Here is a 41,306-nt window from a genome sequence, read left to right on the forward strand (position 1 = left end):
CCGCCCCGCTCCCCGAGGCGGGACGCGGCCGCCGTGCGGGGCGGGTGACCGGTGCGAACGGGGGGCACTCAGTGGCACGATGCGCACACGCGGTGCGTTCAGCACGTGCCGCGCGAGCTACCGCGGACGGGGATGAGGGGACACAAGCCCATGAGCACAACCGGAGCGGGCCGGGCTCACACACCACGACAGCCCGGAGGCGAAGCCTCAGGACGGCTGCCGGAGGAGGACCGGCCGGACCTGCTCACGCTGAGCCTGCCCGAGCTGCGCGCCCTGCGGCGCGAGGCCCAGCAGGACGAGGCGGATCTGAGCTACGTCCGCAGACTGCTCCAGGGGCGGATCGACATCCTCCGCGCCGAACTGGCCCGGCGCAGCTCGGCGGGGTCGCCGCTGCTGGACCTGCTGCCGCAGATCCTCACCGACAGCCCGGCGGGCCACCGCTCCGCGCGCCATGTGACTCTCGCCGCACCGCGCGGTGAGAAGTACCGGGCGCTGGCCGAGACGATGCTGGCCGAGGTGGAGCTGAGCGACCTCGAGGCACGCACGGACACCGAGCTGCACGAGGCCATGGCACGACTGGTCGGGTACGAGAGCCAAGTCTCAGGGCGCCGCCAGGAGTTGCAGCGCACCGCCGACGGGTGCAGCACCGAGATCGCCCGCCGCTACCGGGAGGGGGAGGCGCAGGTCGACGATCTCCTGCCGTGAGCGGTCGGCGGCCGCCCGGCCGGCTGCGCGGTCGGGGGCGTGCGTTTCACGGGTCTTGTGGTGCGGTTACGGTGAGGGGTCACGAATGCAGCAACCCCGTACGCCGGTACGCCGAACATCACCGGAAGGTCCCGAGATGCCCGACATACTCCCCGTGCTCGCCGAGGTCGTCAGGTCCGGCTTCACCGAGGGGCGGCACCGGGGTTCGCTGGTGGTACTGGCGGCGGACGGCAGCGTCACCTGCGCGCTGGGCGACCCGGAGGCGCCGGTCTTCCCCCGCTCGGCGAACAAGCCCTTCCAGGCCGCCGCCGTGCTCCGCTCCGGTCTGGAGCTGGCCGGCGAGCGGCTGGCACTGGCCGCCGCGAGCCACTCCGGGGAGACCTTCCACCTCGACCTGGTGCGCACGATGCTCGCCGAGCACGGACTGGCCGAGTCCGCCCTGCGGTGCCCGGCCTCCCTCCCGCTGGACGGTGAGGAGAGCGAGGCGTTCCTGGCCGCCGGGCACACCCGTACCCCGCTGGCCATGGACTGCTCCGGCAAGCACACGGCCATGCTCGCCGCCTGCCGGGCAGCGGGATGGCCGCTGGAGAGCTACCTCGACCCCGGCCATCCGTTGCAGAAGCTGGTCCGCGCCACCCTGGAGGAGGCCACCGGCGACCCGGTGGCGCACGTCGGCGTCGACGGCTGCGGCGCCCCGCTGATGGCCGTCTCACTGACCGGGCTGGCCCGCGGCTTCCGCGCACTGGCCCTGGCGCCCGGGGACTCCCCCGAGGGGCGGGTCGCCGAGGCGATGCGCGCCCACCCCGAGTACGTCGGCGGTACCCGCAGGCACGACACCTGGCTGATGCGGGAGCTGCCCGGTTCCGTCAGCAAGATGGGCGCCGAGGCGGTGCAGGGGGTCGCGCTGCCGGACGGACAGGCCCTCGCCTTCAAGGTGGAGGACGGCGCGAGCAGGGCGCTCGGCCCCGTCGTGGCACGCGCCCTGTCCGTTCACATGGGAGCGAGCGCGCCCGTGCTCGATCGCCTCTCGACCGTGCCGGTGCTGGGCGGCGGCGCGCGGGTCGGCGAGGTCCGCGCCGCGTTCTGAGCCGCGTTCCGAGCCGCGTTCCGAGAGGACGACGGCTCGCGAGGAGCCGTGTGCGCGCCGGGGGGCCGGCGTCGCCGACGCTCCGGAAACCCAGGTGCGAACGGGGGCCGGCGCGCCTAGCGTGACCGCATGGCGAACGGTCTCCAGATCCGCACCCTGGCCACCCCCGACGACTTCCCCGAGTGGCTGCGCGCCGTCGCCACCGGCTTCTACCGCGGTCCCGCCGTGAGCCCCGAGGAGGTCGCGGTCCGCGGGCAGGGCCTCGATACCCCGGACGCGCTGGACCGCACGCAGGGCGCCTACGACGGGGCCAGGTGCGTGGGCACGTTCCGTACGACGCCGCAGGAGTTGACCGTGCCGGGCGGTTCCGTACTGCCCGCGTGTGCCGTCACCGCCGTCACCGTCTCCCCCACGCACCGCAGGCGCGGCCTGTTGACGGCGATGACGGCGAACGCGCTGGACGCCGCGAAGGAGCGGGGGGACGCCTGCGCCAGCCTGATCGCCGCCGAGTACCCGATCTACGGGCGCTACGGTTTCGGCCCCGCCGCGGAGGCCACCGAGTGGGAGGTCCACGTCGCCCGCACGGGCCTCGACCGGCGGTACGCGGGCCCGGCCGACGCGGGGGACGGCGGGCGGGTGGATTTGGAGGACGCCGCCGGGTTCCGCGCGTCGATGCCCGCGGTCCACGCGCGGTTTCGCACCGGAGCGCACCGCCAGGGCGCCATCGACAGGAACGAGAAGTGGTGGCGGGTGGCCACCGGGGAGCTGCGCTACCCGGACGACGGTTTCACCGCCCCGTTCCACGCGGTCTACCGCGACGCAGAGGGCCACCCGCAGGGCGGGGTGACCTACGCCTCCGACAACGTGTGGCAGGCCAAGCAGCCCGAACAGACCCTCACCGTCCAGGACCTGTTCGCCACCACGGCGGCTGCCGAGGCCGCGCTGTGGCGGTACGTCCTGGCGATGGACTGGGTCCAGCGGGTACGGACGGGGCTGCGCGCCCCCGACGACGTGCTGCGCCTGCTGCTGCCCGACCCGCGTGCCGCCCGCACCGTCAGCCACACCGACTGGCTGTGGATCCGCCCGCTGGACGTACCGCGCATGCTGACGGCCCGCACCTACGCGGGCGCCGGCGCCTCTCTCGTCCTGGACGTGCGCGACAAGGACGGTTACGCGGCCGGCAGGTTCCGGCTGGAGACGGGTGGGCCGCGGGGCGCGGCCCGGTGCACCGCCACCCGCGAGGAACCCGACCTCACCCTCGACGTCGCACAGCTCGCCGCCCTCTACCTGGGCGACGAGTCGGCCGTGCGGCTCGCCGCCCTGGGGCTGCTGGCCGGTCACCGTGAGGGAGCCGTCGAGCGGGCGGACGCGCTGTTCCGCACCGCGCGGCGCCCGTGGTGCCCGGACATGTTCTGACGAGGGGCGGAAAGGGGGCGTGGGGCCGCCCCTCTCGCGCGGGGCGGCAGGGCATCGTGCCGCCACCGCGCGGGTCGGCGTGCCGGTTTCCGTCATCAAGCCGCCTTCCCCGTGGCGTGGGTGAGTGGGAGGGGAAGGCGGCATGACGGCGACCGTCCCGCCGCGGCGGGACGGTCAGGGGTGCAGCAGCAGCGTGGCGAGCACGAGCGCGCCGGCGGTGCTGCATCCGGTGTGCCTGGCCTTGAGGCCGATACTCAGCAACAGGAACCCGGCGAGGCCGAGGACCCCGAAGCGCACCTGGACGAGCTGTTCGAAGAAGACGACGGCGGCTGCGACAGCGAGCGCGAGGAGCGGCATGGCGATCCCTCCTTCTCAGGCACGGGAAGAACGGCTGTGCTGGAGGTACGGGGTGCGCCCATGCATCGTCGGACGGGCGATGGCGTCGGTGAGCGGGCGGATCTCGCCGTCGGACGGATCGTGTCGTCGAACGGATCGTGTCGTCGAACGGGCGAGCGGCTCGGGGCCGGCGGGCCGAGACAGGTCGTAGCCAACTTGGCTGCTCAAGCGTCGAGTTGGTGACCAACTCACCTACTGCATTCCCAGTTGTCCGCCACCTGAAAACCACTGGCGGACAACTGCCGTACTTTTCCGCGAAGTTGTAGGGTCGGTGGCGTGACCAGGAAGCCCGCCTCCAGCAGCGGCCGCCGCCCGCGCGACGTGGTCGCCGACGCCCTGCGCGCGCGCATCCGCAACGGTGAGTACGCGCCCGGCTCCAGGCTCCCCACCCAACGCGAACTGGAGACCGAGTTCACCGTCGGCCGCAGCGCCGTCCGCGAGGCCCTCGCCGCCCTCACCCGCGAAGACCTCCTGGAGAACGTGGGCCGCGGCTCCTCCCCCACCGTGGCCGAACCCGGCCACGGCGGGAGAGGAGACGAAGCCCCCCGCAGCGCGGGGGTCGAGCTGGCGGACAGGCTCCACGAGGCTTTCCAGTCCGAACACGTGACCGTCGACGCGTTCTCCCTCACCACCGAAACCCTCAACAACGCCCTCGCCTGGCCCATACGCCAGGTCATGGAAGGGCGGCTGACGCCGCGCACCGTCACGGCCCGCGTCCTCGTCCCCAGTCTGGAAGCCCGCCTCGCGCTCCCCCGCCTCATCGACGACCCCGACGACCCCAAGCCCCGCGAGCGGCTGCACCAGATGCAGACCAGCTACGTGCACGCCGTCGACAACTCGCTGACCTCGCTGGCCCGGTTCGGCGTCGAGGTCTCCCTCACCGTCCGCGCCGTCCCCCTCACCCCCACCCACAAGCTCTACCTGCTCAACCGCCACGAGGCCCTCATCGGCTACTACCAGGTCGTCAGGAACGAGGAAGCCGCCTTCCAGGGCGAACAGCTGTCCCTGTACGACGTGCTCGGCCTCACCGCCAAACTCTTCCGCTCCACCAGCGGCGTGGAGGCACGGGACGACCAGGAGGCGGCCTTCGTGGCGGAGTCCCGCCAGTTCTTCGACTCTCTGTGGGACACGATCGCGACCCGGTTCGACTGAGCCGGACGGCACGGCCCCGCGCCCCCTCCGTGCGCGCGGCCCCGCCACCGCGGTCCCGGCCGACCGCGTTCGGGTGACCGGCGGGCGCTCGGCGGAGGAAGAGGGACGAGGGCCGGATACAGTGCCTCCACTTGTGTGGAGCCTCCCTCCCTCCGCAGACCCGCCTCTAGGGAGTGTCTTCCAAGTAGCGGCGTCCGCCCGGAGGGCGGGCCTGGCGGTGTCTGGTGCGTGCGCTCGCAAGGCGGAGGAGGGAGTCCCTGCGTGGGGGCACCTCCCGGGGCGAGCGAAGCCGAGCCCTGGGGGAAGCGGCGACCGACGACAACGCCGCGAGCGTGCGTGCCAGGCGCCGCCAGGCAGGCGGGACTTTGAAGACACGACCTAGGACAGCGCCCATGACATCCCACGCCCTGAGGCAGGCCGCAGCGCTCGGCTCGGTGGACGGCCCCCTGGGGGGTTACCACCGCGAGTGGTACGTGGTACGGCCGGGTAGCGCACTCCCCGGGCTGGGACGCGTCAAACTCGGCGAGCCACGCGGAGGCGTCCTGTGGCTGGACCGCCGCTTCTTCACCTCCGAGGACGAACTCCTCGTCGAACTCGCCACCCTCGGCGTCCCCCGCATCCCCCCGGTGCTCCGCCTCGACACCCCGCACGGCATGGTGCTCCACGGCTTCGTCGAAGGCACCACCCTCGCCGAACACGCCCCAGCCGGACACCGCGTGGCCCCCGAGCACCTGCGCCAGATCATGGCGCGCTTCGCCTCCCTGTGCCGCCTGCGCCCCCACCACGTGCGCGCCCGGCGCTCCCCGCTCCCCCCCACCGCCGGCCCGCCGCGACACGACCGCGACAGCGCGGGCTTCCTGCACAGCATGCTCGCCTTCACCCGCGCCCAGGCCCACCACGCCCAGCTCCCCCGCTACGGTGCGCTCTTCGCCCGGCTCGGCGTACCCCACGACGCGCTGGGGCCGCACTCGCGACCGGCACGGGCAGCCGGACACCTGGCCGAGCGGCCCTTCTGCCTCCTCCACGGCGACCTGCACCGCGCCAACCTCGTCGTCGACCCCGCCGGAGACCTGTGGACCATCGACTGGGAACTCGCCGCCCTCGGCGACCCCCTCTACGACCTGGCGACACACCTGTACCTGATGGACTACCCCGCCGCCCAGCACGCCGAGGTCGTGGCCGACTGGCGCCGCACCGTCGGCACACTGCTGCCCGGAGCCGACGCCCAACTGGACGAGGACCTGCCCCGCTACCTCGACTACAAGCGCGCCCAGTCCGTCTTCACCGACGCGGTACGGCAGGCCATCGCCGTCCGCGACGCGGCCGGCACCCCGCGACTCGCCGACCGCCTCGGCCACGCGGCCAAACTCCTCCACGACGTCCTGACCCGGGCGGCCGACGCCCTCGACCTCGACGACGTACCCGACGCCGGAGCCATCGAGACGGCCTACGCCGACGTGTGCGCATCCTGACCGAACCCACACCGCACGCACCGGTCCCCCTCTGCCCGAACGCCTGCAACAATCGCTGCCCCACCCGCGGGGCCCGGCGACGACAGGGACGGTCAGCGATGCAGGAACTCACCTCCGCGCAGTGCGTGATATTCGACTTCGACGGCCCGCTGTGCCGCCTCTTCGCCCGCCGCCCGGCCCCCGCCATCGCCGGGCGCCTGCGCACCACGTACGGGCACGCACTGGCGGATACGGCGGCCTCCGAGACCTCGGACCCACTGCGCCTGCTCACCCTCGCGTTCAGCACATCGTCGCCGGGCGAAGCGCTGGGAGAGGGGGAGGGAAGGGGAGCGGCTTCGGTCACATGCGCGACTCCAGCCAGGGGGGCGGCACCGGTCACGGAAACGGCACCGGTCACCGGGGCGACGGGCGCAGGGGCGACGGGCGCGGCACCGGTGCGCACCCGCCCCGTACCGGGCGAGACGGCCCGCGCGATCGAACGCTCGCTGACCGAGGAGGAGATCGCCGCCGCGGTGGACGCCTTCCCCACTCCGTACGCGGACACCCTCGTGCGCACCCTCTGCGCGACGGGACGCACCGTGGCCGTCGCCACCGACAACTCAGCCGCGGCGGTGGAGCGTTACCTCTCCGGACGCGGACTGCTCGGCCTGTTCGCGGACCGCGTCCGCGGGCGGACCCTCGACCAGGCCGGCCCCCGGCTGAAACCCGACCCCGACTGCGTGGAACGCGCCCTCCACGCCTCCGGCGCCGCCCCCGCCGACGCGGTGATGATCGGCGACTCCGCCCGCGACGTACGCGCAGCCCGCGCGGCCGGCGTCGCCTTCGTCGGCTACGCCCGCAACGAGCGCAAGGAGCGGGAGCTGAGGGACGGCGGAGCCGAGACCATCACCACGTCCCTGCGCGACGTCCTCCTCACCGTCGACCCCCTCGCCCACGTCTAGATCACCACCCCGCTGCCGCGTCAGGACGCCGCCGGCGCCCCCTGTGACGCCGCCACGTGCGGCCCGGACGGGAAACATCGCGGGGCCGAAACAGGCCGCGGGCCGCCACCGTCCGTACGCTGGCACCATGACAGACGCACCCACCCCCGAGAGCGACGAGCCCGCACACGACCCCGAGGTCCTGGAACTCGCCCAGAAGGTGTTCGACCTGTCCCGGCACGGCGACACCGACACCGTCGCCGCCTACGTCAACGCGGGCGTACCCGCGAACCTGACCAACGACAAGGGCGACTCCCTCCTCATGCTGGCCGCCTACCACGGCCACCCGGACACCGTCCGCGCCCTCCTCTCGCACGGCGCCGACCCCGACCGCGCCAACGACCGGGGCCAGACGCCCCTCGCCGGCGCGGTCTTCAAGGGCGAGGACGAGGTCGTACGCGTGCTCTTCGAGGCCGGTGCCGACCCGCAGGCCGGCGCACCGTCCGCCATCGAGACCGCCCGCATGTTCGAGAAGCAGGAACTCCTCGCCCTCTTCGGCGCACCCTGACAGGCGCCCTTTGGCACGCGTCCCTGACAAGCGCCCTGGGCGGACGACCCGCCCAGGGGGTCACGGGGTGCGCGGAGGAACGTGGCTCAGGGAGCCGACGAGAGACCCAGAGCCTCCTCCAGCGCACTGGGCTCCCGGTAGAGATGCCCTCGCATCCCCAGCGCCACGGCCGCCGCGACGTTCTCCTGCCGGTCGTCCACGAAGACGCAGCGCTCCGGGGCGACCCCCGTCCACTCCGCCGCCATCCGGTAGATGGCCGCGTCCGGCTTGGCCACCCCCACCCGGGCACTGTTGACGACGTGATGCGCCAACCCGTCGAGCCCCAGCGACGCGAGATCGTCGTCCAGTTCGGCCGTCCCGTTCGTGACCAGCACCAGCGGCATACGGGCGCGGGCCCGCCGCAGTATCCCGACCACCTCCGCGTCCGCCCGGAACGGCGCCTGCGCCAGCCCCGCCGCCAACGCGCGCGCCCGCTCCCCCGGCACCCCCAGGCCGGCCAGCCCCTCGGCGACCGACACCGCCCACTCCGGCTTGCTGATCCTCCCCAGCAGCAGCGGCCTGCCCCGCTCCGGCGCGAACGCGAGGCGCGCCGTCGTACCGGCCGCGAGACCCGCGTCGCGTTCGAGCCGGGCCAGCGGTTCGGTGTCGTAGTACCGGATCACGTCGTCCACGTCGCACAACACCGCGTCGAAACCGGCGGAGGGAAGGCGGAGGGGGCTCGTCACGGGCGCATCCTCACACGAGGACCCGACCACGGAGAAGGGGCACAGGCCGGGCCACGGGCGACCGAGCGACGGGAGCGAGGGACCGCGGCGAGGGCCCGGTGCACGGGTGACCGGCGACCGGCGACCGGCGACCGGCGACGAACGGCTGGGGATCACTTCGGTTTGCGGGCCTCGATGAGGAAGCGGGCGGAGTGGGCGACGAACGGGCCGTCGGTCTGGATGCGGTCGTGCAACTCGCGCAGCCGCGAACGGTACGCCTCGACGGTGAAGCCGGGCACCATCCAGACGACCTTGCGCAGGAAGTAGACGACCGCACCGACGTCGAAGAACTGCATACGCAGCCGCTCCGACCGCAGGTCGACCACCTCCAGACCGGCCTCCTCCGCTTCCGCCCGCTCGTCCTCGGGGCGCCGGTGCCCGCGTGCCTCGGGCTGGGGGCCGAGGAAGTACTCCACCAGCTCGAACACGGACGCGGGCCCCACGTGCTGGGCGAGGTAGGCACCGCCGGGCTCCAGCACCCGGGCGATCTCCGACCACCACGCCCGCACCGGGTGCCGACTGGTCACCAGGTCGAACGCGCCGTCCGCGAACGGCAGCGGAGGCTCGTCGGTGTCCGCCACGACGATGACACCGCGCGGGCGCAGCAGGGCCGTCGCCTTGGCGACGTTCGGCGGCCACGCCTCGGTCGCAGCCATCGCCGGCGGCAGCCTCTCCGTCCCGGCGAGGACCTCCCCACCGCCGGTCTGGAGATCGAGAGCGGCGGACGCGGTGGCGAGCCGGCCGCTCATCCGGCCCTGGTACCCCCACGAGGGGCGTTCCTCTGTCGCTCGGCCCTCCAACCACGAGAAGTCCCAGCCCTCCACGGAGACCGAGGCAGCCTCCTCCATGAGCTCCTCGAACGACCGGGTCCGCTCCACGTCCGCATGTGCCATGGCCGCATCCTCCCCGCTCCCCCGCCCTGCGACCAATCGAATTCCCCCTCGTCGAGCGGGGAACTCCGCACGCCGGCGCATTCGCCTCTTCAGGCCCGGGCAGGCCGGGTGGCTCCGTGACGGCGACGCCGGGTGGGGCGATCTCGCCGTCACGGCCGGGTGGTGCCGAGGCGTACCACCTCCCCGCTCTCCAGCGCGACGTAGAGATCTCCGTCAGGGCCGACCGTGAGACCGTGCGGCTCCGCGTCCGGGGACGTCAGGGGGTGTTCGGTGATCCGTCCGTCCGGTGTGCGAGCCGCGATCCTGCCCGTCGCCCACTCGGTGACCCAGCAGGTGCCGTCCGGCGTCCTCGCCACCGCGTGGGGGCGGCAGCCGCGGTCCGGCAGCGGATACTCGTCCACCCGGCCGTCCGTGGTGATGCGGCCCAGCTGCCCCGCGCCGATCTCCACGAACCACAGCTCTCCGGAGCCGTCTTCCTTGCCGGGGCCGCTGGTGATGCCCACGGGGGCGGCGCCCTCGGTGGGCACCGGGTGGACGGTCACCGTGCCGTCGAGGGCGATCCGGCCGATCGCGTCCGCCTGGTTCAGCGGAAACCACAGCGCGTCGTCCGGGCCGGCGACGAGCGCCGAGGGGAAGCCGTCGCACGGCAGCGGGAACTCGGTGACCTCGCCGTCTGTCGTGATGCGGCCGATGCGGTGGGCACTGGTCTCGGTGAACCAGAGGGCACCGTCCGCACCCGCCGCGATGCCGTACGGTCCGCACTCGGGCGTCGGCAGGGCGAACGACTCCGCCCGTCCTTCCACGGTGATCCGGCCGATGCGGTGGTCCCGGCAGCGGGTGAACCACAGGGCACCGTCGGGCCCCGGCGTGATGACCGCGGGCCCGCAGCCGGGGGCGTCCAACGGGTGGGTGGTCACCCGGCCGTCCAGGGTGAGGCGGGCGAGGGCACCGGCGTGGACCAGCGTGGCCCACAGCGCTCCGTCCGGCCCGGTGACGACGTCGTAGGGGCCCGCCTCGGCGCCGAAGGCGGCCACCGTCCTCACCTTCGCCGACGAGCCGGCGTGAGGTGGCGCCGAAGAGGAGTGAGTTGCCGCCGTGGGCGTATGGGGGTGTGTCACGGGTGGCTCCTGTCGTCGGCCGCTCCCAGCGGAAGCGGTGCTTCCCCTTCCAGCGCGAGGTGGGCGCCGCGCCAGCGCTGCCGCAGCCTGCGGTCGTGGCTCACGACGACCAACGCGCCGGCGTAGGCGTCCAGGGCCTCTTCCAGCTCCTCCACCAGGGCGGGGGAAAGGTGGTTGGTCGGCTCGTCGAGCAGCAGGACATCGACCGGTTCGGTCACCAGGCGGGCCAGCGCCAGGCGTTGCCGCTGGCCGGTGGAGAGCCGCGCCACCGGCACCTCGAGCCGCTCCGCGGCGAACAGCCCCAGCGACAGCAGCCGTTCCGCGTGTTCCTCAACCGGCCCTGGCCTGCCCTCCGCGTAGGCGTGGAGGAGCGACGCCCCGGCGGCGGCCGCGACCTCGGGGTCCTGGGGGAGGTGGCCGATGCGGCCGCGCCGCGAGATGCGGCCGGTGTCGGGCTCCGCGCGGCCTGCCAGCACGTCGAGGAGGGTGCTCTTACCCGCGCCGTTCGGCCCCGTGACCAGCAGGCGCTCACCCGCCGCGACCGTCAGGTCCGTGCGGGCCAGCCTGCCGCGCACGCTGAGGTTCTCGGCGTCCAGCACCGTGCCGCGCAGGCCGGATCCGCTCAGCGCCGCGGTGCATCGCAACGGCACGGGAGGGGGCGGAACGGGGTCGGCCAGCAGGCGGCGCAACCGTTCCTCGGCGTTGCGCACGCGGCCGGCGAGGGACTGCTGGACACGGCCCGCCGCGCGGTCGTACGCCATCTTGTTGCCGTCCTTCATGGCCCGGCCCGGGGCGACCCTGCGGGCCGTGGTCGCCGCCGTCTCCCTGAGGTGCTCTGCCTCCGCCTGCCAGCGCTCGTGGGCTTCCGCCCAGCGGCGGCGGGCGGCCGCCTTCTCCGCGAGATAGCCCGCGTAGCCGTTGCCGTAACGGACCACCTGGTGACGGTCGGCGTCCACCTCCCACAGCGTCGTCGCGACGCGTTCGAGGAAGGCGCGGTCGTGGGAGACGGCCAGCGTCGTGCCGCGGCGGGTGCGCAGATGGTCCTCGAGCCAGCGCAGCGCGGCGTCGTCGAGGTGGTTGGTCGGCTCGTCCAGCACGAGCACCTCGGGGCTCGCCGCCAGCAGCGCGGCCAGCCTCAGCCGCACCCGTTCTCCTCCGGAAAGACCTCCCACGGTGCGCTCGCGGGACAGCACCCCGAGACCCAGCCCGTGCAGCGCACGTTCGACGCGGGCCTCCGCCTCGTAGCCGCCGCGCAGCTCGAAGGCTGTCAGCAGCTCGCCGTACTCCCGCTGCGCCTTCTGCGAGTTCGGAGACGGCCGCCCGGCCGCGTCGGTCTCCGAGATCGCCGCCTCGAGGGTGCGCAGGCGCTGCTCCATGTCGCGCAACTCCCGCAGCGCGCCGTCGATGACCTGCTGGACCGTCAACGCGGGCGGGAGCCGCTCTTCCTGGGCGAGATGGCCGACGCCGCCCTCGGCGTGGACGATGATCTCTCCCTGATCGGGTTGCTCCTGCCCGGTGAAAAGGCGGAGAAGTGTCGTCTTGCCCGAGCCGTTCTCGCCGACGATCCCCGCGCGTTCACCCGCCGAGAGCGCGCAGCTCACTCCGTCCAGAACCGTCCGGCCCGCATACGACTTCGTCACGGCCGAGGCCGAGATCTGGGTAGGCATCCACGCTCTCCACAGCGATCGAGGGTGAAGCGGCCTGGGCAGGCCGCAGGACCGGGGACACGCTTCGGATGAGCATCGGCGGTTTCCTCATTCCACGTCGTCGTACGTGCGGGCAGCACCCGCCACGCTTTTACCGCGACACCTGTCGCGTTAAGATGGTGACACGGCAACCCCTCGACCGCAAGAGCAATCCGCGGCCGGACGAGAGCGGAAGAGAAGGGACAAGACCGGACGAAGGCGACGGGAGCGAGCGGGGAGGGCGAGGAGACCGGGCGGGAACGGATAGGGGAGCGTGGACGGATACGTGAGAAGAGCGAGGAGCCCGGAGGCGCTGTGGCGGTGACGAAGAAGGAAGCGGAAAGCGGCAGCGAGGCGGCGGAACCGCCGCCCTCCGCGGCCCGGCGCCCCGGCGGACGGACGGCGCGCGTGCGCGACCAGGTGCTCGCGGCCGTCGGTCCGCTCCTGGTGGAGCACGGGTTCGACGGGCTGTCCGTGGACGCCGTGGCCGCCCGCTCGGGCGTCCACCGTGCGACGGTCTACCGGCGTTGGCGCGACGTCGGCGGACTCCTCGCCGACGTCCTGGACGCGGCCGGCGCGGACAGGTGGACGGCGCCGGACACCGGCTGCCTCGAAGGGGATCTGCGGGCGCTGAACGAGGAGGTGCAGGACGCGCTGAGCGAGGAGTCCTCCCTGGCCAGGGCGTTGATCGCCGCCTCCTTCCGCTCCGCGGGAGCAGCGGACGCGCTCCGCCGGTTCTGGGAGGACCGCTACGAGCGGTGCGCGCACGTGGTGGAGCGCGCCGTCGCGCGAGGCGAACTCGCCCCGCCCGTGGAGGCCCGCAGCCTCCTGGTGGCCGCGACCGCCCCTCTCTACCACCACCTGGTCCTGCTGCACGGCGCCCCGGACCCGGCGCTTCCCGGCGAGGCGGCCCGCACCGCGGTGCTCGCGGCCCGGGCGGGAGCGTTCGGTACGCGGAGCCGCACGGGGTGACCCCGCAGTCGCCGGAGCGAGGGTGCAGCCCGGAAGACCGAGCGCGCGCCCCCGCCCCGACGAGCTGCTCACCGCGGAGGGAAGCCGGCTACCGCAGTGGCGCGACGGCCGACGTGAACGGCCGATATGAAGCGTGGTCCGGGGCGCGGTGTGTCGCCGTCACCCGTCGGCGGCCTCCACGACGTCCGCCACCACGCAGCTCACGTTGTCCGGGCCGCCCGCCTGGTTGGCGAGGCCGACCAGGGTGCGGACCGCGTCGTCCGGGTCGGTCGCCGCGCTCAGCGTCTGACGCACGCGTGCCGTGGGGACCACCGCGGACAGCCCGTCCGAACAGAGCAGGTACCGGTCGCCGAGACGGACGCCATGGAGCCGCAGCTGGGCGCTCGGCGAACTGTTCTCCCCACTCCCCGGCGCTCCGCTCTCCGTCCCGGCGCCGCTCTCAGCCCCCGCGTCAGCCTGCTCCCCCGCACCCCGGCCCATCTCGCTCACGGTGCGTGCCGCCGTCTCGCCGCTGCCGCCGGTCAGGGCGCGTGCCAGCAGGGCTCGCTGCGGGTGGGAGGCGGCCTCCTCGGGGCTGAGACGCCCCTCGTCGATCATCGTCTGCACGACCGTGTGGTCATGGGTGATCTGGAACAGCCCGCCGTCCCGCAGCAGATACGCACGGGAGTCACCGATGTGCACGAGAGCCAGTCGGGAACCGGTCCACAGGGCGGCGGTGAGCGTGGTGCCGCTCTCGTGGGGCGCGTCACCGGACGCGGCGGCACCGTGAACGGCACGACCCGCCTCGCGCACGGCCTCGTCGAGCAGGTTGAGAAGGTCCCCCGCCGAGGCGGCGCCGGCACCGCTTGCCGACCGTTCGACGTCGTCTGCCGGCCACTCGGTGTCGATTGCCGACCGCCCGGCGTCGGTTTCCAGCCGTTTGAAGACGTCGACGGCGGCGGCGCTCGCTGAGCCGCCCCCGGCGCCGAAACCGTCCGCGACGGCCAGCAGCCGCTCCCCCGCGTACGCCGTGTCCTGGTTGTTTCCGCGGACCCGTCCGGCATCGGTCAGTGCCGCGTACCGGATGCCCAACGGAGCGTGCGGCGTCGGCGACGGGGCGTCGGACGCGTGCCACCGGACGTTCCCGGTCGTCTCGTTCTGCTCGGTCATCTCGAGCCCTTCCTTGTCTGACAGGTGGTCGATGAGGAAGGTGGCCAGGTCGCGGCGGACGGTGGTCTCCGCCTCCACCGCAGCCCAGTAGGCCCGCACCTCGCGCGCGGCGCATCCGGCCGGTGCCCCCGGGCGCGCGGAGGAGCCCGGCACCCCGGCGTCCCGGCCCGAGTCCGCGAGCTCGCACACGCGTTGGATACGGGCGAGTGGCATGCCGAGGCGCCGCAGCCAGGCGACCAGCCTGGCCCGCTCCAGCTGCGCGGGCGCGTAGAGGCGGTAACCGCTGAACGGGTCCACCCTGGCGGGTGTCACCAGACCGAGCCGGTCGTACAGCCGCAGGGCCTTCGGCGACAGCCGTGACGCCTTGGCGAAGGCCCCGATGGTCAGCAGCTCCGTGCCCATCTCGCCCGTCGTCCCTTCCTCTTCGTACCGGGCACCGCGCCCGGCCCCGCCGATGCTCCGGTCTTCCCCTGGGGGAAGGTCAACGACCCTGCCGACGCCACACTTGCAAGCAAGGTGCTTGCAAAAGTTAGCGGACGGGTGCAGTCTGGGGACATGGCCTCGCTCAATGTCGGGAACCTCGGGGAGTTCCTACGGGAACAACGGCGCAACGCGAAGCTGTCGTTGCGGCAGCTCGCGGAGGCCGCCGATGTCTCGAACCCGTATCTGAGCCAGATCGAGCGCGGCCTGCGCAAGCCGAGCGCGGAGATCCTGCAGCAACTGGCCAAGGCCTTGCGGATCTCGGCGGAGACGCTGTACGTGCAGGCGGGAATTCTCGACGAGCGGGACCGCGAGGACCTGTTGCAGGTGCCGGCCGCCATCCTCGCGGACTCCTCGATCAGCGAACAGCAGAAGCAGGCGCTGCTCCAGATCTACGAGTCCTTCCGCAAGGAGAACGCACAGCAACGGGTGGCGGACCCGCCGAGCGCGGCGTCCGCCGAGTAAGTCCGCCCGAACCCCACAATCAGCACAGAGCGCAACGACCGACCGGCGCGTTCCAGGAACGGAGCACGTACGGGAGCACCGGAGCACGGGAGCACCCCGGGCGAGCACCGGCGCGCCGGAACACCGCACACGTGCGGATCAGTCACGACGGACGGCAATCTGCCTTCCCGTCACGCGAGTTCAGCCACGAAAGGCGTACCCTCATGCCCATCGCGAACGACCTGCGCAAGTCCCTCACCGACCCGACGCCGCTCTACTTCGCCGCGGGTGTCGTCGACAAGATCCGTGAAGAGGCGCCGCAGGCACTCGCCTCGGTCCGCGAGACGGACCCCAGGGAAGTGCAGGCGAAGCTCACCCAACAGGCCAAGGAGACGCAGGTCAGGGTCAGCGAGACGCTCAGCGGGATCGACACCGACATCAAAAAGCTCCGCGAGCAGGCCCAGCACTTCGCGCTCCAGGGCGTCGGCTTCGCCGCGGAGTACGCGGTCAAGGCCCGTGAGGCCTACGACGAGCTGGCCGTGCGCGGACGGGAGGCCGTCAAGAACTGGCGTGGCGAGGACGACGGGTCCGGCGCCGCCGAGGTGACCGTGGAGCGCGAGTCCGCCACGTCCGTGAAGATCGCCGAGCCGCCGGCCGAGGAGACCCCCGCGGCCAAGGGCTCCGCTGCGCGCTCCGCGACGGCCACGGACAAGGCGGCGGCCGCGACGGCCACGGACAAGGCGGGCAAGCCCGGAGGTGCCGCGGCGGCCGACGGCGGCGCCGGAGCCGCCGCCGGGGCGAAGTCCGCCGACGCCAGGACCGCCGGCGGCAAGAACGGCACCACCAAGACGGGTACCGCTCGCAAGACCACCCCCGCGGCCCGGAAGCCGACGCCGAAGAGCGAGTCCTGAGCCCCGTGGGCACGGGAGGGGAACGGGCCGGGCACCATGCGCGTGCCCGGCTCGTTCCCCCTGTGCTGGGGTACGGTGGCGGCACAGCCGCCCGCAAGAGTCAGACACGGCTCCGAGACCGACCGGGAGTGTGAGCACGATGTTGTTCGACGGCTTCCAGCTCACCGTCATGGCGCTGATCAGCGTCGTGCTGCTCGCTCTGGCGGTGTTCGCCTTCGTGGACAGCGCGCTGCGGCGGGAGGACGCCTACCGCGCCGCGAGCAAGCAGACCAAGCCGTTCTGGCTGATCGTCCTGGGCCTCACGGCCCTGGTGAACGTGTTGCAGATCCCCTTCTTCCTGTTGCAGATCATCGGCCTGATCGCCACGATCGTGTACATCGTCGACGTGCGCCCCGCCCTCAAGCAGGTCATGGGCAACAGCCGGCCCCGTGGCGGCGGCTGGGGCCGCCGCAGAGGAGGCAGCAGCAGCGACGGCCCGTACGGACCCTTCAACGGCCGGTGACGCCGGCGACGCGGCCGGCTCGGGTCAGCGGGAGCGGTCCAGGAGAAGGACGGCCACGTCGTCGGTCAGTTCGCCACCGTTGAGGCGGCGGACCTCGGTCATCGTCGCCTCCAGCAGCCCCTCGCCGCTGGCGCCCTCGGCCAGCCGGCGGGCCACGAGGTCGAGCATCCCTTGCTGGCCGAGCCGCTCCCTGCTGTCCGTACGGCCCTCGTCCACGCGCCCCTCGATCAGGCCGTCCGTGTACATCATCAGGCTCCAGGAACGCCCCAGGGTGACCTGCCGGCGCGGCCAGCGCGCGTGCGGGAGCAGCCCGAGCGCAGGGCCGCTCTCGTCGTACGGCAGCAGCCGGGGTGCCGCCCCCGCTCCGCCCGCGAACAGGGGGGAGGGGTGGCCTGCGAGGCAGATACCGGCGCTGCGGCCGTCGGAGGAGATGTCGACGGTGCACAGGGTCGCGAAGATCTCCTCGCTGGCCCGTTCGTTCTCCAGCACCTTCTGCAAGGTGCTCAGCAGGGCGTCCCCGCACAGCCCGGCGAAGGTGAGGGCGCGCCAGGCGATGCGCAGTTCGACACCGAGGGCGGCCTCGTCGGGGCCGTGGCCGCACACGTCGCCGATCATGGCGTGGACGGTGCCGTCAGGGGTGCGGACGGTGTCGTAGAAGTCGCCGCCCAGCAGGGCGCGGGAGCGGCCCGGACGGTAGCGCGCGGCGAACCGCAGTTCGCTGCCTTCCAGGATCGGTCTGGGCAGCAGCCCGCGCTCCAGCCTGGCGTTCTCCTGGGCCCGCAGCCGGCTCTCGGTCAGCTGGCGCTGGGCCAGATCGGCGCGCTTGCGGGCGACGGCGTAGCGGATGGCGCGGGTGAGCAGCCTGCCGTCGAGTTCGTCGCGGAAGAGGTAGTCCTGTGCGCCGACCCGTACGGCGTCCGCGGCCCGCTCGGCGTCGCTGCCGTCGGTGAGGGCGAGCACGGCGTGGCGCGGTGCCATGCGCAGGACGCGGCGCAGGATGTGCAGCTCGTCGGGCTCGGCAGGGGGCTCCGCCGGCGGCCGGCCTGCGGGGGCGTCGGCTGCCTGGTCCGTCACCCGTCCCGCGGTGCGGGCCCCCGCGGTGGCGGGCTCTTCGCCGCCCCCGCGCTCCTCACGCAGCCCGTCGTGCCGGTCCTCCGGCCGCTCCTCGCAGCGGTTCTCGCACGGCAGCGCGAGGTCGAGCAGGATGCAGTGGACGTCGTCGGTGAGCAGTCGTGCGGCCTCGGTGAGGTTGCGGGCCGTGCGGACGCGTACGGGCTTGCCGTAGGCGTCGAGCATGCGGGGCACGCTCACCGCCCCCGCCGGGTCGTCCTCGATGACCAGCAGGGTCAGACCGCCGCCGGTTCCCGGCGCGGCCTGCTGGGCCGGTGCGTCGGCGGGCTGCGCCGCCGTTCCGGCCGCGGGCGCGCTTGCGGGCATGCTGAAACCTCTCCCTCCCCCGAGGGCGTGGTGCGCGCCGTGCGGCGGCCACCATGGCTCGGCCCGGAACGGCGCGCGGTGGTCGGGCGCTCGTCATCCCGGGCTCTCCGGAGGGACCTTAGCTCCCTCGGCTGCGCGGATGGAATGGCCCGCCTCCGCCCACCGCTGTCATATGCCCCCGGCGAAGCGGAAGTTCACCGCAGGCCGGAGCCGTATTCCGTGGCCGTTACATGACCAAGCTCACGCGCGGAAAGCCGCGAAAACGGGCGAAGGGATATGCCCGCAGAGGTCTGCTCTGTCTCACTTGTCGGGACGTACCACACCCAGGATCGGCATGGAGCCCGCCCCCTCGACGGTGATCTGCCGGCCGGTGCGGGGCGCGTGCAGCAGCGCTCCGTCACCGACGTAGATCCCGACGTGGCTGGCGTCCTTCTTGTAGATGATCAGGTCGCCGGGGCGCATCTTGCCGACCGGCACGTGCGGCAGCTGCTTCCACTGCTCCTGCGAGGTACGGGGGATGCGCACGCCCGCGGCCTCCCAGGCGCGCATCGTCAGGCCCGAGCAGTCGAAGGTGTCGGGCCCCTCGGCCCCCCACACGTAGTCCTTTCCGAGCTGCTTGGTGGCCCACTCGACGGCGCGCCGTCCGGCCGGGGAGGCCTTGCCGTCGAGGCCGTCGAGCACCCCGGACTTCAGCCACTTCGCCTGTTTCGCCTCGGCCGCCTCGTCCTCCAGCTCGCGCAGCCGCTCGCGCTCCTCCGCCTTGAGACCGGCCTCGATCTTCTTCGCCTGCTTCAGCCTGCCGTTGATCTTCTTCTTCGCCGCGGCCTTCTTCTTGCGGGTCTTCTCCAGCTTCTGCCAGGCGTCGGAGGCGTCCTTGGCGTCACCGCGGAGCCGGGAGCGGGTGTCGGTGAGGGTGCCGATGAAGGAGCGGGTGGCCTGCTGGCCCTTGTGCGTGAGGGAGAGCCCGCGCAGGAAGTCCTCCGGGTCGTCGCTGAGCATCAGCTTCGCGGCCGGCGGCACGCCGCCGCTGCGGTACTGGGCACGTGCCATGGCGCCCGCGGTGTCGCGGAGGGTGTCGAGCTTGCCCTGGGTGGTGTCGATCCGCTTGGCGAGTTCGACGATCCGCTTCTGCTGCTTCTTGGTGGCGGACTCGGCCGCGTTGTACGCGTCCGTCGCGGACTCCGCCTTGTCGTGCAGCCGCTCGATCTCCTTGCGGATCTCCTCCAGGTTCGGCCCACCGCCCCGCTCCCCGGCACCGGCTGCCGAGCCCGAACCCGAACCCGTACCGGCGCCGCCCGTCCCCGGCCGTTCCGGATCGGCGTGGGCGGTGCCGAGCGCGGGCCCCGCCAGCAGTACCAGTGCGCAGGCCACGACGAGCGGGCCGTGCCGTCCGGACGACGGGAGGGTCGAGCTGATCAGCGGCCGTCTCACCCGGGCCACCCCCATTTCCGTATGGTCAACTGGGGCCAGTGGAGCGGATAGTGCCATGCCGGTCCGAAAGACAACAGAGGAACGTACTGACGAGTATCAAAGACGGGACGCCCGCCCGGCCGCGGCCTGGCAGTGCACCGGGCTGACCGCCGAGGTTCACTCGGCGTTCACTCAGCTCCGTCGGCCGCTTCACCTGATCTGTCTAATTTCGGCCTTACGAAGAGCGCGGCACCCCCCACGACAGGGACCGCGCCCCATAGCCAGAGAGCCCGACGGCCGGCCGGCCGTCGCTCCCGGGCCAGGAAGGAACTGAACGACAGTGAAGCAGCTTCAGCGCACGAGCCGGCTCCGCACCGCAGCTGTCGGCGCTCTCACGGTGTGTGGCGCCCTGGTCCTGAGCGCCTGCGGCTCGGACGACAACTCCGGCGGTTCCGGCAGCGAGACCAGCAAGGCCGCCGGCAACATCAGCTGCGGAGGCGAGGGCAAGCTGCTGGCCTCGGGCTCCAGCGCCCAGAAGAACGCCATGGACGTGTGGACGCAGACCTACCAGTCCGCGTGCGACACCACGCAGCTCAACTACAAGCCCACCGGCTCGGGCGCGGGTATCCAGGAGTTCCTCCAGGGCAAGACGGCCTTCGCCGGCTCCGACTCGGCACTCGAACCGGGCGAGGTCGCCAAGTCCAAGAAGGTCTGCAAGGGCGGCCAGGCCGTCGACCTGCCGATGGTCGGCGGCCCGATCGCCGTCACGTACAACCTCGAAGGCGTCGACGACCTGGTGCTGGACGCCGAGACGCTGGCCGAGATCTTCGACTCGAAGATCACCAAGTGGAACGACCCGGCCATCAAGAAGCTGAACCCGGACGCGAAGCTGCCGAGCACCAAGATCCAGGCGTTCCACCGCTCCGACGAGTCGGGCACCACGGACAACTTCACCAAGTACCTGAACACCGCGGCCCCCGGCTCCTGGAAGCACGAGCCCGCCAAGGCGTGGGCCGGCAAGGGCGGCCAGGGCGCCGACGGTTCCTCCGGGATCGCCACCAACGTCAAGCAGAACGACGGCGCCATCGGCTACGCCGAGCTGTCGTACGCCACCGGGAACGACCTGAACACGGTCAAGCTGGACACCGGCGCGAAGGAGCCCGTCGAGGCCACCACGGGCAACGCCTCCAAGGCGATCGCCGACGCCAAGGTCGTCGGCCAGGGCAAGGATCTCGCCCTGGAGCTCAACTACAAGACCCAGGCCGAGAGCGCCTACCCGATCGTCCTGGCGACGTACGAGATCGTCTGCGACCAGGGCAACAAGAAGGAGACGCTGGCCGCGACGAAGTCCTTCCTGAAGTACACCGCGAGCGAGGACGGCCAGAAGGCCCTCGCGGAAAAGGGCTACGCGCCGATCCCCGAAGAGATCATCACCAAGGTCCGTTCGACGATCGACGGCCTGAAGTAGACCGTCGGCAGGCCGTCCGGCCGTCGGCCTGGAACAGGCCGGAAGCAGCCTGTCGGAGGGAGCGGTGGCGGTGCCGAGGGCACCGCCGCCCCCTCCACCCACGCGACCCGTGCCCTGAATATCCGCAATTGCACGGAACGCCGAACGATCCGGTGCACCGCCGAAGGGCCACTCCGCGCACCACGCCGAGCGCGGCGGCCCGCACCAGTCAGACCGGAGAAACCATGGCTACCGACCACCCACCCGCGGCAGCGGACCCCGCACACCCAGCGGTCCCCTTGAAGGGCGCCACCCGGAAGGGTGACCGAATATTCCTCGGCCTCTCCCGGGGCTCCGGCATCGCCCTCCTGGCGATCATGGCCGCGATCGCCGTCTTCCTCACCTGGCGCGCCGCGCTGGCCATCAGCGCCGACGAGGCCAACTTCCTCACCGCCTTCGAGTGGGACGCCAACGCGACGCCGCCCCGCTTCGGCATCGCCGTCCTCGCCTTCGGCACCGTCGTCAGCTCGCTCATCGCGATGATCGTCGCCGTCCCCGTCGCGGTGGGCATCGCGCTGTTCATCTCGCACTACGCGCCGCGCAAACTGGCGACCCCCCTCGGCTACGTCATCGACCTGCTGGCGGCCGTGCCCTCCATCGTCTACGGCCTGTGGGGCGCCCTCTTCCTCGTCCCGCACCTGAGCGGCCTGTACGAGTGGCTGGACGACTACTTCGGCTGGAGCGGCATCCTCACCTACGAGGGCGGCGCCGCGCGCTCCCTGTTCACGGCCGGCATCCTGCTCGCCATCATGATCCTGCCGATCGTCACCAACGTCTCCCGCGAGGTCTTCCGGCAGGCGCCCAAGATGCACGAGGAGGCCGCCCTCGCGCTGGGCGCGACCCGGTGGGAGGTCATCCGCGTGTCGGTGCTGCCCTTCGGCCGCTCCGGCGTCATCAGCGCCTCCATGCTCGGTCTGGGCCGGGCGCTGGGCGAGACGATGGCCGTCGCGACGGTGCTCTCGCCCAGCTTCCTCATCCACGCCAGCCTGCTCCAGCCCGGCGGCGGCACGTTCGCACAGAACATCGCCGCGGGCTTCAAGGAGGCCGGCGCCACGGGCCGGGACGCGCTGATCGCCTCGGGCCTCGTCCTGTTCGTCATCACCCTGCTGGTCAACGGCGCGGCCCGGCTGATCATCGCGCGCCGCAAGGAGTACTCGGGAGCGAACGCATGAGCCGACCCGTAGTGGCCGACGCGGCCCCCGTCGCCCCCGTCGACGCCCCGTCCCCCGCCGCCTCTCTGTACCGGCCCCGGCTGCCGCGCTGGGCACCGCTCGGGCTGGTCGCCGTCGCCGCCGCGCTGGGCACCGGCATCGGCCTGGTGGCCGGGCTGGACAGCCGCATCCAGTGGGGCCTGATCGCCGCCCTGCTCTACGTCGGCCTGACCGCCGTTCTCGCCGGCGCCGTCGAAGGCACCCGGCAGGCCAAGGACCGGCTGGCCACCAGCTTCATCTGGGTCTGCTTCCTGCTGGCCGTCATCCCGCTGGCCTCCCTCATCTGGGAGACGGTGGCGCGGGGCGTCACGGTGCTCGACGGGTACTTCCTGACGCACTCCATGAACGGTGTCATCACCATGGAGTCCGGCGGCGGGATCTACCACGCGCTGATCGGCACCCTCGAACAGGTCGGCCTCGCCACGCTGATCGCCGCGCCCGTCGGGCTGCTGACCGCGATCTACCTCGTCGAGTACGGCACCGGGCGGCTCGCCAAGGCCGTCACCTTCTTCGTGGACGTCATGACCGGCATCCCCTCGATCGTCGCTGGCCTGTTCGTCCTCTCGTTCTGGATCATCATCCTCGACTTCGGCTACTCCGGGTTCGCCGGCGCCATGTCGCTGGCCATCTTGATGATGCCGATCGTCGTGCGCTCGACGGAGGAGATGCTGAAGCTGGTCCCGGGCGAGCTGCGCGAGGCGTCGCTGGCGCTCGGCGTGCCGAAGTGGCGGACCATTCTCAAGGTCGTCCTGCCGACCGCGATCGGCGGCATCACCACCGGCATCATGCTGGCCGTCGCCCGCGTCGCCGGCGAGTCGGCCCCCATCCTGCTGCTGGTCTTCGGCTCGGCCTCGATCAACGGCAACCCCTTCGAAGGCGCCCAGTCCTCCCTGCCGTACTACGTCTACGAGCAGTGGGCCAACGGTAACGAGCCCTCCTACGACCGCGCCTGGGCCGCCGCCCTCGTGCTGATCGCCTTCGTCATGATCCTCAACCTGGTCGCCCGCGGCATCGCCCGCTGGAAGGCCCCCAAGCACTAAGGGAGTGATTCCCGTGGCCAAGCGCATCGACGTCAGCGGCCTTTCCGCCTACTACGGCACCTTCCGCGCCATCGACGACATCTCCATGACCGTCGAGCCGCGCTCCGTCACCGCCTTCATCGGCCCCTCGGGATGCGGCAAGTCCACCTTCCTGCGCACCCTCAACCGCATGCACGAGGTCACCCCCGGCGGGCGGGTCGAGGGCAAGGTGATGCTCGACGACGAGGACCTGTACGGCACCGGCGTGGACCCGGTCTCCGTGCGCCGCACCATCGGCATGGTCTTCCAGCGGCCCAACCCGTTCCCGACGATGTCCATCTACGACAACGTGGCGGCGGGCCTGCGGCTCAACGGCGACCACAAGAAGAGCGAACTCGACGGGATCGTCGAGAGGTCCCTCAAGGGCGCCAACCTGTGGAACGAGGTCAAGGACCGGCTGAACCGGCCAGGATCCGGCCTCTCGGGCGGCCAGCAGCAGCGGCTGTGCATCGCCCGGGCCATCGCCGTCGAACCCCAGGTGCTGTTGATGGACGAGCCCTGCTCGGCCCTCGACCCGATCTCCACCCTCGCCATTGAGGACCTCATCGGGGAGCTGACCTCCCGGTTCACCATCGTGATCGTGACGCACAACATGCAGCAGGCGGCGCGGGTCTCCGACCGCACTGCCTTCTTCAACCTCGCGGAGGTGGGCGCCCCGGGGAAGCTCGTCGAGATCGACGACACCGAGCGCATCTTCTCCAACCCGTCCGTCCAGGCCACCGAGGACTACATCTCGGGACGCTTCGGATAGCCGCTCCGGCGGCCCCTCGACGGCCCGCGGTGCTGCATGGCGGTGCCACCGCGGGCTTCTTCCTTCCCCGGTGTCCGGTCTCCTGTGGCCTCGGACGGACTTCGGCGCCCTGCCCCCTAGGTTGCCGGAGTGGGGGGCAGGGCGCCAGCGTTCAGCCGGGGGCTGTGCCAGAGGGTCGACCGAGCCCCTCAGGGATTCGACCGAGCCCCGGCAGGGGATGAGCCGAGCCGCGTCAGCCGAAGACGAGCTTGACCGCCCAGAAGATCAGCGCGGCGACGACGGCGGCCGCCGGCATGGTGATGAACCAGCCCATGATGATGTTCTTCGCGACGCCCCAGCGCACCGCGCTGACCCTCTTCGTCGCACCGACACCCATGATCGCCGAGGTGATCACGTGCGTGGTCGAGATGGGCGCGTGGAACATGAAGGACGCGCTGTACATCACGGACGCCGCGGTGGTCTCCGCGGCGAACCCCTGCGGCGGATCCAGCTCGATGATGCGCCGGCCCAGCGTCCGCATGATGCGCCAGCCGCCCGCGTAGGTGCCCAGCGACAGCGTCGCGGCACACACGATCTTGACCCAGACGGGGATCTCGTTGTGCTGCTGCACGTCGGCGATGGTGAGCGCCATGACGACGACGCCCATGGTCTTCTGCGCGTCCTGGAGACCGTGGCCCAGCGCCATGCCGGCCGCGGAGACGGTCTGCGCGATACGGAACCCGCGCTTGGCCCTGTGGGGGTTGGACTTGCGGAAGAGCCACAGGATGACGCACATCACCAGGTAGCCGAGGATCAGGCCGACGAGGGGGGAGAGGAACATCGGCAGGACGATCTTCTCGACCACACCGGACCAGTAGACGGTGATGCCACCGGCCAACGCCGCCCCGACCATGCCGCCGAACAGCGCGTGACTGGAGGAGGAGGGGAGACCGAAGTACCAGGTGACCAGGTTCCAGGCGATGGCACCGACGAGCGCGGCGAACAAGATGCCCATTCCCGCGTCGCCATGCGGGGTGACGATCAGTCCCTCGCTCACCGTCTTGGCGACTCCGCTGCCGAGGAAGGCACCCGCGAGGTTCATCACCGCGGCCATGGCCAGGGCCGCGCGCGGGGTCAGCGCCCGGGTGGAGACCGACGTCGCGATGGCGTTCGCGGAGTCGTGGAAGCCGTTCGTGTATGTGAATCCGAGCGCGACACCGACGGTCACGATCAGCGCGAAGGTGTCCACGGAGCGTCAGGACTCCTTGACCGCGATGGTCTCGACGGTGTTGGCCACGTGCTCGAAGGCGTCCGCCGCCTCCTCGAGCACGTCCACGACCTGCTTGAGCTTCATGACCTCGATCGCGTCGTACTTGCCGTTGAACAGATGGGCGAGCAGCTTGCGGTGGACCTGGTCGGCCTGGTTCTCCAGCCGGTTGACCTCGATCCAGTACTCGGTGAGGTTGTCCATGGTCCGCAGGTTCGGCATGGCCTCGGCCGTCAGTTCGGCAGCCCGCGACAGCACCTCGATCTGCTGTTCGACGCCCTTGGGCAGTTCCTCGATCTGGTACAGGACGACGAGGTCGACGGCCTCCTCCATGAAGTCCATGATGTCGTCGAGGGAGGAGGCCAGGTTGTAGATGTCCTCGCGGTCGAACGGGGTGATGAAGGAGGAGTTGAGCTGGTGGAAGATCGCGTGTGTCGCGTCGTCTCCCGCGTGCTCCGCCGCGCGCATCCGCTCGGAGATCTCGGTTCGCGCGGAGGAGTCCGCCCCGAGCAGTTCCATGAGGAGTTTCGAGCCGGTCACGATGTTGTCCGCGGAGGCCGCGAACATGTCGTAGAAGCTCGTCTCCCTGGGGGTCAGACGAAAGCGCACTGGGGGTCCTCGGATGCCTCGATGACGGTCTCGTTGATGCTAGGCGCATCATCCGGCCACAGCGAACCGGCGTCCCCCCAGTGTCACCCATGTCAGCCCGCGCCTTGAAGCGGGCTCGGAGAAGTCCGGTATCCTATACCCACGAGGGGTATCAGGGCCCCGGTGCCACGGCCCCCGCCCGCCTCTCACCACCACCTGGAGGACCGCATGACGCCGCCGCCACAGCCCATCCCCGAGACGCCGGACACTGTGGCCGAAGCCACCTCCCAGTGCTGCTCCGCGCACGCGGCCACCGGAGAGCACGGTTACACGAAGAACAAGGAAGCTCACGTCAAGCGACTGCGCCGCATCGAGGGCCAGATCCGGGGCCTCCAGCGGATGGTCGACGAGGACGTCTACTGCATCGACATACTCACGCAGGTCTCCGCCTCCACGAAGGCACTCCAGTCCTTCGCCCTCCAACTCCTCGAAGAGCACCTGCGCCACTGCGTGGCCCACGCGGCACAGGACGGCGGCGCCGAGATGGACGCCAAGGTGGAAGAGGCCACCGCCGCCATCGCCCGCCTCCTGCGCACCTGATCCCCGCGCAGGGCCAGACGCGGTGCCAGATCCACGCGCCACGGCTACGCCGCAGACCTCGCCGATGTGCGGGTGGCCCCCGACGAAGTAGTTGCCGGGCATCGCGGCCGGCTCGCGGTGGCGGCCACCGGGTCCGGCGGCCGCTACCGGGTCGGGCCAGGGGCCTCGTCCAGCTCGCCTGCGGCGCGGCGGAGCACCTCGTCGATACGGGCCCGGCTGAGGGGCCCCTCCGCGGCGGAGGCGGCGATCATCAGCTCTCCGCACAGCTCGATCTCGGCGAGGGCCGCGTGGTCCTGGTGATCCTGCGTCAGCGCGCGCCGCCGGCAGCGGCTCCCGCGGCCGTCACCTCTGTTGTCACGCTTCGGTACAGGCACACATATCACCTCCCGTGCTCCACGGATCCACCGGGCGGGAACGCCACGGCCGGGCGGGGGCCCGGCTTCCCAGCGTAGGGAGTACCACACCGTCCGCGCATGGCACTTCCGAACCATTTACCGGATCAACGCCCGGTCACCCAGCGGCGATCTTCCCCGCCCAGATGTCGCCGGCCTCGGGCATCGCGATCCTGGCCTCGACCCCGAAATCGCCCAGCCTGGTGGTGGACGAGACGGTCAGGTCCATGGCCGGCGCGACGGACGGCTCCGCGCTGCCGGTGGGCTCCGCACCGACCGGATCCTTGCCGGCGGCGTCCGTGGTGAAGGAGAACCGGTGCTGCACCTTCCGCAGCCGGCCCTGGGCGTCGAGATAGGCGTCGAACGGCACCGTACGGCCCGAGAACCCCTTCTCCGCCGCCCGCAGCCGGTGCCGGGCCCGCGGCGGCGCCGCATCGGCCGCGCGTTCGATGTCGACCAGGCCGCTGTAGTGCCACACCCGCTCGCCGTCCAACTCGGTGGCACCCTCGGATGCGATCCGCCGGGCGCCCCTCAGCAGCTGAGCCGCGGTGATCGGATCCGTCGCCCCGCCCGTCACCAGGTTCCCGTCCGGCAGCCCCGCCGTCGCCACCCGCACCCACTTGTCGGCCGGCACACCCGCGCGGTTCTTCATGTACAGCGCATCCGGAGTGATCAGCTCGGTGACGGGTCTGCGCTCCCCGGGCCGCGCCCCGTCCGCGCCGGGCGGCAGCGTCACCCGCAGCCTCCCGGTGGCCCGGGACAGATCGAAGAGCCCCGACCCCTCGATGGTGACGCGCGTACCGCCGCTGGCCATCTCCATGGCCGTCCGCACCCGCGCCGAACCGGCCCGCGTCAGGGCTTCGGCCGCCCGGACGACAGCGGAGCCGCCGGGGCCCGAGGGGCGCGCCGCCGTGGGAGGACCGCCCGTGGCGACCGCACCGTCCCCGGAACACCCCGTGAGCGCCACGGCGGCGAGTGCGGTACCCATCGCCGCCACCAGCACCGGGGAGCTCACGGTGTCGCCCCGCGGGAGCCGTACCGGCCGACGCGAGCGTGCGGCCCGCCCCTGTCGCCGCCCCGGCCCACCCGTGCGCCCTCTGCGCGCCGTGCACGCCGCCGTGCGCGCCATGAGCCGTGTCAGCCCTGTCCGCTCCGGCCATCCCGGCTGTCCCAGCCGCCCCCGTCGCCGCACTGTCATCCCGCCGACCTCTCGTTCCCGGTCGCTGCCGTACCGGTCGCGGGCCGGTCCGGATCCGTCGGTTCATCGGGGGCAACGAGGCCCTGGGAGCGCCCGTCACGGCCCCAGTACGGTGGTCACGTGCGAGAGCGAGCCCCCGAACACCAGCCGGACCCCCTCCCCACGGCCCCGGCTGGGACCGAACCCGACGCCCCGGGGGCCGGAGGAATCGTCCCGCCAGGGAGCGCGGCCGAAACCGCGCCCGCGAACCCAGCCGCGCTTACGGGCGGCGCGCCCGCGGACGGAGCCGCACCTCCGGACGGCGGCGCGCCCGTAAGTGGGGCCGCGGCGCACGTCACGTCGCTGCACGAACGGGGAGCGTTCTGCTCCGCCTCGTGCGCCTGCGGCTGGCGCGGAGCGGCGCGCCGCGCCCGCGACCGGGCCCGCGCGGACGCCCTCGCGCACCACGACGCCCACCCACCAGGCCCCGCCCCGCACACGGCGGCGCCCCCGCCGGGCGGACCGGCGGGGGCGCTGTAAGCCCTCGGAGAAGGGGACGCCGTAAGCCGTCAGGGACGGGGGCGGGGACGAGGCGGAGGGTGGTGAGGGGCGCGAGGCCCCGGACGCGTCGGCTCCTTGCCGAGACGTGAGCGCGTTTCCGGTGCTCAGGCCGCCAGGTCGCGGCCGGAGCTGCGGCGCGCGGTGGCACCCTCCCGGTGGTCGGAAGGCCGGCCGTCGTCGTCCGCGGGCGTACGCGCGGCCGCGCCGCCCGCCCACAGGAGCGTCTCGATCCTGGCGTTGCCCGCGACGAGCCGCACCAGCGGGGTCAGCGCCCACATGGCGACCGGGGCGAGCAGCAGGGCGACGGCGGTGCCCAGGGCGAGGCCGCCGATGACGTCGGTGGGGTAGTGCACCCCCATGTAGACGCGGCAGAAGCCCTCCAGTACGGCGAGGGCGATGGCGACGAGTCCCGGCTTGCGCTGGACCATGAAGATGCCGACGGCGATGGCCATGGTGAGCGTCGCGTGGTCGCTCACGAAGGAGAAGTCGGTCTTGCCCTGGACCAGGACCTCCACGCCCTGGTGGTCCAGGAAGGGCCGGGGTCGCTCGACGAAGCCGCGAATGGGGATGTTGACGGCCAGCGCGACGAGGGCTGCCACGGGTGCCCAGATGAGCCCGGCGAAGCCGCTGACGGCCTCGTCCCGGCTCTCGCGCTTCCGGGTGACGCCCCACCAGGCCCACAGGGCCAGGGCGACGAGCCCCACGGCGATGCCGTACTCCCCGACGTACTCCATGATCCGGTCGGCCCACGTGGGTGCGTCTTTGGCCAGGCCGTTGATGTCGTAGAGAAGTTCGACATCGGGGTTGTCCCAGAGTGCCATCGCGGTGCGGCCCCTCACTTCGGCTGTGTGCTCATGGCTGGATCTGCGCTGACGACCCCCCGTGGTCGCGGTGCGGAAGTCCGGTTCCGCGGAGAAAAACGCGCTGCGGCAGGCGAACCGTTCCGTTCGTACCGAACGATCACCAGGACGTTACCCAAGGGTGACCCATAGACGCAGCTCAGGGCCTATGCCTCACGGATTGTTGACGTAATCCCTGCGCTGCGTACACAACCGTGCGCCCCGGCTGTGCGCACGCGGCTCGGGTCACTTGCCGGTCGGACGGGTCGCTCCGAAGTAGTCCGGGGAATCGATCGGGTCGTACCGGATCTTCGCTCCCGTGTAGGGGGCGTTGATCATTTTGCCACCCCCGACATAGATGCCGACGTGGTGGATGGAGCGCGAGTTGGTCAGATCGTGCGCGAAGAAGACCAGATCCCCCGGGAGCAGCTCGTCCCGCTTGGGATGCGGCCCCGTGTCGTACTGGTCGTTGGCCACGCGCGGCAGCTCCACCCCGACCTTCTTGTACGCCGCCTTCGTCAGCCCCGAACAGTCGAACCTGCCACCCTGCTCCGGCGTACCGTTCCCGCCCCACAGGTACGGGGTCCCCAGCTTGCTCTGCGCGAACGCGATGGCACCCGCCCCCGCCTTCGTGGGGCTCAGCCGGCCGCTGGGCGCTGAGAAGCTCTTCTCCATCCTGCGGATCGTCGACACGTAGTTCTTCGTCTCGCTGTACGGCGGCACCCCGTTGTACTTGATGACGGCGTAGGGGCCCGCGTTGTACGCGGCGAGCATGTTGTCCGTGGTGTTCCCCGGCACGTCCTTCACGTTCTTCGCCAGCGAACAGTCGTACTTGGCAGCGGACGGGATCGCGTCCTCGGGATCCCAGACGCTCTTCTTGCCGTCACCGTTCGCGTCAAAGCCGTGGACCGACCAGGTGGCGGGGATGAACTGCGCGATCCCCTGCGCCTGCGCGTTGCTCCGCGCGTCGGGCTGGAAACCGCTCTCCTGCTTCAGCTGCGAGGCGAGGACCGCCGGGTTGAGGGCCTCGCACATGGTGCCCCACTTCTGCACGAGCCCCGCGTAAGCGGCCGGGACCGAGCCCTTGGCGAGCGCGACCGCGCCCCCGGCACCGCCGAAGAGGCCGGCCGCGGCCACGTAGGTGCCCACCACGAGCAGCGCGACGAACAAGGAGAGCACTCCCAGCCCGCCCCCCACCGCGAGCAGCCACACTTTCTTCCGGCCCACGCCCCAACCCTCCCCCGCAGGACACCAGTTCCTCGCACGACAACTGGGCTCATCATTCCAGCACCCGCGCCACAAAGGAACGGCGGACGGGAGGCGCCCAGGTGAACGCGTCGCACGCCGGCCCCGCCCCGCGGCCGTACCCGGCCCCCATCCCCGGCCCGCCCGGCCCCCTCCGGGCACCGGCACGACCCACAAGGGGCATCAACGGCGCACGGGCGTACGGCTGGCCGGGCGAACGGGTCGGGCGTACGGGCCGGGGGGTGGGCGTGCGTGTGTACGGGGTATGGGTGGAGCGGGGTGGGCAGGATCGCGTGGAGCGGCGGTGCCCCGGCGGGCCCGCGCTCCCCCGGCAAACCTCCCGTATCGACGGGCACTTCGGGCAAGCGCGGCACTCCCCTTGTCACCAGGCCGTGGCACAATCCGTCAGAGACAAACCATGAAACGAGGCGGTGAGTTCTCCATGTTCCTGGCGGCTGAAAAGGGCGACATCACCACCATCATCGGCGGGATCGCGCCCGACTGGGGACCGTTCGGCTCCCTGGGCCACGAAGCACGCGTGATGGTCGAGGTCATCATGGCCGTGGCGATCCTGCTCTGCCTGGGCATCGCCATTTGGGGCGCAGCCAAGCAGCGCATCGGCGCGACGGCCCTGCGCGACACCTTCAGCGCCGAGCAAGGAAAGGGCCTGATCGTCGCCGGGCTGACCGGCGTGTTCATCATCGGCTCGCTCGGCACCCTCTTCACCATCGTCTACGGCATGGCCGTCTAGCGACGGTCCGGCGATGCGGCGGTCCGGCGCTCCGGTGGGCCGATGGCCCGGTCGTCAGGCGGTCCGACGCGGCCCGCCGGCCGACCCACGAGCGACACCGTCCCCGCCCGTACCCCCAGGAGCCCCATGGACATCGTGAACCCCGCCCTCGACGACTATCTGCTGGCGCACTGCACCCCCGCCGACGACCTCCTGCGTGACCTGGTCGAGGAGACCCACGCGCTGGCGCCTGGCACGACCATGCAGATCACACACGACGAGGGCGAGTTCCTCACGATGCTCGTCCGGCTCACCCGGGCCACGACCGCCGTCGAGGTCGGCGTCTTCACCGGCTACTCCTCGATCTGCATCGCCCGCGGACTGCCCGCGGACGGACGCCTCATCGCCTGCGACGTCTCCGAGGAATGGACGGCAGTCGCCCGACGCTACTGGCAGCGGGCCGGCCTCACCGACCGCATCGACCTGCGCCTCGCCCCCGCCGCCGAGACCCTGCGCGCGCTGCCGCAGGAGCCAGGCGTCGACTTCGCGTTCATCGACGCCGACAAAACGGGCTACCCGACGTACTACGAGGAGCTGGTGCCGCGCCTCCGCCCCGGTGGCCTCCTCGTACTCGACAACGTACTGCGCACGGGCCGCGTGGTGGACCCGGCCGCACAGGACGAGGCGGACGTCGCCATCCGCCGGATCAACGACACGATCACCGCCGACGACCGCATGCAGTCCGTCATGCTGCCGCTGCGGGACGGCGTGACACTCGCGCGCAAGCGCGCGTAGCCCGGGCAAGCGCGCGTAGCCCGGGCCCAGGCAGCCGTACCCGCGAAACCGCCACCCGAGCCCTGCGGAGCGCGCCTCCCGTCCGCGGTCGAGCGCCGCCGCTCAGCCGTGGCCCGGCGCGAACGGGTCCGCCTCCGAGAGCAGCTTGTCGATCCGCGCCTTGTCGACCTTGTTCGTCACCTCCTCCGCCTCCTGGCGGTCCCGGACACACTTGGCCAACGTGAACGCCGACGTCACGACGAAAACGAGACCGAGCGCCAGAAACCCGCGCTCCCACTGCCCCACGGGCAACCGCACGATCCCGACAAGCAACGCCGAGAGCGCCACACCGAAAGCAATCGCCGACTGCACGAAGAACGCCGTCGTCGTCGGCCGTTGAACCGAACGAGTCGTCTCACTCATGCCGACAGCGTGCCAACGCCGGCCGGCACGCACATGGGTACGGATACTCATCTCCCTCCTGTTCCCGCCCTCACTCCCCGCCCGCGCCGCGTGCCGCTGAGCACACGGGGGCGCACCACGCGCCCCCGGACCCCCCGCGAGCCCTCCCCCCGGCGGACGTTCACCCGCTGCACGCCGCCCACACCACCGGCGCAGGCGTAGACGGCCCACAAGCGGCAAGAACGCACACGGCGCACCGGCGAGGCGTTCGACATGCTGCCGAACACCTGGCTTGCACACGGCACATGCGCGGTGTGACCCCGCTACCGTCATGTGAGGGGACAATGCAGTGACGGCAGTTGAGCGACAGAGGTCGAGGGGGCCAGCCCGGCATGAACATCGGTGGCGGCGACGAGTACGACGGGCGTACTCGCACGAGCGACTACGGGCCCGGCGCGAGCGAGGGCAGCCGGACGACGACGCGGACGCGCCTACCGGGCAACGAGGCAGGTGGCAGCGGCGGGCGGCCGCCGACGCGGCCGGGGCGCAGTCTGATCACCGTCGTCGCGGTGGTCGTCCTCCTCATCGCCGCCATCGCCTTCGCCAACCGCGGAGGCGGAGGCGGCGAGGGCGGCGGCGACGCCTCCGACGACTCCCGCGGCGGCGGCTCCCGGGCCCAGCCGACCGCCCCCACCGGTGAAAAACCCGTGAAGAACTCCTCCGACACCACCATCCCCTCCGGCTTCCCCCACACCGAGCAGGGGGCGCAGAGCGCCGCGGCGAACTACGCTGTCGCGCTGGTGTCCGCGGACATGATGAAGAAGTCGGAACGCCGCGGGATCATCGACCAGATCTATGCACCGGGACAGGTCGACGCGACTCTGCGCAAGATGGACAAAGCGTACTCGCCGAAGTTCCTGTCCAAGATTGGTCTCGATGAGAACGGCAGCCCCGCCAAGGGAGTCGAGTTCGTCTCGCGCACCGTTCCCTTGGGGACGAAGGTCCGCAAGTACGACGACGACTCGGCGAGGCTGGACGTGTGGTGCACTGGCGTCTTCGGTAACGCCGGAAAGAAATCCACCAACCCGGTCAGAAACGACTGGTTCACACTGAGTCTGGACCTCGAGTGGGCTGACGGTGACTGGCGCGTTCAGGACTTCTCGCAGAAGGAAGGTCCCGCCCCCGTGAACGGTGACAACCGAGCCGCGGGCGCGAAGGAGATCTCTGACGCCGTGGACAAGTTCGGAGGCTTCACGTATGCGCGCTAATTCTGCTCGTCGCCTTCTCACTGTGGGTTCGGCCCTGGCCGGGCTCCAGGTCGCCGCGGTTCTCGTCGGTACTCACGCTTGGGGTGACCCCAAGGAGGACTGCGACACCGTCGTCGGCCCGTTCCAGGAGGACTGCGACTCCGGGTCAGGCAGCAACGGTTCCTCCTCTTCCATCAGCGACCCCACCGACCCCCTCTCCTCCCTGGCGAAAGGCTGTGCCGAAGCCGCCAGTTGGACGGTGGAGAAGTTGGCGAAGCTCGTGGACTCGACGACGAAGGTCGACTTCACGAATACGGAGTTTTTGCGGCAGTACGCCGTGGTGTTCGCGGCGTCGACGATTCTGACGCTGACGTTGTGGCTGCTGGCGGTGGCGAAGCGCGCGGTGCGGGGGGTGCCGTTCACGGAGGCGCTGACGGAGGCGGTCGGTTTCCTGTGGCTGACGGTGCTGGCGTCGGCGTTCACGCCGCTGATCCTCTATACCGTGGTGTCGGCGACGGATGCGGTGACGGACGTCGTGGCGGCCGGTACGGACAAGGAGACGGACAAGTTCTTCGGTACGTTCTCGGAGGCCTTGAAGAAGGGCGACGAGATCGGCGGCGGTCCGATCATGCTGATCGTGGTGTCGTTGGTGTCGGTGCTGGCGGCCGGGGTGCTGTATCTGGAGCTGGTGGTGCGGGCGGCGCTGCTGTATGTCGGCGCGCTGTTGGGTACCGCCGTCTACGCGGGGCTGGTCGACAAGAATCTGTGGGGGCACGTGCGCCGCTGGGCGGGCATCATGATCGCTGTGATTCTTGTGAAGCCTGTGATCGTGATCGTGCTGGGCCTCGCGGGCGCGCTCGCGGGCGGTGAGGGCCCTGATTCGGTTTCGGCGGTGGTGTCCGGGCTGGCGATCATCCTGTTGGCGATCTTCGCGAGCGCGATGATCTACCGGTTCGTGCCGGGGTTCGGCGACGACATCGCCCATCACCGCAACGCGATGCGTACGTCGTCGCGTGGTGCGGCAGCTGTGGTGTCGTCGCCCGCCGCGTTGGTGCGTCAGGGCATCACGACGCACGGTGGCCGCGGGGGCCAGAGCGCGGCTGCCGCGAACGCGGCCGGTTCGGGTTCGGGTGGCGGCCAGGGTTCGGGGCAGGCCGTCACGGGCGGCGTCGCCGCGCACAGTGCGCGCGGTGGCGGCGGTGGCGGTGGCGCGGAGGAAGCGCCGCCGCCCCGGCAGGCGGCGCCCGCTCCGGCGGCGAGCGCCACGCCGCATTCGGCGCGGCCGCCTCGCCAGGGTTCGACCGGTTCGGGGGGTTCGGCGGGCCGCTCGAATCCCCCGCGGCCTCGCCCTTCCGGGGGTGACCGCGGATGACGACGCCTTCTCACACGGCGGGTTCGGGTCTGTCGACCCAGCGCCGTACGTACATGATCGGCAAGGCGCGGCCGAACGCGATCGTCGGCAAGAACCGTGACACGGGCGAGATCGCTCTGATCGTGGTCGGCGCGTTCTTCGGGATGATGAGTGGTCTGCTGATTCCCGTGCTGTCTCTTCGTATCCCCGCGCTTGTCGGTTTTCCGGCGTTGGCGCTGGCTGCGGTCTATGTGCCGTACAGGGGCCGTACGTTCTACAGGTGGTTCGAGATCAACCGTTCCTACAAGCGGCTGTTGCGCCGCGGTACGACTTACCGTTCGAACGCGGCCGAGGCGGGTACGACGCTCGACGGCCGCGAGGTGGAGATCGGCCCTCCGCCGGGTGTGGGCCGTATCGCGTGGATGTCGGCGCCGTTCGGTCCGGACGAGATCGCCGTTCTGCTGCACGCGGACCGGCGTACGGTGACGGCGGCCATCGAGATCGAGGGTCCGGGTGTCGGGTTGCGGGACAGTGAGGATCAGGAGGCGCTGGTCGACCGTTTCGGCACCCTGTTGAAGCATGTGGCGAACGGTGACGGCTACGTCACGCGGCTGCAAATGCTCGCCCGTACGCTGCCCGCGGATCCGGACGCGCACGCGAAGGACGTGGCCCAGCGGGGAGATGAGCGTGCCGCGGGGTGGCTGCGCACGTCCTACGACCAGTTGCAGTCGATGGTGTCCACCTCCAGCGAGCAGCACCGCGCGTACCTGGTGGCGTGTATGCAGTACGGCCGGGAGCTGGCCGTTGAGGGGGACACGATCGCCAAGGCGGCGCGGCGTACGGCGGGCCGCAAGCTGTCCCGTGACGAGGGGCTGGCGATAGTGATGGCGCGCGAGCTGACCGACATCTGTGCCCGGCTGGCGGAGGCGGACATCAGGGTGCGGCAGCCGCTGGGCCAGGCCCGGCTCGCCTCGCTCGTGCATTCGATGTACGACCCCGACCACCCCATCGACCACATCCAGGCCATGTCCAAGCGCAACGCGTGGCCCGCCGAGCTGGACGCGGTCGAGCCGACGTATCTGCAAGCCAAGACGCGGGAGTCGACGACGCGGGCGCCCTGGTGCCATGCCACGGCGTGGGTCAAGGAGTGGCCGATGACGCCGGTCGGGGTCAACTTCCTCGCTCCGCTGCTCGTGCACACCCCTGACGTCATCCGTACGGTCGCCGTGGTGATGGATCTGGAGCCGACCGAGCTGGCCATCGAGCGGATGCTGACGGAGAAGACGAACGACGAGGCGGAGGCCAGCAGGTCGGCGAAGATGAACCGCACCGTCGACCCGCGTGACCTCGCCGCGCACGGCCGCGTCGACCAGCGGGGCGAGGATCTGGCCTCGGGCGCGGCCGGCGTCAACATCGTCGGATACCTCACCGTCTCCTCCCGGTCGCCGGAGGCGCTGGCCCGCGACAAGCGGACGATCCGCGCGTCCGCGGGCAAGAGCTATCTGAAGCTGGAGTGGTGCGACCGCGAGCACCACCGCGCCTTCGTCAACACGCTCCCGTTCGCCACCGGAATACGGCGCTGAGGCGCGGAAGGAGCCCCGCATGAGACCTGACTGCCTCGTCGCCGTACCGCCGCCCCACCCTCGCCGCACCGCCGCTCCAGGCCGGAGGTAGCCAGCATGGCCGCGCTCGATCCCCTGTCCGCGATCACCGAAGCCTTCACCAGCTTCCTGTTCGGCAAGACGGAGACGACCCGCCTGCCCGTCCGTACGTCCACCGGGCAGGCGCAGGCCGTCTACCTGCCGACCGCCGCGCCCGGACTCGGCGACTCCGGCGTCATCATCGGCCGCGAGGTCTACAGCGGAAAGGGCTACATCTACGACCCCTTCCAGCTCTACGGCCAGCAGCTCCCCGCCCCGCACTGGCTGGTGCTGGGCGAGTCGGGCAATGGCAAGTCGGCCCTGGAGAAGACGTACGTGCTGCGTCAGCTGCGCTTCCGTGACCGGCAGGTGGTGGTGCTGGACGCGCAGGGCGAGGACGGTGTCGGCGAGTGGAATCTGATCGCGGAGGAGATGGGCATCACCCCGATCCGCCTCGATCCGACGGCGGCGCTCGACCAGGGCATCCGCCTCAATCCGCTGGATCCCGCCATCACCTCCACGGGACAGCTGGCGCTGTTGCGCACCATCATCGAGGTCGCGCTGGGCCACGGCCTGGACGAGCGCTCCGGCTTCGCCCTCAAGGTGGCGCACGCCTATGTCAACGCCACGACGGCGGACCGGCAGCCGCTGCTGACGGACATCGTCGAGCAGCTGCGGCATCCGAAGCCGGAGTCGGCCGAGGCGATGAACGTGGCGCTGGACGACGTCCGCGACTGGGGGCTGGACGTCGCCCTCGTCCTCGACCGGCTGGTCGACGGTGACCTGCGCGGCATGTTCGACGGCCCGACGACGGTCGGCATCGACCTGGACGCCCCGCTGATCGTCTTCGACCTCTCCCACATCGACCGCAACTCCATCGCCATGCCGATCCTGATGGCGATCGTCGGCGTCTGGCTGGAGCACACCTGGATCCGGCCCGACCGGCGCAAGCGGATCTTCCTGGTCGAAGAGGCCTGGCACATCATCAACAGCCCGTTCGTCGCCCAGCTGTTCCAGCGTCTTCTCAAGTTCGGCCGCCGGCTGGGCCTGTCGTTCGTCGCCGTCGTCCACCACCTCTCCGACGTCGTCGACGGTGCGGCCGCACGGGAGGCCGCCGCGATCCTCAAGATGGCCTCGACCCGGACGATCTACGCCCAGAAGGCCGACGAGGCACGGGCCACCGGCAAGGTGCTCGGCCTGCCGCGCTGGGCGGTGGAGATCATCCCGACGCTGTCGCCCGGCATCGCGGTGTGGGACGTCAACGGCAACGTACAGGTCGTCAAGCACCTGGTCACCGAGGCGGAAAGGCCGCTCGTCTTCACCGACCGCGCCATGACGGAGAGTTCCGCCGACCGGGACACCGCTTTCGAGACGGCGCTGGACGCCGATCTGGAAGCGGAGAGCGAGGCGCGGGCGCTGGCGATGGAGCGGTCCGCGTCCGGCCGCTCATCGGGCTCCACGGTGGCGTGACCTGGCGCCGGCGAGTCCCCTCCCCGCCCCACATACGGGTGCCCGCGCACGCAACCCGCCACGTACCCCGCACAATCCGCGACGTACCCCGCACAGGTGGTCCGCTGAAGGGGATCTTGCCGCAACCGGCGTCCCCCGATTGAATACCGGTGCCGATGCGATACGACGACCGTGAGAGGGGCCGCCGCGGCGGCCACGACCCGCACCGGCCGCGCCGCGCGGCCGGTGGGGGAGACGGCGGTGTTCCCGACGGGCTGCTGGTGGGCGCGCTGGCGTTCCTGCTGGGCCTCACCGTCTTCGTCTGGACCGCGACGGGTCTGGCCGGCCTCTTCTCCCACGGTGCCTGGCCCGACGACGTCACCTTCGGCAGGACCCCGCTCGCCATCCGGGGGCTGGTCACCGAGCCGCACGACATCGCCGGCGCCTGGCCGGGCACCCCGCCGGGTCAACTGTCCGGCTACGGCCTGTTCTGGGGCATCTTCGTCAGCCAGTTGATGGTGCTGATGGTGCTCACGGTGTTCGTGATGGGGACGGTCGCCCGCGCACGCGCCGTACGGAAGGCCAGGCGGCTGGTGCGGGAACGGGAGGAAGCCGAAACCTTTCACACGAAAGGGTCCGTGCCGGTCTCACCCGACCCGGCCCAGCAGGCACCTGGCTCCCAGCAGACGCCGCCCTCCCCGCCGCCTCAGCCCCACGCCCCGCAGGCGCACCCGGCACCACCGCAAGCCGAACAACAGGCGCCGCACGCGGCGCAGGCGCCCCATGACGTTCCGGCGCAGCAGTCGCAGCCCCGGCCGACCGAGGCCGCGTCGCCGACAGCGTCGTCACCCACGGCCTTGCCCACGCCGCCCGGCACGCAGGGCGCGCCCCCGTCATCCCCCGCCGACGGGCCGGCCGTTCCTCTTCCCACCGCAAATCAGACCGGCCCTGGGCCCGGGCCCACCGCACCCGCACCCCTCAGCTCCGAAGCCGGTACGGCGGGCCTCTCCGGTGGCCTCAGCGGGGCCCCCGCGGGGGGCCGGCGCACGACGGCCGACGGCGCGGGCGCCCCGGGCCCGGACGGCGATCCCGTCGGCCGGGTCCTCGAAGCGCCCGGCGCCGTCCTCGTCACCTCGGCGACGCCGGACCTGTGGGCGGCGACGAAGGCGGCCCGCGCCAAGCTCGGCCCTGTCCACCTCTTCGACCCGACGCACGCCTGCGACACCCCCGACCGCATCCGCTGGTCGCCGCACCACGGTTGCGCGGACCGAACGACGGTCGCCTCCCGGGCGACGGCTCTGCTGGCGCCGCTGCGCTCCCCACGCCCCATCGACGCGACGACCCACAGCACGGCCGAGACCATGCTGCGCTGCTGGCTGCACGCGGCGGCCCTGGAGAAGCGCCCGTTCCGCGAGGTGCACCGCTGGGCGCTGGCGACGGGTGGGACGGCGGACGCCGTGCGGATCCTGCGCTCGCACCCCAAGGCGACGGCGGGCGCCGCGGGGGAGCTCGAGGCCGCGCTCGCCGGCCACCCGCAACTGCGTGCCGACGCGGTCGCGTTGATCCGGCGAGCGCTGGCCCCCCTGTCGCAACTTCACGTGCGCAACGCGTGTTCGGCCGAGCGAGCCGACAGGCTCGCGATGGAATCCTTCATCGCCGAAGCGGGCACACTGTATGTAGTGGGCGCAGAGCCGGAGGTGCTTCCGCTGCTGCACGCGCTCATCGAGAGCGTGGTCGAGCACGGCCGCCGCATGGCCGCACGGTCATCTGACGGCCGGCTCGACCCACCACTGACGACAGTGCTGGAGCTGGCCGTCACGCCGTCCTCCTGACTGAGGCCCGTCGGTGCGTCGCCGTCCGCGTCGCGGTCTCACCTTTTCGGCTCGCACACCGCCGCCACTATGACGTGCATGCGTCACAGCGGTCCCACGAGCTCCCCAGTTCCCTCCGGCGTCAGCGCGGAAGCAACTGGTGTCAGCGCGGGAGAAGCCGGCGTCAGCGCGGGGGAAGAGGACCGCGGAGTCCCGAGCGGCCGTTACGCCGCCGACCCCTGCGCCCCGGCTCGTCGGCCACCAGGACGAACCAGCCGAGCCGGACCACCCGGACGGGCCGGCCCACCCGACCTACCCGAAAGGGCATGGTCTCCGCGCCCCGGACAGCCCGCTCCTCCACTCCTCGGGCGGGCCCGCGCAGCGCAGTGACGCGACGCTCACGCAGCAGCTCCGCGCGGGCGATCCGTTCACCGGGCAAGCGGCTCTCGACGAGCTCTACCGGCGCCATCACCCGGCCGTCCTGCACCCGGCCGTCCTGGCCTACGCCCGCACCTGCTGCCGGGAACCGCACACGGGGGAGGACCTCGGTTCCGAGGCGTTCGCCCGCACGCTCCAGGACGCACGCGACGGTGGCGGCCACGGAGGCATGGCGGCCCTACCTCCTCACGGCTGTACGGCGTACGGCCGCCTGATCCGAGACCGCGCGCCGCACCGAACCGGCGCCCGACTTCGACTTTGTGGGGGTACACAAACCAAGAGCGCCGAGGATGCGCGCCGTGCCGCGCCGTGACTCAACAGTTACCGCGAAGGCGCGGGAACCGCAGGGGCCTCGCAAAGGGGGGTCAGAGCGGGAGCGGGCGCACAAGGGGCTGCCCGCAAAGCGCCGAGGCGCAATGTCTCCGAAGCCCGTTGAACAAGGCCCCGTAAACACGAAAAAGCCCCGTTGGCGTGTGCCAACGGGGCTTTCCTCACATGGAGTTCGGCGGCGTCCTACTCTCCCACACGCTCCCGCATGCAGTACCATCGGCGCTGAAAGGCTTAGCTTCCGGGTTCGGAATGTAACCGGGCGTTTCCCTCACGCTATGACCACCGAAACACTATGAAACACAACCGGCACAACCCCACCACACAGGGGGGTGCTCGGGTTGTTGTCTCAGAACCCACACAGTGGACGCGAGCCTCTATGGACAAGCCCTCGGCCTATTAGTACCGGTCACCTCCACCCATTACTGGGCTTCCAGATCCGGCCTATCAACCCCGTCAT

38 protein-coding genes and 2 rRNA genes are annotated in these 41,306 nt (G+C 71.6%); 23 read left to right on the top strand and 17 right to left on the bottom strand.

Features of this window, described 5'->3' with window-relative positions:
- Positions 1 to 150: 150 nt before the first annotated feature.
- The 3 genes from DQ392_RS15945 to DQ392_RS15955 all read left to right on the top strand — a co-directional run bounded on the left by DQ392_RS15945 (position 151) and on the right by DQ392_RS15955 (position 3,208).
- Positions 151 to 705 carry an RsiG family protein gene (locus tag DQ392_RS15945; RefSeq protein WP_114016252.1) on the top strand — a complete coding sequence of 185 codons (555 nt, stop codon included), beginning with the start codon at positions 151 to 153 and terminating at the stop codon, positions 703 to 705.
- Positions 706 to 841: 136 nt separating this feature from the next.
- Positions 842 to 1,792, top strand: a complete 951-nt coding sequence (locus tag DQ392_RS15950) for an asparaginase (RefSeq protein WP_114016253.1) — start codon at positions 842 to 844, stop codon at positions 1,790 to 1,792.
- Between the two features lie 129 nt (positions 1,793 to 1,921).
- A complete protein-coding gene (locus DQ392_RS15955; protein ID WP_114016254.1) occupies positions 1,922 to 3,208 on the top strand; it encodes a GNAT family N-acetyltransferase in 1,287 nt (428 codons plus the stop codon).
- A 174-nt stretch (positions 3,209 to 3,382) separates the two neighbouring features.
- Here the strand turns inward: DQ392_RS15955 and DQ392_RS15960 are convergent, their stop codons facing one another.
- A complete protein-coding gene (locus DQ392_RS15960) occupies positions 3,383 to 3,565 on the bottom strand; it encodes a hypothetical protein (RefSeq protein WP_114016255.1) in 183 nt (60 codons plus the stop codon).
- A 315-nt stretch (positions 3,566 to 3,880) separates the two neighbouring features.
- Between DQ392_RS15960 and DQ392_RS15965 the strand changes: the two genes are divergently transcribed.
- The 4 genes from DQ392_RS15965 to DQ392_RS15980 all read left to right on the top strand — a co-directional run bounded on the left by DQ392_RS15965 (position 3,881) and on the right by DQ392_RS15980 (position 7,716).
- The gene (locus tag DQ392_RS15965) at positions 3,881 to 4,756 is read left to right on the top strand and encodes a FadR/GntR family transcriptional regulator (protein WP_114016256.1); all 876 of its coding nucleotides are present in this window, start codon (positions 3,881 to 3,883) and stop codon (positions 4,754 to 4,756) included.
- A gap of 392 nt (positions 4,757 to 5,148) precedes the next feature.
- Positions 5,149 to 6,228, top strand: a complete 1,080-nt coding sequence (locus tag DQ392_RS15970) for a phosphotransferase (protein ID WP_114016257.1) — start codon at positions 5,149 to 5,151, stop codon at positions 6,226 to 6,228.
- Positions 6,229 to 6,326: 98 nt separating this feature from the next.
- On the top strand, positions 6,327 to 7,169 hold the full coding sequence (locus DQ392_RS15975) for an HAD family hydrolase (protein ID WP_114016258.1): 843 nt from the start codon (positions 6,327 to 6,329) through the stop codon (positions 7,167 to 7,169).
- Positions 7,170 to 7,296: 127 nt separating this feature from the next.
- Entirely contained in the window at positions 7,297 to 7,716 is a 420-nt protein-coding gene (locus DQ392_RS15980) for an ankyrin repeat domain-containing protein (RefSeq protein ID WP_114016325.1), read from the top strand.
- An 86-nt stretch (positions 7,717 to 7,802) separates the two neighbouring features.
- Here the strand turns inward: DQ392_RS15980 and DQ392_RS15985 are convergent, their stop codons facing one another.
- The 4 genes from DQ392_RS15985 to abc-f form a co-directional block, all read right to left on the bottom strand.
- Positions 7,803 to 8,441: an HAD family hydrolase gene (locus tag DQ392_RS15985; RefSeq protein WP_245981517.1), complete on the bottom strand. Its 639-nt coding sequence runs from the start codon at positions 8,439 to 8,441 to the stop codon at positions 7,803 to 7,805.
- 152 nt (positions 8,442 to 8,593) lie between these two features.
- Positions 8,594 to 9,373 (bottom strand): class I SAM-dependent methyltransferase, encoded by a 780-nt coding sequence (locus DQ392_RS15990; protein ID WP_114016259.1) that lies wholly within the window; start codon positions 9,371 to 9,373, stop codon positions 8,594 to 8,596.
- Between the two features lie 149 nt (positions 9,374 to 9,522).
- Positions 9,523 to 10,407 carry a Vgb family protein gene (locus tag DQ392_RS15995; protein ID WP_342774946.1) on the bottom strand — a complete coding sequence of 295 codons (885 nt, stop codon included), beginning with the start codon at positions 10,405 to 10,407 and terminating at the stop codon, positions 9,523 to 9,525.
- An 80-nt stretch (positions 10,408 to 10,487) separates the two neighbouring features.
- Complete coding sequence (gene abc-f, locus DQ392_RS16000) at positions 10,488 to 12,158, bottom strand: ribosomal protection-like ABC-F family protein (RefSeq protein ID WP_114016261.1); 1,671 nt, start codon at positions 12,156 to 12,158, stop codon at positions 10,488 to 10,490.
- A gap of 339 nt (positions 12,159 to 12,497) precedes the next feature.
- On the opposite strand from abc-f, the gene DQ392_RS16005 reads away from it, so the two are divergent.
- On the top strand, positions 12,498 to 13,148 hold the full coding sequence (locus DQ392_RS16005; RefSeq protein WP_114016327.1) for a TetR/AcrR family transcriptional regulator: 651 nt from the start codon (positions 12,498 to 12,500) through the stop codon (positions 13,146 to 13,148).
- Between the two features lie 159 nt (positions 13,149 to 13,307).
- Here DQ392_RS16005 and DQ392_RS16010 read toward each other — a convergent pair whose 3' ends face one another.
- Positions 13,308 to 14,699 carry a MerR family transcriptional regulator gene (locus tag DQ392_RS16010; protein WP_114016262.1) on the bottom strand — a complete coding sequence of 464 codons (1,392 nt, stop codon included), beginning with the start codon at positions 14,697 to 14,699 and terminating at the stop codon, positions 13,308 to 13,310.
- 153 nt (positions 14,700 to 14,852) lie between these two features.
- Here DQ392_RS16010 and DQ392_RS16015 point away from each other — a divergent pair, with 153 nt between their 5' ends.
- The 3 genes from DQ392_RS16015 (at position 14,853) to DQ392_RS16025 (ending at position 16,634) form a co-directional block, all read left to right on the top strand.
- On the top strand, positions 14,853 to 15,242 hold the full coding sequence (locus tag DQ392_RS16015; protein ID WP_114016263.1) for a helix-turn-helix domain-containing protein: 390 nt from the start codon (positions 14,853 to 14,855) through the stop codon (positions 15,240 to 15,242).
- A gap of 203 nt (positions 15,243 to 15,445) precedes the next feature.
- Positions 15,446 to 16,132, top strand: a complete 687-nt coding sequence (locus tag DQ392_RS16020) for a hypothetical protein (RefSeq protein WP_114016264.1) — start codon at positions 15,446 to 15,448, stop codon at positions 16,130 to 16,132.
- 139 nt (positions 16,133 to 16,271) lie between these two features.
- Positions 16,272 to 16,634, top strand: coding sequence for a DUF2516 family protein (locus tag DQ392_RS16025; RefSeq protein WP_114016265.1), 363 nt, complete (start codon positions 16,272 to 16,274; stop codon positions 16,632 to 16,634).
- A gap of 24 nt (positions 16,635 to 16,658) precedes the next feature.
- On the opposite strand, the gene DQ392_RS16030 is transcribed toward DQ392_RS16025, so the two are convergent.
- Together DQ392_RS16030 and DQ392_RS16035 are read right to left on the bottom strand one after the other, a co-directional pair.
- Positions 16,659 to 18,071, bottom strand: coding sequence for a PP2C family protein-serine/threonine phosphatase (locus tag DQ392_RS16030; protein WP_114016266.1), 1,413 nt, complete (start codon positions 18,069 to 18,071; stop codon positions 16,659 to 16,661).
- 300 nt (positions 18,072 to 18,371) lie between these two features.
- Positions 18,372 to 19,517, bottom strand: coding sequence for a C40 family peptidase (locus tag DQ392_RS16035; RefSeq protein WP_114016267.1), 1,146 nt, complete (start codon positions 19,515 to 19,517; stop codon positions 18,372 to 18,374).
- Positions 19,518 to 19,821: 304 nt separating this feature from the next.
- Between DQ392_RS16035 and pstS the strand changes: the two genes are divergently transcribed.
- The 4 genes from pstS to pstB all read left to right on the top strand — a co-directional run bounded on the left by pstS (position 19,822) and on the right by pstB (position 24,029).
- Entirely contained in the window at positions 19,822 to 20,949 is a 1,128-nt protein-coding gene (pstS, locus tag DQ392_RS16040; protein WP_114016268.1) for a phosphate ABC transporter substrate-binding protein PstS, read from the top strand.
- 224 nt (positions 20,950 to 21,173) lie between these two features.
- Positions 21,174 to 22,160, top strand: a complete 987-nt coding sequence (pstC, locus tag DQ392_RS16045; protein ID WP_114016269.1) for a phosphate ABC transporter permease subunit PstC — start codon at positions 21,174 to 21,176, stop codon at positions 22,158 to 22,160.
- On the top strand, positions 22,157 to 23,239 hold the full coding sequence (pstA, locus tag DQ392_RS16050; RefSeq protein ID WP_114016270.1) for a phosphate ABC transporter permease PstA: 1,083 nt from the start codon (positions 22,157 to 22,159) through the stop codon (positions 23,237 to 23,239). Before pstC ends, pstA begins: the two co-directional genes overlap by 4 nt.
- A gap of 13 nt (positions 23,240 to 23,252) precedes the next feature.
- Positions 23,253 to 24,029, top strand: a complete 777-nt coding sequence (gene pstB, locus DQ392_RS16055) for a phosphate ABC transporter ATP-binding protein PstB (RefSeq protein ID WP_114016271.1) — start codon at positions 23,253 to 23,255, stop codon at positions 24,027 to 24,029.
- A 232-nt stretch (positions 24,030 to 24,261) separates the two neighbouring features.
- Here pstB and DQ392_RS16060 read toward each other — a convergent pair whose 3' ends face one another.
- Positions 24,262 to 25,257 carry an inorganic phosphate transporter gene (locus DQ392_RS16060; RefSeq protein WP_114016272.1) on the bottom strand — a complete coding sequence of 332 codons (996 nt, stop codon included), beginning with the start codon at positions 25,255 to 25,257 and terminating at the stop codon, positions 24,262 to 24,264.
- A 6-nt stretch (positions 25,258 to 25,263) separates the two neighbouring features.
- On the bottom strand, positions 25,264 to 25,884 hold the full coding sequence (locus DQ392_RS16065) for a DUF47 domain-containing protein (protein WP_114016273.1): 621 nt from the start codon (positions 25,882 to 25,884) through the stop codon (positions 25,264 to 25,266).
- 207 nt (positions 25,885 to 26,091) lie between these two features.
- Between DQ392_RS16065 and DQ392_RS16070 the strand changes: the two genes are divergently transcribed.
- Positions 26,092 to 26,463, top strand: coding sequence for a metal-sensitive transcriptional regulator (locus tag DQ392_RS16070; protein WP_242751937.1), 372 nt, complete (start codon positions 26,092 to 26,094; stop codon positions 26,461 to 26,463).
- Between the two features lie 143 nt (positions 26,464 to 26,606).
- Here the strand turns inward: DQ392_RS16070 and DQ392_RS16075 are convergent, their stop codons facing one another.
- From DQ392_RS16075 to DQ392_RS16090, 4 genes are all read right to left on the bottom strand, one after another.
- Positions 26,607 to 26,837 carry a hypothetical protein gene (locus DQ392_RS16075; RefSeq protein WP_114016274.1) on the bottom strand — a complete coding sequence of 77 codons (231 nt, stop codon included), beginning with the start codon at positions 26,835 to 26,837 and terminating at the stop codon, positions 26,607 to 26,609.
- Between the two features lie 136 nt (positions 26,838 to 26,973).
- Positions 26,974 to 27,843, bottom strand: coding sequence for an SCO4651 family lipoprotein (locus tag DQ392_RS16080; protein WP_425470541.1), 870 nt, complete (start codon positions 27,841 to 27,843; stop codon positions 26,974 to 26,976).
- A gap of 854 nt (positions 27,844 to 28,697) precedes the next feature.
- Positions 28,698 to 29,414, bottom strand: a complete 717-nt coding sequence (locus DQ392_RS16085) for a phosphatase PAP2 family protein (protein ID WP_114016276.1) — start codon at positions 29,412 to 29,414, stop codon at positions 28,698 to 28,700.
- Positions 29,415 to 29,678: 264 nt separating this feature from the next.
- Positions 29,679 to 30,659, bottom strand: a complete 981-nt coding sequence (locus DQ392_RS16090) for a C40 family peptidase (RefSeq protein WP_114016277.1) — start codon at positions 30,657 to 30,659, stop codon at positions 29,679 to 29,681.
- Positions 30,660 to 31,119: 460 nt separating this feature from the next.
- Here DQ392_RS16090 and DQ392_RS16095 point away from each other — a divergent pair, with 460 nt between their 5' ends.
- Complete coding sequence (locus tag DQ392_RS16095) at positions 31,120 to 31,428, top strand: hypothetical protein (protein ID WP_114016278.1); 309 nt, start codon at positions 31,120 to 31,122, stop codon at positions 31,426 to 31,428.
- Positions 31,429 to 31,554: 126 nt separating this feature from the next.
- Positions 31,555 to 32,202: an O-methyltransferase gene (locus DQ392_RS16100; RefSeq protein ID WP_114016279.1), complete on the top strand. Its 648-nt coding sequence runs from the start codon at positions 31,555 to 31,557 to the stop codon at positions 32,200 to 32,202.
- Positions 32,203 to 32,304: 102 nt separating this feature from the next.
- On the opposite strand, the gene DQ392_RS16105 is transcribed toward DQ392_RS16100, so the two are convergent.
- Complete coding sequence (locus DQ392_RS16105; protein WP_181856450.1) at positions 32,305 to 32,604, bottom strand: YiaA/YiaB family inner membrane protein; 300 nt, start codon at positions 32,602 to 32,604, stop codon at positions 32,305 to 32,307.
- 371 nt (positions 32,605 to 32,975) lie between these two features.
- Between DQ392_RS16105 and DQ392_RS16110 the strand changes: the two genes are divergently transcribed.
- From DQ392_RS16110 to DQ392_RS16130, 5 genes are all read left to right on the top strand, one after another.
- Positions 32,976 to 33,851, top strand: coding sequence for a DUF8175 domain-containg protein (locus DQ392_RS16110; protein ID WP_114016280.1), 876 nt, complete (start codon positions 32,976 to 32,978; stop codon positions 33,849 to 33,851).
- Positions 33,841 to 35,202 carry a hypothetical protein gene (locus DQ392_RS16115; protein ID WP_114016281.1) on the top strand — a complete coding sequence of 454 codons (1,362 nt, stop codon included), beginning with the start codon at positions 33,841 to 33,843 and terminating at the stop codon, positions 35,200 to 35,202. Before DQ392_RS16110 ends, DQ392_RS16115 begins: the two co-directional genes overlap by 11 nt.
- Positions 35,199 to 36,764 carry an SCO6880 family protein gene (locus DQ392_RS16120; RefSeq protein ID WP_114016282.1) on the top strand — a complete coding sequence of 522 codons (1,566 nt, stop codon included), beginning with the start codon at positions 35,199 to 35,201 and terminating at the stop codon, positions 36,762 to 36,764. The genes DQ392_RS16115 and DQ392_RS16120 overlap by 4 nt, the downstream gene beginning before the upstream one ends.
- Positions 36,765 to 36,860: 96 nt before the next feature.
- Positions 36,861 to 38,291 carry an ATP-binding protein gene (locus DQ392_RS16125; RefSeq protein ID WP_114016283.1) on the top strand — a complete coding sequence of 477 codons (1,431 nt, stop codon included), beginning with the start codon at positions 36,861 to 36,863 and terminating at the stop codon, positions 38,289 to 38,291.
- A 155-nt stretch (positions 38,292 to 38,446) separates the two neighbouring features.
- Positions 38,447 to 40,102 carry a hypothetical protein gene (locus DQ392_RS16130; RefSeq protein WP_114016284.1) on the top strand — a complete coding sequence of 552 codons (1,656 nt, stop codon included), beginning with the start codon at positions 38,447 to 38,449 and terminating at the stop codon, positions 40,100 to 40,102.
- A gap of 917 nt (positions 40,103 to 41,019) precedes the next feature.
- Here the strand turns inward: DQ392_RS16130 and rrf are convergent.
- Positions 41,020 to 41,136 (bottom strand): 5S ribosomal RNA (gene rrf, locus DQ392_RS16140).
- 89 nt (positions 41,137 to 41,225) lie between these two features.
- Positions 41,226 to 41,306, bottom strand: a 23S ribosomal RNA gene (locus DQ392_RS16145); the annotation flags it as partial.

The organism is Streptomyces reniochalinae (genome assembly GCF_003323735.1).
Taxonomy (GTDB): Bacteria; Actinomycetota; Actinomycetes; order Streptomycetales; family Streptomycetaceae; genus Streptomyces; species Streptomyces reniochalinae.

Excerpts from the sequence above, each read along its gene's own strand:
- DQ392_RS16080 (WP_425470541.1), bottom strand. The coding sequence starts at position 27,843 with ATGGGTACCGCACTCGCCGCCGTGGCGCTCACGGGGTGTTCCGGGGAC.
- DQ392_RS16015 (WP_114016263.1), top strand. The coding sequence starts at position 14,853 with ATGGCCTCGCTCAATGTCGGGAACCTCGGGGAGTTCCTACGGGAACAA.
- pstA (WP_114016270.1), top strand. The coding sequence starts at position 22,157 with ATGAGCCGACCCGTAGTGGCCGACGCGGCCCCCGTCGCCCCCGTCGAC.
- DQ392_RS16105 (WP_181856450.1), bottom strand. The coding sequence starts at position 32,604 with ATGAGTGAGACGACTCGTTCGGTTCAACGGCCGACGACGACGGCGTTC.
- DQ392_RS16070 (WP_242751937.1), top strand. The coding sequence starts at position 26,092 with ATGACGCCGCCGCCACAGCCCATCCCCGAGACGCCGGACACTGTGGCC.
- DQ392_RS16030 (WP_114016266.1), bottom strand. The coding sequence starts at position 18,071 with ATGCCCGCAAGCGCGCCCGCGGCCGGAACGGCGGCGCAGCCCGCCGAC.
- DQ392_RS16110 (WP_114016280.1), top strand. The coding sequence starts at position 32,976 with ATGAACATCGGTGGCGGCGACGAGTACGACGGGCGTACTCGCACGAGC.
- DQ392_RS16130 (WP_114016284.1), top strand. The coding sequence starts at position 38,447 with ATGCGATACGACGACCGTGAGAGGGGCCGCCGCGGCGGCCACGACCCG.
- DQ392_RS15990 (WP_114016259.1), bottom strand. The coding sequence starts at position 9,373 with ATGGCACATGCGGACGTGGAGCGGACCCGGTCGTTCGAGGAGCTCATG.
- DQ392_RS16125 (WP_114016283.1), top strand. The coding sequence starts at position 36,861 with ATGGCCGCGCTCGATCCCCTGTCCGCGATCACCGAAGCCTTCACCAGC.
- DQ392_RS16010 (WP_114016262.1), bottom strand. The coding sequence starts at position 14,699 with ATGGGCACGGAGCTGCTGACCATCGGGGCCTTCGCCAAGGCGTCACGG.
- DQ392_RS16025 (WP_114016265.1), top strand. The coding sequence starts at position 16,272 with ATGTTGTTCGACGGCTTCCAGCTCACCGTCATGGCGCTGATCAGCGTC.
- DQ392_RS16095 (WP_114016278.1), top strand. The coding sequence starts at position 31,120 with ATGTTCCTGGCGGCTGAAAAGGGCGACATCACCACCATCATCGGCGGG.
- DQ392_RS16085 (WP_114016276.1), bottom strand. The coding sequence starts at position 29,414 with ATGGCACTCTGGGACAACCCCGATGTCGAACTTCTCTACGACATCAAC.
- DQ392_RS15945 (WP_114016252.1), top strand. The coding sequence starts at position 151 with ATGAGCACAACCGGAGCGGGCCGGGCTCACACACCACGACAGCCCGGA.
- DQ392_RS16100 (WP_114016279.1), top strand. The coding sequence starts at position 31,555 with ATGGACATCGTGAACCCCGCCCTCGACGACTATCTGCTGGCGCACTGC.
- DQ392_RS15960 (WP_114016255.1), bottom strand. The coding sequence starts at position 3,565 with ATGCCGCTCCTCGCGCTCGCTGTCGCAGCCGCCGTCGTCTTCTTCGAA.
- DQ392_RS16115 (WP_114016281.1), top strand. The coding sequence starts at position 33,841 with ATGCGCGCTAATTCTGCTCGTCGCCTTCTCACTGTGGGTTCGGCCCTG.
- DQ392_RS15950 (WP_114016253.1), top strand. The coding sequence starts at position 842 with ATGCCCGACATACTCCCCGTGCTCGCCGAGGTCGTCAGGTCCGGCTTC.
- DQ392_RS16020 (WP_114016264.1), top strand. The coding sequence starts at position 15,446 with ATGCCCATCGCGAACGACCTGCGCAAGTCCCTCACCGACCCGACGCCG.
- pstC (WP_114016269.1), top strand. The coding sequence starts at position 21,174 with ATGGCTACCGACCACCCACCCGCGGCAGCGGACCCCGCACACCCAGCG.
- DQ392_RS15975 (WP_114016258.1), top strand. The coding sequence starts at position 6,327 with ATGCAGGAACTCACCTCCGCGCAGTGCGTGATATTCGACTTCGACGGC.
- abc-f (WP_114016261.1), bottom strand. The coding sequence starts at position 12,158 with ATGCCTACCCAGATCTCGGCCTCGGCCGTGACGAAGTCGTATGCGGGC.
- DQ392_RS16120 (WP_114016282.1), top strand. The coding sequence starts at position 35,199 with ATGACGACGCCTTCTCACACGGCGGGTTCGGGTCTGTCGACCCAGCGC.
- DQ392_RS15955 (WP_114016254.1), top strand. The coding sequence starts at position 1,922 with ATGGCGAACGGTCTCCAGATCCGCACCCTGGCCACCCCCGACGACTTC.
- DQ392_RS16035 (WP_114016267.1), bottom strand. The coding sequence starts at position 19,517 with ATGGGGGTGGCCCGGGTGAGACGGCCGCTGATCAGCTCGACCCTCCCG.
- DQ392_RS15980 (WP_114016325.1), top strand. The coding sequence starts at position 7,297 with ATGACAGACGCACCCACCCCCGAGAGCGACGAGCCCGCACACGACCCC.
- DQ392_RS15970 (WP_114016257.1), top strand. The coding sequence starts at position 5,149 with ATGACATCCCACGCCCTGAGGCAGGCCGCAGCGCTCGGCTCGGTGGAC.